The following is a 43,217-nucleotide window of genomic DNA, read 5'->3' on the forward strand; positions in this document are numbered from 1 at the left end:
AAAAAGCCTAAGTTCAAGTCAATCAAGCGGTACTCCGGCTGGACATATCCCAGCAGTTCGGGGTGGAAAGTAGCCAGCAACGGTAAGCACGGTAGCGTTACCCTCAATGACCTGGGCCTCACCCTGAGGATGCGGGGCAAAGCCAAGGACTGGGGGAGGCCTACCACGCTAACTATTGTCTATAAACCAACTTTACGGCAGTGGTATGCTTCCTTCACTGTAGAGGTAGAAGTACCTCGGCCTAAGTTTGGTTCCCGGTCAGATTTGAAGTATGAATCTATCGTTGCCTACGATTTGGGCGCCGAGACGGCCATAACCCTATATGACGGGAGTGAGTTCTATGAGGTTGCTAATCCTCGGTTTACGCAGAGGAGTGAGGAGAAAATTCGCAAGGTTGCCAAGCTCAAACGTCGGAAGCGTGCACCCAGGAAGGGGGTGAAGGCTTCTAGGAGATGGAAGAAAATCAACCGACTGGAGGCTAAGCTCAAAGCCAAAGTTGCCCGTCAGCGTAGAGATTGGCAACACAAGGTTACCTCAGAGATTGCCCGTCGTTATGACATCGGGGTAACCGGTCGCGTTAGCGGGACGGAGTCCTTAAAGCTCAACGTCAAGAACATGACCCGTAAAGCTAAGGGTAAAGGGAAGAAGCGCAAGGCTGGACTAAACAAGTCTATTTTGTCGGTAGGTTTTGCAACCCTCAACCGGCTGCTGACCTACAAAATTGAGCAGAAGGGCGGTTTAGTCTTGTTTCTTCCCACGCAAACCCTTAAGCCGTCTCAGCGCTGCCCGCAGTGCGGTGCCGTTCACAAGGAGTGGGCAGACCTGAGTAATCGCTACCATGTCTGCCCTGCTTGTGGTTTTGCGATAGAGAGGGACAGGGGGACGGTGATGGTACTGTACAACGTTGCTACCAATCAGCAACCGGGGCTGGGAACCCGCCTCGTGAGTCTTGGATGCTTCAGCTCTACTATGGCTAGCGCCACGCTTTGCGAACAGAGACCCGGTACACGGGATGGACTCCGTCCCGCTGCCGCGAACGATGAAGCAACTGGGGCAGAGGAAGAGACAAAAGCTCTGCTGTCAAGCGGGTGAGGAAACCCCACCCGCCTGCGCGGTGGGGTAGTTCATACCGAGCCACCAGAGCTGGTAAAACTGTCAACATCTTTACGCAAGCCTTGTGTGGGAGCAGTTGTTCTCATGGCCGGAGCAAGGGAGAGGAGACCAACGCCCAAGAAGCCTCGGGATCCCCGCCGCCCCTCACGATCCGCTAAGGATGCCCTATTGGGGGGTTCTGGGCGCCTGCTTCCTGCCCCGGCTGCCTCCCACCCTCAGCCGCTGCGTCTGGCCCGCCAAAAAGCCATCGCCCGTCTGCGCCAACGGGCTGTCCAGCCTCGCCGCCCAGGACGTTCTCCGGCCCTCGGAGAAGTGTTGCTCAGGGGCCTGAGCTTCAGTCTCATCCTGGGCCTGACAATGGCCGGCCTCTCGCAACTGCTGCAATCAACCCCCACTGGACAGACAGAACCTGCCACGACGCAGCTTGGGGATCCAGGGCCGAGCGATACCCTGCAGGGAGAGGCGATCCCGGCTTTGCAGGAGCGCCTAGCCGCTTTGGCCGACCAACCGGGGTTGACGGCAGGGGCCCTGTTTTGGGAGGTGGAAAGCGGCGCCTTTGCCGGCGTCAGGCCGGATCAGGCTTTTCCTGCCGCCAGCGTAATCAAGATCCCCATTCTCTTGGCCTTTTTCCAGGCCGTGGAAACCGGGCAGGTGCGGCTGGATGAACCGCTCGCCCTGCGGGAAGATCTCAAGGCAGGAGGAGCGGGCGTGCTCCAAACCCGTCCCCTGGGATCCCAGGTCTCTGCCCTGGAGGCGGCCACCCTGATGAGCACCCTCAGCGACAACTTCGCCACCAATCTGATCATCGATCGCCTGGGTGGACAGGAGGCTCTCAACCAAAAATTTCGTCAGTGGGGGCTACAGCACACGCAAATTTCCTGGTGGCTACCGGATCTGGAGGGCACCAACACCAGCAGCCCACGCGACATGGTTTGGTTGCTCAGCCAAGTGGAACAGGGGCGCATGCTTAGCCGCCGCAGCCGCGACCGCTTTTTGGACATTCTCTGGCGTACCCAACGGCCTTCCTACTTTCGACCCCACCTGGGCCAGGAGGTGCGCATTGCCCACAAGACGGGAACCCTGCGCTCGGTGGTGGGAGATGCCGGGATCCTGGATTTGCCCAACGGGCGACGCTATGTGGCGGCGGTGTGGGTGAAGCGAGAAACCCCCAACGACCCCAGAGCCGAAGAGCTGATCGCCAGCCTGTCGCAAGCCGCTTATGAGTTCTGGGTCGGGGATCCAACGGCAACCACGAGCAGCTTGCAACCCTGATCCCAAACATCACCAATTTTTCTCTCCCGAGCCCCATTCCGGGCAGAATGCAAATGCCAGAGTGGAGAAACAGGCAATGGGACAACTGGTCGATGTCAAAACCCTTTGGGTGCAGTGATGGCGACAGATCCCGTGATTAAGCTGGATCAGTTTCTCAAGTGGGCGGGGGTTGTGTCCACCGGTGGGCAGGCCAAGCAGTTGATCCAAGCCGGACAGGTGCAGGTCAATGGCGAGGTGGAAACCCGCCGCGGGCGCAAATTGCGCCTTGGGGATGAGGTGAGGGCGCTGGGCCAAGTCTGGCAGGTGCACCTGGATAAGGTCTCAGAGGGAGATCAGTGAGATCTATACGAGATCCATGCAGCGGGATCAGAAGCAGCATGGCCAAAACCCCGATCCCCCCTGCCACCGCATACTGCCACTCCAGCCCCCACAGCAGGCAGGCAACTCCGGCCAAGATCTGGATCCCACCGGTGATCCAGTAGGGAAGGCGCGGCGGATCCACCAGGCCGTTGAGCCAGTGGCCCAACCCCATTTGCCACAGCCAAAACACCCCCAGATATTGGCTCAAAGCCGCTGGAGGGGTACGACCGACAAAAGGCAGCACCGAGAGAATCATGCCCAGGGCGATCACCAGTGTCCAGACCAAGCCCACGAAGTAAAGATGGGCCAATCCGGCAGCTCGAAACTCCGGCAGCGCCGTCTGCCGCACCATATAGCCCAAGCCAATAAGAGAAATCAGCAACGGTGGTGGTGTCGTTAGCAAGCCATTCAATTCTGGGTGTGAACCTACACCTGGCTCTGCCAGAAGCCAGTCTACAGAGCTATGCCACCTGGATCGAGGCGCGTATTCAGGAGAGGCAGGGCGCCCAGGTGGTTACTTGTAACCCAGAGATGATCATGCAGGCGCAGCGGGATCCGGCCTTTGCCCAGGTGCTACAACGAGCAGAGCTGGTGATCCCAGATGGGGCGGGGGTGGTGTGGGCTTTGCGGCGGCAGGGGATCCGCGTCCAGCGGGTGCCGGGGATCGAGCTGGCCGAAGCCCTGATCGCGCTGGCGGCAGAACGGGGGTGGCGCTTGGCCTTGGTGGGGGGAAGGCCGGAAGTCAACCGGGCAGCGATTCAACATTGGCACGCTTGCTTTCCCTCTCTGTCCATTTGGGGCTACCACGGCTACTTCTCCCCTGCCGAGGAAGAAAACCTGCTGCACACTCTCCAGGACTTCCAGCCGCAACTGGTGTGGGTGGGGCTGGGCTCCCCGCGCCAGGAGCTGTGGATCCAGAGATGGCGCAGCCTCTTGCCCCAGGCCATCTGGATGGGGGTGGGGGGCAGCTTCGACATTTGGGCCGGCCAAAAACGGCGAGCCCCCCGCTGGTGGCGTGACCATCACCTGGAATGGTTGTATCGTCTCTATCAGGAACCTTGGCGCTGGCGACGCATGTTGGCTTTGCCCAGGTTTGCCTGGCGGGTGCTGTGGGATCCCGCTTCTCGCTGGCGCCCCTAGCCTGCCGGCGCTTCCTCGTCTTCCTCTTTTGTAGGCGCTTCCTTATGATGCTTGGTCAGCACATCGGCTATTCCCCTCGCGTTCACCGTTGGGCCGGTACAGCTCCCACTCCTCATCTGGCCCCCTTGAGCTTGTACAGCAGCACCCAGCCGGGATCTTTGCAGGCCCCAGCCAGCATGGTGTCCCTGCGGGGCGTGAGCAAGGTCTTCCCCAACGGCAACTTGATTTTTCAGGATGTGAACTTGGAGGTGCGCCGCGGCGAGTTCGTGTTTGTTACCGGCGTGTCGGGAGCGGGCAAGTCCACCCTCTTGCGACTGCTCTACGGGGACGAACAGGCCACCGAGGGCACGGTTGTGGTGGATCAGGTGTGCCTATGTTCTTCGGAAGGGCGGCGGCCCTACCGCATTCCACCCCGTCCGCTGGCGATGCTGCGGCGGCGCTTGGGGGTGGTCTTTCAAGACTATCGCCTGTTGGCCAACCGCACCCTGGCGGAAAATGTGGCCTTTGTGCTGCGCGCCCAAGGGCTGTCCCCCGCCGAAATCCGCCGCCGCATCGGGCCGACTTTGAAGATGGTGGGGCTGACCGAAAAGCGGGATCGCTTTCCCCATGAGCTTTCGGGAGGAGAACAGCAGCGCCTCAGCCTGGCCCGTGCCATTGTTAACATGCCGGTGCTGCTGCTGGCAGACGAGCCGACGGGGAACCTGGATCCGGAAAACTCGCTCTTGGTTCTCCAGATTTTGGAGCGGCTCAATTCTTTTGGGGTGACTGTCATCATGACCAGCCACGACCCCCATCTGGTGGAGCGGGCCGGCCACCGGGTGGTGCGCATGGAAGGAGGACGCCTGTATGATCTGCGCTGAGGCGCTGCATAGGGCGGGAATCCCGAAGATTGGGTTTACTGGCAGTGTTGGGCGGTAAACAGCATGCAATCTCTCTCCCGATTTCTCAACAAGATTTGCTATCTCCTGCAAGAGACTTTTTTGGGGTTGCGGCGGGGAGGCTGGCTGAACTGGGCGGCGGTGAGCACCCTGCTGGTGTTGCTGTTTTTGGTGGGGATCGGCGTGGAGCTGTCTTGGGGGGTGGATGCGACGGTGCGATCCCTGGGGGAGCAACTGGAGATCTCCGTCTATCTGGAGCCGGAACGCCAAGGGGTGGAGTTGCAGCCCCAGGTCGCCCAATTGCCCCACGTGGTGGCGGTGAAGGTCATCACCAAAGACCAAGCTTGGCGCACCCTCCTCATCGAGATGGGGATCCAGGATGAGGCGGCGATGGAAACCCAGTTGGGGGAGAACCCTTTGGTGGATGCCCTGCGGGTCAAGGCGGATTCCGCCGAAGCCCTGGGGGAGGTGGCGGCACAGATTCGCCAATTGGAAGGGGTAGACGAGGTGTACTACGGCAGCCGCATCGTGGAACAACTGGCCCAAATTCAGGAGATGCTGCGGCTGGGATCCCTGGGCATCACCGGGGTGTTGGCCCTGACGGCGGTGGCTGTGATCACCACCACCATTCGGCTGATCGTCATGGCGCGGCGGCGGGAGATCGAGGTGATGCAACTGGTGGGGGCAACGGCAGCTTGGATTTACTTGCCCTTTATTTTGCAGGGCTGCCTGTTCGGGGTGATCAGCGCGCTAGGGGCTTGGGGCTTGGTTCTGGGATCCCGACAGTTGCTGCAGGAGGTGCTGGAGCGGTTGATCGCCTTGCCCTTTCTCAAGGTGATGCAGGCGGATCCCGGCCAACTGGAGTTTTGGTTCTTGCCGCTGCTGCTGTTGGGGATGGGGGTTTTTCTGGGCACCGGCAGCAGCTTGATCGCAGTGCGTAAGTCGGTCGGGCGCTGAGCAAGGGAAGGATTGGCCGGTTCTCTGCTAAGATCAGGATCCCCTGTAACAATAGATGCCAAGGTTAAAACTGCGATGATGGCCCCACGCAAGCATCAACTGGCTATCGACAACGACGAGCTGATGCGTCGGGTAGAGGCTCTGATCAACGCCTCCAAAAATCGCTACCGCATCACAGTACAGGTGGCCAACCGGGCCAAGCGCCGTCGCTACGACGATCCCGACGATCTGGAAGATGGCTGGATGAAGCCCATCCGCCGCGCCGTCATCGAGATGTCGGATGAACTGACTGAGCCGGAAATCATCGGCGACGAGTAGCTTGCAGGCCAGCCGGGCGGCTAAGGGCGATGAAGACCCTCGGCAGGAACCTGGTCTGTGAGGTCTTCTGGATCAAGATCCCTTTCCCGCGGACGGGCCTCCAGCCGCGACTCCATCAGGCGCAGCAGGCGGTGGGTCTCCTCTGGGCTGAGGCCCTGGATGCGCATCTCCAAGGGGCTGTGGAACCAGAGGGTTTGCTGCGGAAACGGAATCCGGATCCCGGCTTGGTCGAAGGCATGCTTGAGGCGACGGCGATATTCCCGCGCCACCCGCCACTGCTGTAGGGGCTGCACTTTGATCCAGATGCGCAGGGTGATCCCCCGCTCCCCCAGGTCATCGACGCCGTGCATCTCGGGGGGCTCGAGGATCTTGTCCCGCCAAGCCGGCTCCCGGTACATCTGGAGCGCCACCTGCTCGGTGATGCGGATGGCCTGTTCCAGGTCGTTTTCGTAGGCGATCACGATCCCCAAATCCACCCGCGACCAGCCGTTGGAGAGGTTCTCCACCACCCGAATGGCGCTGTTGGGAATGGAGATCAGGCTGCCTTCGGTGTTGCGCAACTGGGTTAGCCGCAGATCCATATGTTCCACCAGGCCGCCCCGCCCATCCACCACGATCACATCTCCTTCGGCGAATTGGTCTTCCAGCAAAATCAACAGCCCGTTGATCACGTCTTTGATCAAATCCTGGGCAGCCAGGGAAATCCCCAGCCCGATGAAGCCCAGGCTGGCCACCAAAGGGCCGATATTCACCCCCACCGAGGCCAAGCCGACCAGGGATCCCAGCAAAACCAGCGTGGTGGCTGTCACTCCTTTGGAGACACCGGCAAAGGTGCTGAGGCGTTTGCTGAGGCGATAGGTGGGGGCATTTTGCCACTGCTCCTGGCGCAAGGCGGCGAAGAGGCCGTCCAGCAGCAGGCTGCTCAGCCAAACACTGCCATAGGTCGCCAGGCCCACCCCTGCCAAGCGCAGCAGAGGGCCGCGCAGCGAGACTAGGAGAAACGTTTGCAGGGGTCGTGTTTGGGGGAAAAGGCCCAAACTCACCCCAACGCCGCCCGTCCACAGGCCAACCTGCACCAGGCGCAGCAGACGAATGTGCAGCTCCAAATAGGATGCCTGCCGTTTGCGCCCTGCCTGTTGTTCGACCAAGACGGGATCCTCGCCCGGCTCCCCCTGGAGGCGCTCCTGCACCTCTGCTTGGATGGCCTGGTACTCCGCCTGCAGGGCATCGCGTTTTTGCTGCAGCCGTCGTCGTTCTCGTTGACAAAGCCGGCTCAGGCTTGCCGCTGCTGCCAGAATGGCGAGGGCTATCAGGGCTTGGCGGCGCAAAAACTGGGGCTGTCGCTCCCGCTGCCAGGTGCGCAGGGCCTCCTCGACAATGCCCGCCACCTGTTCGGCCCAATCCATCGGCTGGCTGCCCTGAAGCTGAGCATCCAGAGAGGTGATGGTCATCAAATGGCGTCCATTCACCCGGATCACCGGCTGATTGGTTTGGCTGTCGAGGACGACCTCCACCCGCAGTGTTTCCGGGTCAAGGCCCGACTGGGCCAACTGGCGCAGGGTTTGTTCGATGGAGCGGGCCCGCTGCGACACCGGCGGCACGCTGCCGGGATCCCCCTGCAGCGCGGCGACCAAAAACAGCCGCCGCCCATCCAGCGTCACGGCCTCCGTTTGGATGGAGGTGGTGGGCAGGCTGAGCGCCTGCCGCAGCTCTTCCAGGGCATCCAAGCGGTTGAGCAAAGGCAGGTTGGAGGCGGTGCCGTTGTTTTGAGAAGCTTCCTGACCCCATGCCGGCTCGATGGCCGGGGATAGGGCGAGGGAAGTGCCGAAAAAAAGGAGCGGCCAAAGCAGGGATCCCGCTGTTCCCCGCCTCGATCTACTTGAAGCTTGCAGATTGTGCGGCATGAGCCGATGCTAAAGTTCTTCCATCAATCTAAGAAGAAGAAAGCAATGCCGAGAATGGCATAGGTGGCCAAGAGCAACAGCCCCTCCAGCCAGTTGGAGCGCCCGTCGCTGCTGACAGAGTTGACCAGCAACACCGAGACGGCGATCGCTACCAGCTCCACCATGCCGAAGTTAAAGTTCATCGGCTGGCCCAGCAGGTCACCGGCCAGGACCAGCAGGGGCGCCACGAACAGGGCAATTTGCATCGTCGAGCCCAGAGATACTGAGAAGGAGAGATCCATCTTGTCTTTCATGGCCACCGTAATTGCCGTCGCATGTTCGGCCGCATTGCCGATGATCGGCAGCAAGATCACCCCCATAAACAGCGAGGTAATGTGCCAATGCTCCAGAGTGTGCTCCAAGGTGCTCACCAACAGTTCCGACTCCAGTGCCACCAACACCGTCAACCCCAAAAGGGCCAACACCCAAGGCCATAGCCCAGGCTGCTCGGGCGGGGCCGTCAACACTTGGGGAATGGAGCCCTCCGCCTGCAAAACCGGATTGGGGGCCAGGCGATTGGCCGCCTCATTCTCTGCGGCTGCGGCCTCGTGAAGAGCGTAGAGGTAACTGTGGGTTTTGAGGGAAAACAGCAAGGTGAGGCCGTAAACCCCGATCAGCACCAGAGCCACCGCCGTGGACAGCTCTTGGATGGAGAGCGCTCCCAAGTTGGCATCGGCATAGGTGACCACACTGGGCAAGATCAAGGCCACCACCGCCAGGTTCATCACCGAGGCATTCATGCGGGCCACTTCGGGCCGAAAGCTCTGCTCGCGAAACTTAATGCCGCCCAAAAACATGGCCAGCCCGGCCACCAGCAGCAGGTTGCTGATGATCGAGCCGGTGATCGAGGCTTTCACCACCTCCACCAGCCCCGCCCGCAGCGCCACCAAGCCGATGATCAATTCTGCCGCATTGCCAAAAGTAGCGTTGATCAACCCCCCTATGGTCGGCCCGGTCAAGGCGGCAATCTCCTCGGTGGCTTGACCCATAAACTTGGCCAAGGCCACCACCGCCAAGGCGGCACAGAGGAAGACCAGGTTGGGATCCCAGCCTCGGAAGTGCCCCACCCAAGATAGAGGAACTCCCGCCAGCAGCAGAAACATCAGGCCGTTCAAACCTCTCTGCCAACCTGCTGCAGAGCGATCCGGAGAACCCAGAGAATTTGCATTAGCCAGAGTCATGGTTGCACAAAAAGGGAGCGCCAATAGATGCCGTTTGGGTTTTGGAGAGCAGTACCCCCAGCCATCTCCAAGAGTCTAACGGCTGCGAGGGGCAGTTGGATAGGTGCGTCTGGCTAGAGGGAGATAACCCGGTTGCGCTGCAACTGCCGGGCGATCTCGGCTCCCAATTGATCCGACAGGCGCTGCGGATCGGCAATTTTCAAAAAACTGCTGCCCTCCACCTCGAAAGGAAAGGATCCCTCGATGTCGTCGCGGGGCAGTTGTACCAGCAGCAATTGCTCGGGGCGCTTCGCTTGCAGGGCATAGCCCAACTCCAAACAGACCTGGGGACTGGGCAGAGGCCGTCCTCGGCCATTCACCTGCACCGGGGTGACATCGGCCACCACCAGCAGCGCGTGCTTGAGCTTGCGAATCAGGGCCGCGTCGATTAGAGGTGTCTCGCTTTCGCTGGGCAGGGATCCCTGCAGTTGCAGCGGAAGAACCGGTTGGTGATGGCGGTTAATGGTCTCCACCACCGCCTGCAACGCCTGGTGCAGCGTGGCGCTGGAGTCGGGGTAATCCGCTTGGCCACAAAAGTAGATGACCGGCTCCGTCATGTTCAGGGTGGCCCGCTTATTAAAGTAGATCTCGCGGCTGATCAAATCGAGGTTGGAGATGCTGTAGGCGCCGCTGCCCTCGATGTAAAACTCCACCAGCTCCCCTTCCAAGTAGCGCTGCCACCAGACAGAAGCCTTCACCTGCTCCACATCGTCGAGGAAATCGGCTCGCATCGCCGTTTTCAAGAGGCCGGTACGGCTTAGGCGCAGATCGGGAGCCCTCTGTTGAACTTGGGAGGCAGACAACACCGAATCCAAATACCAGGCTTTCAAAACGATGATCGCCATCGGATCCCTCTGCGCTTAGCCTCAAAGGTACCTGATTTTGGCCTGATTTTGGTCCGATCGCCGGGAGAACCGTTACCCTCGCAGCCGAGATACGAAGCCAAAGCAGTGAGGCCTCGGGGTCAGCTCGGCTCCAGCTGCAGGGCCAGATCCAGCAGCCGGTGGGCCAGGGTGGCCTTGGTTGTCCAAGGCAGCCGTTCTGGGCTGCCCTGCCGCGGGATCCAGTAGCCTTGGTTGTGGCTGCTGCCAAAGCCGCTCTCCGGCTGGTCGATGGGATTGGCCACAATGGCGTCCAGCCCTTTCTGCTGCAGCTTCTCCTTGGCTGAGGGGAGGGGATCCCCGCTCTGGGCGGCAAAGCCGATAAGAAGCTGACCGGGACGTCGGTGGCGGGCCAGGGCTGCCACCAGGTCAGGGACAGGCTCCAAGGGCAGCATGGGGGGCAGATCGCCTTTTGGCAGTTTCCCCGCGTAAACCTGGACGGGGCGCACATCCCCCACAGCGGCAGCCATCCACAAAAGATCCACCTGGGGAAACTCCGCCTGCAAAACTCTCTCCAGTTGGGCTGCCGTCTCCACCGGCATGGCCCGAATGGCGAAGGGTGCTGGATCAAGGGGGATCCCCAGCGGCCCATGCACCAGCGTGACGTTGGCCCCCCGGCAGGCGGCTGCCACTGCCAGCGCCACCCCCATCCGCCCACTGGCCGGGTTGCCGATAAAACGCACCGCGTCGATGGGCTCGCGGGTGCCTCCTGCCGTCACCAACACCCGCTTCCCTTGCCAGTCTTTTTTCCCCCCTGTCCAGAGCAGAGCCCGCACATACTCCTGCAGCGCCTCTGGCTCCAACATACGCCCTTCCCCCACCGCATCACAGGCCAGGCGGCCCCTGGCAGTGGGCAAGGCCCAGAAGCGGGGATCCCGTTGCAGCCGCTGCCAATTCTCGGCCACCGCTTCAGCCTTCCACATGTGGGTATTCATGGCCGGCGCCAGGGCCACCGGACAGTGGCAAGCCAAAACCACATTGGTGAGCAAATTGTCCGCCAGCCCCTGGGCCACCTTGCCCAAGGTGTTGGCCGAAAGCGGCGCAATCAGAAGAGCCTCGGCCCATTCCCCCAGCTCGATGTGCAGCGGCCGTCCCCGCGTAGCTTGCCAGAACTCGGCATCCGTGAAAGCTGGCTGGCGAGACACGGTGGCCAACGTCAGGGGGGAGATAAACTGTTCTGCAGCTTTCGTCAAAACCACCCTCACCTCTGCCCCCTGCTGGGCCAGAGCAGATACCAAAACCGCCGTTTTGTAGGCAGCAATCCCCCCGCTCACCCCAACCAGAAGACGCCGTCCCGACCAAAAGAGATCCATATCGAGTGACACTCAAACAGCCTTGTTTCCAGTTTCCCTGCTTTTGCTCAACTCCGGTGCCGCAGCGGGGATCCAGCGTCTAGAGACACTCAAAGACACTTTTATATGCCCTTGGCCCTGAGGGCCTGTCCCTTCCGCGAAAGTCTCCCCCACAGGTTCTGGCCTCTAGAGAAAATTCTCCACTACTGTTTTGCGCAATCACCCTTCAATCCCATTGCAGCCGCCGAACCTATTCTCTCTAATAGGAAGGTAAAGAGGAATTGGAGGAACCTCTATTGCAATCGCTGTTTGTTTCTGGCTACACTAACTGTTGTCCTTAAAACCACCTTGATATGGCTACAACCAGTAAACCAAAACCACTCACTGGCCAAGAGCTCCTCGACAAAGTAACTTCAATGGGAAATGCGGATCGCAAGGAAAAAGCTCGCGCCTGTGGCTATGTCACCTACACCAAGAATGGTCAGGAGCGAGTGAATCTGATGCAGTTTAACAATGCCCTGCTGAAGGCTGTTGGCGTGGATCTCGGTGCCAGTGACGAAAATGGATCTCGTGGCCGCGCTCCTACCTTCCGGGTTTCGGTTCATAAGAATGGCAATCTCCTAATTGGAGCTGCCTACACCAAGAAGATGGGCCTCAAGCCCGGAGATGAGTTCGAGATCAAGTTGGGCCACCACAACATCAAGCTGGAGCGCGTCAACTGATTGGCTGTCTCCCTGTACTGCTTCTCCCTGCTGGTGATCTCCTATCAGCTTGGGTGAAGCCCTCAATATGATTTTCAGCCTTTGGGAGCAGCAGCCTCTTCTTTTTGCTCCGGCGTTCATTGTTCGTCTACTCTACCAGACAAGGGATCCTCATGATCCGCTGGGGATCCCTGACGATCTGTATCTCATCAACGGCTGAAGCATGGATTAAGTTCGCTATTCTGACAACAGTAGAATTGGGTCTGCGGCAATGAACACTCCGACCGTACAGAATATCTTTCGCCACTGGGGACGGTGGCGAACTTGGGCGGGGCTGTTGTTGTTGGCAGCAATGTTCTTTATCAGCGGGTCTCATCCGTGGGTTTGGTCCCAGTCGAATGCGTCTTTACAGTGGGTCTCTTCTCAACCTGCCCCTGAACAGCAGGATGTTTTGATAGATGGAGTCATTCGGCTGCAATTCGATCGGCCGCTGGATCCCAATCTACAACGGCTGGCGGTTCAGTTGGAGCCGCCGGCAGCGGTCATTTTCGACGTGCAGGGAGACGAGTTGTTGCTTAAGCCTCGAGATCCCTTGCGCTTCAGCACCGACTACACCCTTACGATTGCCCCCCAAGAGGGGCTGCCGCTGGAGCAGGCCATCCAACTGCGCTTTCGCACCGAGCCGCAGTTTACCTACGAGCGGGACATCAAACCGCTGCTGGAGGCCAGTTGTGTCGGCTGTCACCAGCCGGCGGGGCGACAGCGCACCCAGTTGCTGGATAGCTACGAGGCGGTTCTGGCCTACGTCAAGCCAGGGGATCCCAAGAGCGAGTTGATCGATCCCCGCTGGACGCGCCGCCACGCCACCCTTCTCAACGCCAACAATCCCAACCGCTCTCAGGCCCGCGGCGGATCCCCGGAGATCGCCTACATCCAGGCCCGCGGGCTGCCCCTCTCCCGTCTGGGCTTTTGGACGCCGGAGGAGGTGGAGATCGTCCGCACCTGGATCGTGCAGGATGGCGCCCCCCGCACCAGCGCCCGTGCCCAGAACTAGTCTCACCGCCATGACCGCTCCCCAACCTTTGGCCACCGTCATTCAGGGATCCCTGAGTCGGGGCTTGGAAGCTCGCCTCAACCCCGGTGTTTCGGTAGAAGACCTGCGGGTGGGCAAGTTTGTGGTGATTCAAGGGGAGCGCCACCGCTTCTTCGGTCTGCTCACCGACGTTACGTTAGCAACCAGCAACCCCCAGATCCTGGTCAACCCCCCCCGCCCGGAAGAGACCCTGCTGCAGGAGGTGCTGGCAGGTACCGGCACCTACGGGGTTATCGCCCTCACGCCGATGCTGATGCTGGTGCCGCGGCAGACGGAAGGGGAAAGGCTGTACCCCCTCATTGATCCCAAGCGGCCAGAAGATGGCGGCCCAGCCCTTCCTGGTGCTGAGGCGATGGAGCTGTTGCCGGTGAAAACGGTGCCGGCCCACTTTTCCCAGGTGTACGAGGCGCGGGAGCTGGACTTTCGCACCGTCTTCGGCTGGGAAGAGGATCCAACTCGGCGCAACTTCGCCATCGGTCAGCCCTTGGACATGGCGGTGCCCATTTGCCTAGATTTGGATCGCTGGGTGGAGCGCAGCAACGGCATCTTCGGCAAGTCCGGTACCGGCAAATCCTTTCTGGCCCGCCTGCTCCTGGCGGGCATCATCCGCAAACGGGCGGCGGTGAACCTAATTTTTGATATGCACTCCGAGTACGGCTGGGAGGCGGCCAGCGAGGATAGGCAGGCCACCACTGTCAAGGGGCTGCGGCAGCTCTTCCCCGGCCAGGTACAAATCTATACCTTGGATCCCGATTCCACCCGGCGGCGAGGGGTGCGGGATGCCCGCGAACTGTTTATTGCCTACAACCAGATCGAGGTGGAAGATCTGGCCCTGTTGGCGGAGGAGCTCAACCTCTCGGAGGCCAGCCTGGAAAACGCCATTATCCTGCGCAACGAGTTTGGCCGCGACTGGATCAGCCGGCTCTTGAGCCTCTCCAACGCCGAGATTCAAGAGTTTTGCGAACAGAAGATGGGCAACAAGGCCTCGATCCTGGCCCTGCAGCGCAAGCTCACCCGCCTCGACGACCTCAAGTACATCCGCAACAGCTTGCCCCACAACTACATCGGCGAGATCTTGGAGGCCCTCAGCCGCGGCATCCACGTGGTCATCGAGTTCGGATCCCAGTCCAACCTGCTGTCCTACATGTTGGCAGCCAACGTCATCACCCGCCGCATCCACCAGGCCTATGTGCAGCAGACAGAGCGGTACCTGCAGTCCAAAAATCCCCTCGACCGGCCCCGGCAACTGTGCATCACCATCGAGGAAGCGCACCGCTTTCTGGATCCGCGGGCGGCCAAGCAGACCATTTTCGGCACTATTGCCCGCGAGATGCGCAAGTACTTTGTCACGCTGCTGGTGGTGGATCAGCGCCCTTCCAGTATCGACAGCGAGGTGATGTCGCAGTTGGGCACTCGCATCACGGCCCTCCTCAACGACGAGCAGGATATCGAGGCCGTGTTCACGGGCGTAGCCGGCAGCCAGAACTTGAAAACAGTGCTGGCCAAGCTGGATTCCAAACAGCAGGCCCTGATCCTCGGCCATGCCGTGCCCATGCCGGTGGTGGTGCAAACCCGCTCCTACGACCCCAGGTTCTACGCCGAGATCGCCGATCCCGACTGGTCCCAGGCCGCCGATGCGGAGGTGCTTTGGGCAGCTCAGAAGGCCAAGGAGGAACTGGGGCTGTAGGGAGGGCTTCCCCACAAGCCAGTCATCAGGCGCAGCAAAAAGCAGCGCAGGGGCGGAAAGGCCATCATCCCGCTCAGGATCCAGCGCCGCATGACCACCAGGGGCCAGTAGGAGTTGGAGAAGGTGCGGGTGAGTAGATCCGTGAAGAGCAGCACCAGCCAGTTTTCCCAACGGCGACGGCGACCGTAGCGGCGCAGGACTTTGACATCTCCCAGATCCTCGTGCCGTTGCCAAGCAGCCAACAGCACCTGGGCCAAGGCGGCGGCATCGCGGATGCCGAGGTTCAGCCCTTGGCCGGCCACCGGATGGCAGTGGTGGGCGGCATCTCCCACCAACGCCAAGCGGTGCTGATAGTAGCGGCGGCTCTGGCGCAGACGGGCCGGGAAGACTTGGGGCGGGTTCAGCAAGGTGAGGCAGCCGCCCTGGACGCCGTAGTAGCGCTGCATCTCGGCCAAGAAGTCGGCCTGAGAAAGGGCCAGCGTGGCTTTGGCCTGCTCGTGGGGCAGGATCCAGACCACCTGGCAGCGATTGCCGGGCAGGGGCAGGATGGCGAAGGGGCCAGCAGGCCAGAAGCGTTCGTAGGCGATGTTTTGGTGGTCTTGGGCAGGGGCCACCAGGGCGGTGATACACGACTGCCAGTAGTCCCAGCCGTCGCTAGGGATCCCTGCCCGCTGCCGCACGGGAGAGCGCAGGCCGTCGGCAGCCACCACCAGAGCGGCGGCCAGTCGGCGCCGGCCCTGTGTCATTTCCAGCTCTACCTCGGCGGCAACCTTCCCGTAGGTTACCTTCTCCACCCTGGCTTCGTAGTAGCAGGTGATCTTGGGATCGGCGGCTACTTGCTCCTGGAGCACCTGCTGCAGCCGAGCATGTTCGCCGCAGTAGAAAACCGCCGTTTCCCCCACATCCTCCGGCCTAAATGTCACCCGCTGGGGAGCGTTGGCGTCGGTCAGAATCACCTGGGCAAAGGGCGTGATGTGGGGAGCCAGCGCCTCCCACACCCCGATGGCCCGAAAGATGCGGATCGACAGCGGCGAAAGGGCATAGGCCAAGGGGCGCTGCCTGACTGCCTCAGCCGACTGGGCCTCGATGAGGGCCAAGCGCAGGCCGGAGCCCTGCAGGGCACAAGCTAGAGTCAGGCCCGCAATGCCGCCGCCGACGATGATCACGTCGTAGAGGGCGTCCAGGGTATCCGGAGTGGGAGCAAGGATCGTCATTGTCTCTTATTGGGTGCTGTGGCCAACTACTTCTGGGGAGGCGGAGTTTGCCGGCGTGGCGGCCCGCACCGCCCGGAACATGCCAAAGCGGCAGAGGCCGGTGCCGAAGGCCAGGCGCATGAGCAAGAAGGTGGGCACCTCCCGCAGCGACTTAATCAAGCCTACCAAGCCAAACTTCAGCAAGCCCTCGGGACGGACAATGCCCTGCCAGATGGAATCCAGCCAAGAAGGAAGGGTTTCTTGCGTCCAGTCGGCGGTTTCCACCTGCCCTTCCACCAGCCCGGTGGCTTGCAACTGTTCGGCAAACCCCTCGATGCTGGAAAAAGCGGGGTGCGACCACTGATCCAACAACTGCCGCATCACCAGCCGCTCCCAAAAGTTGAGGGGCTTTTGACGGTCGTCCCGCTGGTTCCAGTCCGCCACCACCAAGATGCCTCCCGGCTTGAGCACCCGCAGCATCTCGCTGGCGTAGCGGGCCTTGTCCGGCATGTGGGGCCCCGCTTCGATGGACCAGACCACATCAAAGCTGGCGTCGGGAAAGGGCAGGTTGAGGGCATCGGCCACCTGAAACCGGACGGGCAGATCGGGGGGGGTGAGCTCTTGGGCCCGCTGCACCTGCTGTGGGCTAATGGTGATGCCGGTTACGACAAAGCCGTAGTCGCGGGCCAAGATGCGACAACTACCGCCGATGCCGCAACCTACATCCAGCACCGTCGTCCCCGGCGGCAGCCGATCCAGCCCGCCCCAGCGCGCCATCTCGTGGACAAAGTCGTGCTTGGCCTGGATGAAGTTCTTCCGCCGCGGCGGGGATCCGTAGTGGCCGAGGTGAATATGCTCGCCCCAGTAGAACTCCAGGATCCCGTCGCGGGTCCACTCGTCGTAAGACTTAGCCACGGATGCGGGAGACTCGTATTTGCGAGCAGTCAACAGGTAGGCTGCCAGACCCACGGCCAGCAGCAGAGCTATGCTCAAAGCCCAGAGGATTGGATTCATCGGATTATAGTCGTTTCAAACAAGATTAAGACACTTTGCCGCCGACCCAAGCGCTCCGGGCCTCTACCCTCACCCCCAACCCCTCTCCCAGAGGTGCCCTCACCCCCAACCCCTCTCCCTCTGGGAGAGGGGAGTTAGGGATAGCGCTCCGCGCCGCCGGCGCGTTCGCGACAGCGTTGCGTAGGAATAACGACGTAGAGAAACGTTTCATTGCTACTTGGTAGTGACTATAACTGTGCTGAGGGACGGCGATCATCGGTTGGATGGCGGCTGCCCGCTATTGGGAAGTCTAACAATGCGGCAAAGATCCAATCCCATTTTGCCCCATCCGCCAAGGGATGAAGTTTAGGATCCCGACGAGGGACGGCTGGACAAGATTGTCCAGCATGATTCCAGCATCAATGGGGATCGTTGCCATCATCCGCTGGGCTGGGTGGTCTTGCCAGACAAAAGGGTGGCGGCATAGCGAGCAGCTCCCTTCAACCCCACCTGCGCATTCACCACCACCTGCACCGACAGTTGCTCCAGGAGAGGACGCATCCGCCCTTTGTCCAAAAACGAGGACAAAAACTCTCCTTGGTGCAAGAGGCGCAAGAGCTTGGGCGCGATCCCACCGGCGATGAACAGGCCCCCGCGAGGCAGCAGTTGCAGGGCGAAGTTCCCGACCGCAGCTCCGTACAAGCTGATAAAAAGCCGCAGACACTCCACTGCCAGCGGATCCCGTGCTTCCATGGCGGCATTGGCAATTTGGGCTGCCGGGTCAACAGGCTCGGCCCCCTTTTCCCAAGCCTCAATTTGGGCCAGCAACTGTTCTTCCCCTTGCCCCCACCGACTATCCCGCAAAAATTGATAGATGGCAACAATTCCCTGCCCTGAGACCACCCGCTCGGTGGAGACACGCCCGTGCCGTTTTTGCAAATACCTCAAAAGCTCCCACTCTAAAGGGGTGCGCGGGGAAAAATCCACATGCCCTCCCTCGCTGGCATGAACCTGGTAGCCGCCTTCTCCCCAGGTGAGGTAAGCCTGCCCCAAACCCGTACCTGCTCCCATCACGCCAATCGGAGCCCGGGGTTGACGCTCACCCACTTGCAAGGTGTCCAGATCTTGATCGCCCAGGGCAAGCAGGCCATACCCCACAGCGCTGAAGTCGTTGATCAAGGCTACGCGCGGGATCCCCAGCTCTGCGGCCAATTGGCTTGACTGCAGATCCCAAGGCAAGTTGGTGATCTTGGCGGTCTGTACCCTTGCTCGCTCCATCACCGGGCCGGCCACCGCAAAACAGGCAGCAGCAGGCCGTGGATCTCGACCCAGCTCCTGCCGAGCCTGGGCCAGAAACTCTCCCACCATCGGGGCGAGGCTGACGAAATCTTGGCTGGCGTAGCGGCAATGATAAAGGCTGTGCTCGGGATCCTCGGCATTGACAAGGCTGAGGCTGGTTTTGGTGCCCCCGATATCTGCGGCCAACAGCAAGTCCATACGGTTTCCTCCGGCCAGCACATCGTTTCCACCCTGGCATCTCTGGAGAGGGAATGCCCATTTCGACCTCCCGGAGCTTTCCCGCTCCTGTCACGGCGAAGAAGGTGCTATGTTAACTGATGTAAAGGTTTTTAATGTTGCATTTTGTCTTCCACACCTTTTTTGCCCCCTCTCCCAAATGAGCCTCTGCTGTCATCTGAGCATCGCCCTCTCCCGATTCAAAAGCGTTTCGGATCCCACCATGCCATTGGGGGAATGGCGGCTCTGCTCGTCTGCCTGCCCGTTTTTGTGCAAGCGCCCCTGGTGCGATATGCCCCCTGGGTGAGCTTGGTGATGTCTTTGGGCTGGTTGGGCCTCAGTTTGCATCTCTACTCGCAGCTCCGTACCCGCCTGTGGGGAGATTTGCTCTACGGCTTTACCCTGACTTGGCTGGCGGGATCCCTCTATTGGGGCTGGCTGCGCTTTGAGCCTCTTTGGCACATGCCCGTGGAAGCTTTGGGGATCCCGATTGTCTGGTGGGGGACACGGCAGCGGTTTGCCCGCATCGGCACCTGGTTTTATCTCGGTTCCCTGTGGGGCACGGCGATTACCGATCTTTACATTCACTCGGTGGGCTTGCTGCCGGAGTGGCGACAGGCGATGCAGTTCGACCGCTTGGATCAGGCGGTTGTCCCTTTCATGGCCGCTCTTGACAAAATGGCTACCCCCTGGGGCCTGAGTTGGGGCATCGGCCTGGGCCTTCTCTTGCTGGGCGCTGGGTTGTGGATGATTCGGGGATCCCGCCGCCTGCACCATTGGGCCTTTGCCGGAGCAGTGCTAAATACCCTGTTGGTGGATGGTCTTTTTGCCTGGGGGGCGGCTTTGCTGCGGTGAGTCAGGCTGCCGGGATGGCCGGTTCTGGCTCGGCAGGAGGCAACTCCGGTGCCGGTGCGGGCTGAGGCAGAAAGTCGATGACCCTCCAGGTCTTAGCATCAGGCGAGCCGTAGGCCAGTAGCCACCGTTCGGGCACGGTTTGGGGCTCTGCGTCAGGCGAGCGCTGCGTAGCAACAGTTTGTGCCTTTTGGTGGGCCAAGGTGAGCTGAAAGGGATCCCCTTTGCGGCGATAAGGACGGCGGGATCCCGGCGGCTTCACGATCAGGGTGTAGGTACCGCTGAGGTGATGGCCTTCCAGCGTTTCTCCTGTTCTTGCGGAGCAACAGGCCAACAGCAAAGGTTCACGGCGATCCCGACGGATTTTCACATCTTGCACTTCCAGCCGGGCCGACAACTGCTCACTGCCCACCAAGGAGGCCACCGGCTCGGACAAATGAGCGATCTGGTAGGCAAGGGCCTGCTGCACAATCGGCTTGGGCGGCCTGGGGCCGCAGCCGGCCAGCAGCCCCACCAGCACAATGGCCACAAGGCCGAGGATCCTGCGAATTCCGCCGCGCCAAGCCGATCCCCGCCACCTCTCCCCCGGTTGTGGCATCGCTTCTCGTAAGGCCATCAGATGGTCACTAAGGTGGGGTGTTGCTTCAAGTATTCCGTATTCACGCCGGACTCGCGGGTGAGGGCCACCAGACCGGTACGGGCGATCTCGCGGATGCCAAAGCTGGTCAACATCTTGATGATCGCCACCATTTTGCCCGGATCCCCGGTCACCTCGAGGGTCAAAGACTCCTCCGCCACATCCACAATCCGGGCACGAAACATTTGGGCGACATCCATGATGGCGGAGCGGGTCTCGGGGCTGGCATTCACCTTGACCAGCATCAGCTCCCGTTCCACACAGGGGACGTGGGTGATATCGGTAACTTTTAGCACATCGATGAGCTTGTAGAGCTGCTTCGTCATCTGCTCCACGTCGTGCTCATCTCCCTGCACCACCATGGTGATGCGAGAGATCCCCGGTCGTTCGGTGGGGCCGACGGTGAGGCTGTCGATGTTAAAGCCGCGACGGGCAAACATCCCCGCGATGCGGGTTAAAACGCCAGGCTGATCCTGCACAAGGGCGCTGAGGGTGTGTTTCACGGTAACCAAAGAGAGAGCTACGCAGAGGATAGGGAAGCAAAAGAGAGGTTGGGAAACGACCGTACCCTGAGGAAATTTTACGCCAATTTTGCGGGAGTGTTTTTTCTATTGCTCTGCCCACCCGGCCTCGGCAACCGCAGAGAATACAGAGGGTATGTAAGGCCGCGCAGCCTCTAACTCTGCAAAGACCCGCGCGTAACCCCCAATTGGCTATGTAGCTTCAGCTCGCGCCACAGCTGGGATCCGCTCATCCGGCCTTGGAGAAGCTGTTGATAGCAGCGCAAGGTTTGCCGGATCTGCTCGGGGGATTCCTGCAAGAACTCAATGCGCAGATATCGCAACCCCAGATCCAGCAGTTTTGGCACATGCTCGGCCCCGGTTTGGGCTTTGCCGTTGTAGAGAGTGTTGCGGCAGCCGGCATCGGCTTTCAAAATGTGCTCGACATTGGCCCTATCCCTCAGCCTCACCTCGTGTTTTTCGCAGGGACGGCCACAATTGGTGTAGTCGGTGCCGCGGGACAAAAAAGCGCAGAAGACGCAGTGCTCCATGTGGAACATGGGCATGTGCTGGTGGATGGTGACCTCGTACCAGTGGGCGGGGCTGGCCTGGAGCAGGGATCCCAGTTGCTCGTGGTTGAGGTCATAGGAGGCCGTCAGGCGCTCCAAGGGGTAGCGGCTTTTGAAATAGTGGGCGGTGATGGGGTTGGCCACGTTCAAGGAAAAATCGCCGATGCAGCGCTGGCCAGCAAAAAAGCGCAGGTGGTCGTAGTTGCGCACCAGATAGCCATCGGCTCCTGCTGCCAACACCTGTTTGAGGATCCAGCTTTCTCCCGGCTTGGTGATGCGGGGCGGGGCCGCCCACAGCTCCACCTCAGGGTGAGCGGCCTTGGTGGCGCGGATAACTTCCCGGTAGCGGCGGGGATCCTCCAACTCCAGGTAGATCTGCCGGATGCCACAGGCAATTGCCGCCGGCAACTGCTCTGGATCCCGCACCAGCACCACCAGTTGGGGCGATCCCCTTTGCGGTTGCTCCGGGGCGGGCAGCAGATCTGGCCAGCGAGCTTCAGGGTTGAGCTGCCAGCGGCGGGGCCGAGCCCGCAGCGCCTGCAACTGCTCCACGGCTTGGCGCCGCATTTGGTTGAGGACGCTCAGCGGCAGCATCACCTCTCCTTCCAGGGCATTGTGCAGGGATCCCAACTTGAACGGGGTGGAACCCAAACGACCCAGTTGCTGCCGCAGCTTCTCGTCGGTGAGGGGTTGGTGATGGGCAGGCTGCAAAGGCACCGGCGAATCCACCCGCACCACGTGGCCCTCTTCATCCCGCAGGATCAGCGTCAGGGGCAAGCCGGCCTGGCCGTGAACTTCCAGGTGGACGGGGCGTTGAAAGCGAGGCTGATCCCCGGCATAGCTCTGGCGCAGGCGTTTCTCCAGCTCCGGGTCGCTGGTCTTCCAGAGGCGATCCCCTGGCCGCAGGCGTTTGAGGTCAATGGCCCCCTGGGCAAAGCCAAGCCAGGCCAGCCCCTGCTTCTTGTGCACGCGGTAAACCCGCCCCCCCTGCTCCGGCTCTCCCTGGTCGAACACCACGCCATCGCCCGGCTTGAGGGGAGCCTGCAGGCGCACCCCCACCTGATCCCCTTCGATCCGCAGCACCTGCCCCAGGTAAACCCCCCGCTTCTTGCCAAAACGGGCATGCACCAGCTCTTGGTTGTTGATGCCCCGCAGCCAGCCGGTATACAGCCCGCGGGAAAAGCTCATCTCCAGCTCATACCACTCCTGAGCTGAGGGCTGCCACGCCTGCCCTGCCCCCAGGGCGTCCAAGGCCTGGCGATAGATGCGCGTTACATTGGCTACATACTCCGGCGATTTCAAACGACCCTCAATTTTTAAGCAGTGGATCCCCAGCTTGACCAGCTCCGGCAGCACCTCCAGACCGGCCAGATCTTGGGGGCTGAGCAGATACCGCTTCTCCCCCAGATCGCGCCGCATCCCGTCTACCACCAGCTCGTAGGGCAGGCGGCAGGCCTGGGCACATTCTCCGCGGTTGGCCGAACGCCCCCCCAGCGCCTCGCTGGTCAGACATTGCCCGGAATAGGCCACGCACAACGCCCCGTGCACGAAGATTTCCAAGCAGACGGGGGATCCCTTCTCTTCCAGATGGGCGCGGATCTTGGCCATCTCCTTGAGGGAACACTCCCGCGCCAGCACCACCACCTCACAGCCCAACTCGGCGGCAAACTCTGCCCCGATACCGCTGGTGACGGTCATCTGCGTCGAGGCGTGGATGGGGAAATCGGGAGAAAGATGACGGATCAAGCGTGCGATGCCAATATCCTGGACAATGACCGCATCCACCCCCGCCGCGATCATCGAGCGGATGTACCGCTCCGCTTCCTCCAGCTCCCCCGGAAAGACCAGAGTATTCAAAGTTACATAGCCTCGCACCCCCCGCTGATGCAGCCAAGCCATCAGCTCCGGCAAATCTGCCTCTGTGAAGTTGCGGGCGCGTAGGCGGGCGTTGAACCGCTCCAGCCCGAAGTAAATGGCATCGGCCCCGTTTTCTACCGCTGCCTTGGCACACTCCCAATCTCCTGCCGGCGCCAGCAGCAGCGGCAGCGCGACGGGCAAAGCCGCCGCCGCAGAACTTGTCCCAGACGTTTTCATCGCCCCACCCGGAGCAAAAGGGATCCTTTCCCATTCAAAAGCAAAAAACCTGAGGAAGGGATCCCCTTTCCCAGGTCGAACCGCCGCTGCCGGCGGCCTCTTACCAAGGCCGAACTAGGAGGCCAGCAGCACATTCAGGATGCCGGTGAGGATGGCGCTGAACAAGGCCAGCGTGATGTAGCGCCCAACAGCCGGGTTTGAGCCCAAAAGCCGATCGGAAGCGCTGATGGTGAAAAACAAAGACCAGGCCTGCGTGGCGTTGATGGTCTCAAATTGGTTGAATTCAGGGGTAAAGATCTTAGCCATGGTTTAATGCTCCTCGGAAGTATGCGTTTGTCCCCCCTAACTTAACAAAAGTTAACAGTAGCTGCCACGTTCGCGCGGCTACATCAGAGCCCTGATGCACAAGGCTGGGGTAGGCTGCCTGTTGTGGAAAAGCTGAGCATACAATTGTCAGCTCGATCTGAACCGATCTGCTGTTGGGTAGATCTGCATCTAGCGTGGGTCGATTTTATGCGACTCCGTATATAGTATTGAGTGATGCGGGATCCCCACCCCAAATAGGGGCTTTGCCCCTCGACAGGAGTCGAGCAGATGTTCTAACCTTGGCTTCTAGGGTGGCCCAAGAGCGCTCTTTGAGGTCGGTGAGCCGGGGTGTTGTCAGCGACGGCCAGCCGCGAGTCGATGCCGAAGGTGTGCCGCATCGCTAGCCTAGCCCTGTCGAGCAGGTTCAATCCGGGTAGCTTCTGCCTTGCCCGATCTGTTGGTTAGTACTTGAGGGATCTAGCCCTATAGCAACCAGAACAAGGCGCGATGCCGGGAGTGGATGATGAGAATGATGCGCTGTAACGTAGTGTCGCCTGCCCGATCCCTCTGCTGCTGTGTAGCTCGGGTGAGCAGTATAGCCGGGATCCTGATCGGGACAGCGTGGGCGAGCTTGGCCATGACTCCCGCTTGGGCTCAGGGGAGTGCTCCACCGGCTCAGGCAACCGCAGGCCCCATGAGCCGGCAAGAGGTGGCAGAGCGGCTAAGCCTGGTGCCTGTTTTTGCGGTTGTGTCTCAGAACGGCACACCTGTTGTTGCCAATGTGGAGCGAGATGGCCGCACCATTCAAGTGGTCTCCTTCTGGCTGGATCAAGCCCAGGCCCAAAAAATGTTGGAGCAGGTGAAAGCCAGCAACCCCGAGATAGCCAGCCAAGCCCAGGTGGTGCCTCTCTCGCTGGGGTATGCCTACGAAAAATCGGAAGAGGAGCGCGCCAAAAATAGCGATCTGTACTTCGAGGTGGTGCCGCGGCCTGCTGATGTGGAGGCAGCCAAGCAGGTACTGAAAGAAACCAGCAAAGATGTGCCTCCAGAAGCGATCGGCGTGCCTCTGTTCTATGGCCGCTCCGGAGAGGGGCTGCTGACCATCGAGCAGGATGGTCAGGAGGTGGTGCCCTTCTTCTTCGACCGCAACGATCTGCAGCGAGCTTTGGATCGGGCGGCAGCCCAGAACCCGGATGTGGTTGGAAAAACCCAGATTGAGGTCACCTCCCTGGCCATTGTGGTGGAGCGCATGCTGGCTCCCGATGCCCAGGCCGATGTGCAGAAGATCGCCTTTATCCCTTCCCGCTCGGCGCTGGAATACATCCAATCGTTGGCTCGGCCTGCCAACCCTTCTGCCAGTCCCCAGCCTCAGCGTTAACCCAACCCCCAGTCATGCTGGCAGAACGGAATCCTTTGAGATCCCCCTCGACTCTGCTGAGGCGATTGCTGGAGTGGCGTGCCCAGGCGCTGAGGGCGGCAAAAGCGGCTGGGATCCCTGCCGAGGAGGTGGAGATTCTGCTCAAGGAACGGCTGGGGTGGGGGCCGTTGGAGCGGCTGCTGGGTCGGGCTCCGGCTGGGGCGGGGGAACTCCTGGAGGAGGTAGAGGTCCTTTGGCAGCAAAGGGTGGAAAAGCGCGTCCCTCTGCAGTATCTGTTGGGCAAAGTGGAATGGGCCGGCTTGAGCCTACGGGTGACCCCGGCGGTGCTGATCCCACGTCCGGAGACCGAGCTGTTGGTGGAGCAGGCTTCTCTCTGGTTACAGGCTAATCCTCTGCCGCCCGCATCCTGCTTAGCCGACCTGGGCACCGGCAGCGGGGCGATTGCCATCGCTTTGGCCCAGCGACATCCCCAGTTGCAGCTTCTGGCGGTGGATTCGAGCCCGCAAGCCCTAGCCGTTGCGGCGGACAACGTGGCGGCCCACCATTTGCAGGAGCGGGTGCAGTTGCTGCTGGGATCCTGGTTTGTGCCCTTGGATCCCTGGCGGGGGCGGCTGCGCGGCCTGGTTTCCAACCCGCCCTACATCCCCACCGGGGAGCTGGCCCATCTCATGCCCGAGGTGCGGCTGCACGAGCCGCGACAGGCCCTCGATGGCGGGGAAGATGGGCTGGCCCACTTGCGGCTGTTGATTCAAAGGGCACCGGACTACCTGGCCCCCAACTCCTTTTGGGCGGTAGAAGTGATGCGAGGACAAGCCCCTTGGGTGGCGGAGCAATTGCGAGAGAGGGACTGTTATCGGCAGATCCAAGTTCACCGCGATCTGGCGGGGATTGAGCGGGTGGTCAGCGCCCACTTCGTCGGGTAGAAAAGGGTAGGATCCCCATGGAGTGGGGTATCTCCAGAGCCTGCTCGCGTCAGGGGGACGTAGTCCTTACTGTGCAAAGCTTAAAGATCCGAACCCAAGGATCTGAACCTCGACGGGATCCCCTGTCCTTCGTCCGGAGCACCTTTTGAGGAAACCCGCAGCCAAACCCGATCCAGCTTCCCAGCCGGCGGCCCCTGCCGACAGGCAAGAGGCGGTAGATTGGCAATTTGCTTTTGAACGCTCTGAGGTGATGCGAGCCTTTCAGCAGGAGTTGCTCGTCAGCATTGGCCACGAGCTGCGCAACCCCCTCAGCAGCCAGATGGGATCCCTGCAGTTGGTGTTGTCGGATCTGTGCGATTCCCCGGAGGAGGAGCGGGAATATATTCAAAGTGCCAAAGAGTCCGTAGAGCGCTTGATTAAGCTGCTCGAGGAATACACCCGCCTGGCTCGCCACGATCTGCCCATTCAACCCCTGCAACCGGAGCCGACCCAACTCCGCCCCCTGCTGCAAGATGTGTACAGCCTAACTCGCCTACAGGCCCAGGATCAGGGCATTCGCTACGAGTGGCCGATCCTACAACCACCTTCTGTTTCTGAGCCGTCCGCCCTCTCGGACAGCCTTATGGTTTGGGCGGATCCCCACGGTTTGGTGCAGGCTCTGCTGGGGGTGTGTCGCTGGGGCATCCGTGCCCTGCGCTATGGTTCGATGGCTCTGCACCTCTATCCCATCGCAGCAGCGGAGGGGCACCTGTGTCTAGAGTGGAACCTGGAGGGACGGTGCCATGTGCCCGTTGAAACAAAGAGCAGTGCTACTTGGCGGGTGAGCGAGCGGCTCCTGAGAGAAATGGGGGGCGATCTGGAGCTTGGCGAAAGCGGCCTCCACCGGGTTGTCATCAAGGTAACCCTGCGCCTCATCCAGTGATCCCAGACAGGTAGGCTCAGCGGCTGCGCAGCCCCGGCCAATTGGCATCTGCCTTCTCGATCAACCCGGGAATGTCCCGCTCCCAGTTGCGCTGTACCCGCCGGTTGGCATTCAAGTACAGCTTGTCATCGACAATTTTCCAGGCAAAGGGATCCACCGGGTAAAGGTAGTTGTGGGCCACGGCCCAAGCACAAAACCCGCCGTACTGGGGGGCAAAGCGCTCCGGGTTGCTGCGAAACCGCTCCCGATTGTCAGCAGTGGCAAACCGCCAGGTCACCCCTCCCCACTCCCATTCATAGGCTGGGGATCCCTCGACCGGCTTGCCATCGATAAAGTAGGCCACCGGGTCATAGCCGCGCAGGGCCAGGCCATCCACCGCAAAAAAAGGGCCCGGGGATCCCTCCTCGGCAGCTCCAGCCACCTGTCCTTGGGCTGGAAGGGACAAGAGCGAAGCTGAATAAAAAGCAATAACCCCACCCCCAACCATCAGCGGCAACGAGAGCAGGATCCAACGACCTGTGCCCATAACAACCTCCCAAATCCTGAGAAAATGCCCTTTGCCTCGAGAGAGCGGCGCCTTCCTCCTCAGGTTTGGAAGAACGCCGGCGATGACCTCGACTTTTGCGAGCTGGCAACAGCTTGGCTGCACCGGGGGAAATTTGCCTGTGATTTGGATCTGGGAGATCCCAAAAGTTCAACCTTCCCGGCGCAAGGCCAACTCCGCCCGATCCAGTTGCATCAGCACCCGCTCCACCTTCTCCGGGTTGAGAGGTCGGTTGGAGGTGCGGTACTGGGAGGCCAGCGTATTAAACACGGTGCGCAGGGTGGTGAAAGACTGGAGCTTGTCGTAGCGTTGGCCGTGGTAGCGTCCTGCGAATTCTTGCATAGCCTCCATCGCTTCCGCCCGCGCCTCTGCCGGGTTCATCACGGGATCCGCTTCCGAAAGGACGGTGCGCAGGGTTTGGATCAGGGTCATGCTGTCTTCGTAGTACTTGCCGGTAAGACGGGCCGCCTGAGCGCTTGCGGTCGTCCAGCCCAGCACCAGGATGACCGAGAGGAGCAGGCCGACAAGGCGTAGAAAAAAAGTTTTCAGCATGGGAAGCTTGCCTTATGTAACTTATCTTTAAGCATAAGTCACGGCGACGCCCCAGAGGAGCTCTTGAAAAGATGCTGTTCCCACTCTTTAGCCACTTACCGCCCGAGCTGGCCCCCTACCGATCCCATGCGATCATGTTGGCCATGATTCTAGGATTTGCCTGTGCTCACAGTGGGCTGGCCTACTTGCGGCCTTGGGGGGAAGCTTGGCTGGGATCCCGTTTGTACCGCCTTCTTTTTGCGCTGGTCAGCCTCAGCTTGGCGCCGCTGCTGCTGATCTACTTCTTTAACCATCGCTACGACGGCGTGATCCTTTGGGATCTCCATGCTGTCCCCGGCATTCACACCACCGTTGTTCTTTTGTCGGCGCTCTCGTTTTTCTTTTTGTATCCGGCCACCTTCAATTTGCTGGAGATCGCCGCCATTCAGAAGCCGGAGATCCACCTGTTTGAGACCGGGATCATCCGCATCACCCGCCACCCCCAAATGGTGGGCCAGGTGATCTGGTGTGTGGCCCATTCCCTTTGGATTGGCTCCAGTTTTATGCTGGTCACCTCCCTGGGGCTGGTGGCCTATCACCTGTTCGCCGTCTGGCACGGGGATCACCGTCTGGAGCGGAAATACGGCCAGGCCTTCCGCGATCTCAAGGCCCGTACTTCTGTGATCCCCGGCTTGGCCATTCTGCAGAAGCGCCAGCAACTGCAACCGCGAGAGTTTCTGCGCTGGGCCTACCTAGGGGTGTTCAGCTTTGTAGTGATTCTTTATGCTTTCCATCCGCAAATGGTTTCTGCAGCCAGCCAAATTGCCTGGTAGCATGATCCCAAACAACTTCTTTAGTCTGGGAGTGATGAACTTGCAAGTTGCTTTAGATGCTTTTAATCAAGAACTTTTGACAAGTGACGGGTTGGTGTTGGTGGATTTTGGCGCCCCTTGGTGTGGCCTGTGTCGGTTCATTCAGCCGATTACCGACCGTCTCGCAGCAGAGTGGGGCGGCGCAGTTAAGGTGCTGCGGGTGAATGTGGACGACAATTTTTGGCTGCCGCGCCGCTATCGGGTGCGCTCGCTGCCGACCCTAATTTTGTTTGAGAAAGGTCAAGAAGTGCATAGGTTAGAGCACTTTGCCAGCCGTGATGAGGTGATCCGGCGCTGCGAGCAGTTGTTTCTCGCCCACCTGCGCTATGTGGGTTCGGGTGCCTGCTCCTCCTCGCTTGACCCCCAAGCCCCGCCGCCAGGGGTGTAGAGGGTGAGCACATCGCCGGCTTTCAGGGATCGGCTGGTTTTGCTGGGCAAGGGATCCCCGTTGACGAGGTTGATCCCCACCTGGCCAGGCTCGCCGCCTTCTTCCCCTTGGGGGGCATGGTGGCGCCGGTCGGTGAGCAGGGAGAGGGTGCAATCTTGCAAGGTCTGGAGGGAGCGGATCAGCCCCCAGCCGCCCCGCTGGCGGCCATGGCCGCCGGAATCTGGGCGTAGCTCGTAGCGCAGCACCCGCAGGGGATACTCCAGCTCCAGAGCTTCGATGGGGGTGTTGAGGGTATTGCTCATGCCCACGTGGACGCCGTCCAGGCCCGGTCGCTGCCGGCTGGCTCCTTGGCCGCCCCCCAGGGTTTCGTAGTAGGTGAAGTGGCGGTTGCCGAGCACACAGTTGTTCATGGTGCCCTGTCCCTGGGCAATGGCACGGGATCCGGCCACCGGGGCTAGGGCTTTGAACACCACATCGGCAATGCGCTGCGAGGTTTCCACGTTGCCCGCCACCACCGCCGCCGGAAATTGGGCGTTCACCAGGCAGCCGGGCGGGGCTACGATCTCGATGGGATCCTCCAGGCCGACATTGCTGGGCGCCGTGGGATCCAACAGGCAGCGCAGGGCAAAGAGCACCGCCGAGCGGGTCACAGCCAAAGGCGCGTTCAGGTTCCCCGCGGTGGCCGGGGCTGTGCCGGCAAAGTCCACCCGTAGCCTCTCTCCCCTTACCTCAATCTGCACCTGGATGCGGAGCGGCTCGGGCGGATCCCCGTAGCCCTCCAGGTAGTCGCAGGCGGTGTAGATCCCAGCAGGCAGAGCGCGGATCTGGGCCTGCATCCGCCGCCGGCTGTAGGCGATCACCCCGGCGATCAACTGCCAGGCCTCTTCTTCTCCAAAGCGGGCCAGCAGCTCGCGAAACCGGCTCACCCCCACGGCGCTGGCCCCCACCTGGGCCTGCAAATCCCCCCGCCGCTGCTCAGGGTTGCGCACATTGGCCAGGATCAGGCGCAGCAGATCGCCCTGCCAGCACAGCTCCCCCGTCAGGGTCATTTGGGCCAGCCGCAGCGGCGGGATCACCAGCCCTTCCTGCCAGATTTCCGTAGAGTCGGCCGGCATGGAGCCGGGGCGCATCCCCCCGATGTCGGCGTGGTGGGCGCGGTTCACCGCGTAGGCGCAGACTTGTTCTGGATCCCGCAGGCCGGGGATGGCTGTAACCACCGTGATATCCGGCAGATGGGATCCCCCCTGGTAGGGATCGTTGAGGACGAACACATCGCCGGGCCGCGGGCCGGCTGCCACCACCGCCCGCACCGCTTCCGCGAGGGCGCCCAGGTGCACCGGAATGTGGGCCGCCTGGGCAATACAGTCTCCCCGAGCGTCGAACAGGGCCGTCGAGCAATCCCGCCGTTCCTTGATGTTGGCCGAGTAAGAACCGCGGATGAGGCGCGCCCCCATCTCCTCGGCGATCCCCGCCAGCGCATTGGCCATCACCTGCAACCGGATGGGATGAGAGACGCTATCCATGCTCCTCACAGCCTGCGCCCCAGCCAAACAGCCACCCTGCGGATCCCTTGCCAAAACTGGAGACGCCGCTGCCAGCGGTCGAGGGTATGGCGATTCTCCCGCAGCCGATCCCGTAGGCGCAGCAACTCAGCCGGCGTGGGAGCCAAAGCCCGCTCAGCCGCCTCCCGCCAGTCGGCCATGGCCCGCTCCGTAACCCAGAGCGCCGACCGCAGGCTCAAAAGGACAGGAACGAGGGCGAGCAAAGCCAGAAACAGCAGCCCGTTGAGGCCGCAAACCGCCCAAACTGCCCACTCTGTCCCTGATGCAGCAGTCACAGGGAGCTCAGCAAGGGATCCCGACAAAGCTTACTGCTGCTGCAGCATCAAGGGGCGCAACACACGGCCATCGCCGACCACCACCACCGTGGACAACACCTGTCCGCCGCGCCGGAAGGTAATGGGTACCCGCTGGCCCACCGGGGTGTTTTGGATAATTTGCTGGACGTGCTGCACCGAGGTGACCCGCTGCCCGTCCACCCCAATCAAAATATCTCCCTGGGCCAGACCCGCTTGTTGAGCCGGGCCATCCTGGAGCAGACCAACCACCTGCACCCCTTGGATTTGAGGCGCGGGGCCAAACAGGCGACGACTGACGGCACCTTGAGCTGGCTGTCCATCCACCGTTTCAATGGCAACCCCGATAAAACCGTTGCCTAGGACAGCAGGCGACACCTGAGCCCCGAAACTGTCAACCTGAACCGTGGGGCTGTAGAAGTTGTAAGCTTCACCCCCAACCGAGTCACAGGGGTAGGCCACAACGGCATCTGCCAGCAAGAGGGAAGCAGGCAGGGCGAGGGCAAGCTTAGACAGATGAGTTATTTTCTGCATGGTTCGACCCTGGAAACGGCGAAGTAAAGACAAGTTTGCTTTGACAAGACGCTGGAGTGGAGGAACCAGCCCAAGATCAATTAACAACAATCAAAAGGAGCCAGTGGCGGAAGCCATCGACCAGGCAGCCTGCACCGCTCTTCCCTCAGTGATAAACCCAAAATCGCCGACTGTCGATAGGCTTGGCCGTGCTCCGGGGCTGGATCCCAAGGTTTTGCCGGCATTCCTGTAGCAATTCTTCAAGGTCTTGGGATCCCCAACCCAGGCTATCTCAGCGGCTCACAGACTGGCGCAGCGATCCGTGGCCTGCAGCAGGGCGGTGCGGATCCCGGGCTCGGTGATGGAATGGCCGGCATCGGGAATGAGGTAAAACTCCGCCTCTGGCCAGGCCTGGTGCAGCTCCCAGGCAGAAATGGGCGGGCAGACCACGTCGTAGCGTCCCTGGACGATCACAGCCGGCAGATGGCGCAGGCGCTCCACCCCCCTAAGGAGCTGGTCTTCAGGATCCAAAAAACCCCCATGGACGAAGTAGTGGCACTCGATGCGGGCAAAGGCCTCGGCAAAGGTCTCCTGGCCAAAGCGCTCGATGAGCTCAGGGCTGGGGATCAACTTGCTGGTGCTGGCCTCCCAGATGGCCCAGGCGCGGGCCGCTCTCAGCCGCACCTGGGGATCCGGGTCGTTGAGGCGGCGGTGGTAGGCTGCCAGCAGGTCATCCCGCTCTTCGGGGGGGATGGGCTCCAGGTAATGTTCCCAAGCATCGGGGAACAGGTGGCTGGCCCCCGACTGGTAAAACCAGCGGATCTCAAAAGGGCGTAGCAGGAAAATGCCCCGCAAGATAAACCCCAGGCAGGAGTGGGGGTGGGTTTGCCCATAGGCCAAGGCAAGGGCGCTGCCCCAACTGCCCCCAAACACCCACCAGCGCTCAATGCCCAGGTGTTGGCGCAGCTTCTCGATATCGGCCACCAGATCCCAGGTGGTGTTCTCCCGCAGCTCGGCGTAGGGGCGGCTCTTGCCGCAACCACGTTGATCGAACAGCACCACCCGCCAGCGGCTGGGATCAAAGTACTGCCGGTAGAGGGGATCGATCCCACCCCCTGGCCCCCCATGCAAAAACACCACCGCCTTGCCCGCCGGGTTGCCGCACTGCTCGTAGTAGAGGGTGTGCAGGGAAGAGACGGGGAGAAAGCCGTAATCGTAGGGCTCGATGGGCGGGTAGAGATCGCGCTGCATAACCAGTCAGAGATTCTAAGGGCCAACGGCCAGCCGCTCAAGGCCTGCGCAGGGCGATGGTGGCCTTGGGGGGGATCCCTTCCTGGAAGGTCTCGCCATCGGCGGCCACAATGATAAATTGCAGCTCCTGCCCCGGCTGGGCGCCCAAATTGCTCCAGGGAATGGCTACCTCCAAACAGGCATCCACCACCGCCTTCACCTGATGGTTGATGGGCTGCCAGCTATGGTACTCCCCTGCCTGCAAGAGCTGAGCCTCGACGGGTGCGGGATGCTGGCCGGTGCCAGGCGGCGGCAGCGACAGCTTCAACAGGTGGCGGTAGAGATAGTTGAGGGGGGCTTCTGCCGGCAACCCCTGCAGGGGAATGGGGCTGTTGACGGTAACGCGGTTGGGATAAAACCACAGCACCTGCAATTGCTTGGGCCGCTGCACCACCGAGTTAAAATCCAGCCGCAGATAGAGGTTGAAGTGATCGAACCCGTACCAGAGGCGGCGGACGACGCTGTTGCGGTGCATGGTTCCTCGGGCTGCGCCGATCTCCACCCGCCCGGCCTGGCTCCACTCCCGTTCGGCGGGGCGACCGTTGATGGTGGGATGGATAAACCCCTGCGGCAGGCGATCCCCCAGCCCGTCGTGATCCTCGAGGGGAAACTGCAGCGCCGCCGGCACCGCCTCTCCCAAAGCGGTGTAGAGGGCCTGTAGATGTTCCCGAAACAACTGGTCAAAAACGGCATCGTGGGCGGAAGAGTGGCCTGCCCCAAACCACCAGAACCAATCGGATCCCTCAGCGGCCCAGAGGGCTTCCCAGGCCTGGAGGGTGGCGTGAGGGTGATCCTGGATCACCTGGCGGGCTTGGGCAAGGAGCTCCCAGGCGCGGTTTTTGACGGGATCCCCAATCCAAGTGGTAAAGTCGGCCTCAATCCAGGAGCCGCTGTGCAATTGTTCGGCTGGCAGAAACTCCGTGGGGGGAAACTGATCCAAAAACTCCGACACCTTCACCAAGCGCAACGCCGGGTGCTGGCTGAGGCGGGCATAGAGGTTTTCCAGGAAGGGGCGGCCATCTTGGGGGTAGTACTCCCAGCAATTTTCCCCATCCAGGGCAATGGTGACCAGCCAGGGCTGGTCTTGGGGTAGGCGGTTGCGGATGCTCTCCAGGTGGCCGATGAGATCTTTGGCGGCAGCGTCGGCAGGCATGGCGCTGTAGCTAAAGCCAATGAGATCGGAAAGGCGGTGATCCCGAAAGATGATGGCCAAATCCCCTGCCTCGCTCTCCAGACGGTAGGGGCGGTAGAGCTTTTCCGGCTCGAGGATATGGCCCTGCCCGTCGCGATGAAAGGGTTGGCCCAAGCTCCAGCCCAGCACTCCCTCGTCGGAGATGATCCAATCAAAGCCTTGTTTCTGGATCAGGGGCACGATGGCGGGGCTGACCGCCTGCTCTGAAGGCCACAGACCCCGCGGATCGCGGCCAAAGCGCTCCCGGTAGATCTGCTTGGCCCGCTCCAGTTGGCTGTGGACATCCTGCTCCCAGTGGAAGGGGTAGCGGGGCAGGGGCAAGCCGGGCCGGGCCACCCGCGCCGAGCGCTCGCTCACCAGCAGGGGCAAGATGGGGTGGGTGTAGGGGCTGGTGGTCAACTCCAGTTGGCCGCTACTTTGCAATTTGGCGTGCTGGGGCAGGATGGCGGCCAGGATCTGCTGTTGCTTGGCGTAGATCCGCTGCCGATCCGCCAGGGTAAAGCCGGATCCCATCTTGATCCAGCTCTCGATCTCAGGATCCTCCTGGAAGAGGGGATCGAACCAGGAGAGGTTGTGCCAGGCCAGCAGGTCACTGAAGTCTTGGGGCGTCCAGTACTGTAGGCACCAGTTGATCCCTTGCGATTCCCGCTGTTCGTAGAGCTGGCGGTAGCGGGGGTAGGGCTCAATCATGGTGGGGTAATGGCTGTCGAAGAAACGCTCGACAATGAAGCGCCGCTGCTCCGGGGTCAGCTTTTCGACAGGAGATAAAGTCAGCTCCAAATAGGGATCGAAAGCGGAGCCGGCCACGTAGTCTTCGATTTGCACAATGAGAGAGGGCACTAGGTTAACCGTTTGGTGCAGGCGGGGATAGCGCTCCAGCAGCAAAATTAAGTCCAGGTAGTCTTTGATCCCGTGTAGGCGCACCCAAGGCATGCGATATTTACCCGCCAGCGGGCTTTTGTAGAGGGGCTGGTGTTGGTGCCAAACCAGGGCAACATGCAGCGGGTAGGTCATGGGAGGCACGGGATCCGACCATCACCCGGATACTAGCCCATCTGTCCGGCTCCCGATCGTAAGAAACTCTGGAATGTTGAATGGTGGGGCTCCACCTGGATGGTGCCCACTGGGGGAAAACCTTGTCATTCGCCAGATTTCTCAGGACAATGGCGGCAAATGGAAGAGCTAAGTCATGACTGCTGCTACCCACGTCCTGGAACAGTCGATTGTTGTCTTTTCCCAAAACTACTTGCCCATTAGCCGGGTCAACATTAGGCGGGCGATTGTGCTGCTGCTGACGGGTAAGGCAGAGCCGCTGGCGATGATGGATGTGCCGGTGTGGAAGGTGCGCTCCCCCAGCCAGGTGATCGAGGTGCCCGAACACATCCGCCTGACCATCAAGGGCAAAGAGGGATCCTGGCGGGTGCCCCCTGTTACCCGGCGAGAGGTCTTGCGGCGGGATCGCCACACCTGTCAGTACTGCGGCAGCACCCATAACCTGACCCTGGATCATGTCGTACCTCTTTCCCGCGGCGGATCCCACACCTGGGACAATGTGGTGACCGCCTGCGAACGCTGCAACCAGCGCAAGGGCAACCGCACTCCTGAAGAGGCCAATATGCCCCTCCTCAGCAAACCCCGTGCCCCCATCCACCCAACAGTGGCTTTTGCGGAGCAATTTTGGCGTGAGCACCAAAGTCGGCAAGAGTGACCTCCGCCCATCGCCAAGGCGGTACGCTCGCTGTTGGGCTTTTCCGGTCATTGCCAACGATGGGATCTTGCCACCGGTTCCCCGACAGCCCTTCCAATGAGAGGGTACTTTCCCACAGATGGTATTCGAGGGTTCTGAACGCGGCTTTGGAGACTGGCTACTCCATTTGTGGCAGCAGCCCCTGATCGCGGTGATCCGCCTCTGTAGCAGCCCAGACCAGGCTCTCCAGGGATCCACTCTGGCCATCCGGGCCGGGATCCGCCACATCGAGATCACCCCGCACGTTCCCCGCTATCTGGAGTTGATTGCCCAACTGCGGCAAGACCACCCGCAGTGTTGGATAGGGGTGGGCACCGTCTCCCATCGACAGATGGCGGAGCAGGCTTGGCAGGCGGGGGCCCAATTTTGCGTTTGCCCTTTTACGGACGAGAGCATTATCCGTTGGGGCCGGGAAGTGGGACTGCCCGTCGTGCCCGGTGCCCTTACCCCCAGCGAGATCTGGAAGGCATGGCAGGCGGGGGCAACGGCGGTCAAAGTGTTTCCGGCGGAGAGCATGGGGGGATCCCGCTACCTGCGTCATCTGCGACCGGTGCTGGGATCCCTGCCGTTGATCCCCACTGGGGGGGTGACCTTGGCCAAGGCAGCGGAATATCTGCAAGCAGGGGCCTGGGCGGTCGCCATTGCCGGAGATCTGTTTCCGACAGAGGATTGGGATCCAGACTGCCAAAAGCTGGAAAATCGGCTGCGCCAGGCGCTGCAACAGCTTGCCGAGCAGAGAAACAAAAACTGGCCCAACCTGAGCAAATCGGTAGAATAGGGTGCGTGGTGTGAGGGAGGCCGGCATGGGAGAGTTTCTAGATCTCTACCTGGAATTCCACATTCCAAGCCCGGTTGAAGAAGTCACTTGGCGCCATTGGTTCGAGATCTGGTTGCGGGAGCTGGGGGTACAGGAGCCGTGCGAGCTCAGCCTTTGCCTCACCTCCGATGATCACATTCGCCAGCTCAACCGCGAGTTTCGCCACCTTGACGCGCCCACCGATGTGCTGGCCTTTGCCGCCCAGGAGATGCCCGCCCCCGTCAAGCTGCACGAGATCACGGGGGTGCGCCTGCTGGGGGATATTGTGATTTCGGTGCCCACCGCCCGCTCACAAGCCAAAGCGCAAGGGCATCGGCTCTCGCAGGAGCTGGCCTGGCTGGCCAGCCATGGGTTGCTTCACCTGCTGGGGTGGGATCACCCGGATGAACGTTCTCTCCAGCACATGGTGCAGCAACAGCGACAGTTGCTCGCTGCCATCCAACTGGATGGAGGGGTAAGCCATGGCCAACAGTCCTAGTCGGCTGGCGGCGTTCCGGCGGCGCGTCCATTCCAAGCCCACCGGTATCGCTCCAGCGCCTTCCTCTGAGGTCGATCCCGCAGCCAATGCCGCGCCTTTGGAGGTGGATCCCTGGCGACGCCCCCCCTCTTGGCAGGTGGCCGACAACCTGGGCAAAAGTTTCTACTACGCGGGCAAGGGTTTGGCTTATGCAATCCGCACCCAGCGCAACTTCCGCATTCACATGGCGGTGGCGGCGGTAGCCTTCGGCCTTGGGCTGGGCCTGCGGCTGAGCGCTGCGGCAATGGCCCTGATCAGCCTGACCAGCGGTTTGGTGATGGCGCTGGAGCTGGTGAATACCGCTCTGGAAGCAGTGGTGGATCTCACCCTCGGCAGCAAATATCATCCCTTGGCCGAGATCGCCAAAGATTGCGCCGCGGCAGCGGTGTTGATGGCAGCAGTGGCATCCCTGCTGGTGGCGGCTTGGCTCCTCCTCCCGCCTCTATTGCTGCTGCTGCAGGATGGCTTCCCAGCACCAGCCTGAGGAGCTTGGAGAGAGAGTTTTTTATCCAGCCGGCTGGGAGTGGATCACCACCCGTCCTCCCTGCCGATCCAAGCTGAGCGGTTTGGCTTCTGCTTCAATATCGAGCTGGGCCCAAGCGCTGACCATCGCGGCTCCCACCCGTTCCCGATTTTCGGGGGCGCAGAGGGCCAACAGGGTGGGGCCGGCTCCACTGATCACCACCCCATAGGCCCCGGCAGCTATGGCTGCAGCTTGAACCGTTTTGAACCCGGTGATCAGCTCCATGCGGGCCGGCTGGTGCAGGCGATCCTGCAGGGCCACCCTCAGCCAGTCCACCCGGCCCGACTGCAAGCTGCGAATGAGCAGACCCAGATGGCTGCTGGAGAAAACCGCATCCGCCAAGCTGACGGATTTGGGCAGGATCTCGCGGGCTGCTTGGGTGGAAAGCTTAAAGTTGGGCACCGCAACCACGATGCCAATGCTTTCGTGCCAATCCACCGGACAAAACACCCATTGCCCCTGCTGCCCCTGCACACAGAGCTGACAACTGCCCTGCAGGGCGGGCACCACATTGTCTGGATGGCCTTCCAGGGCGATGGCCAGTTGTAGGAGGGTTTCGGGAGCTAGGTTGAGCGACCCGATGGCATTGGCTCCCAACAAGCCGCCGACAATAGCGGTGGCAGAACTGCCCAACCCCCGCGCCAGGGGCACGTTGAGGGTGATTTCGATTTCTACCCCCGGCACGGGCTTACTCAGCAACTCAAAAGCGCGGCAGAAGGCCCGGTACACCAGGTTGTCCTTGCTCTGGCTGATGTGGTCGCTGCCACGGTAGTGGATGCTGAGGCCAGAGGGGATCTCCCGAAATTGAAAGTGGTTGTAGAGCTCTAAGGCTGCACCAATGCAGTCGAACCCCGGCCCCAAATTGGCGGTGGTGGCCGGGACGATCACCTCGACTCGCTCTTTGACCAAGGGGACAGCTCCTCAGTGAACGATGGGCAACTCAAGGTCTACGGGCTCCCATTATCCTATGAACGACGGCCAGATCCCCACGACTACTCAGCCTGACGAGCTTCCGGGCTGTCCTGAAAAGCTTTTTATTCTTGTAACCTATGAGTTGAGTGCTGGGCATAGCGGGCCTGTTTCCACTCCGGCCATTGGCTCAACCCAGCAGGGATCCAAAAAGGAGGGGGCAGAGGCCTGCAGAAACTGTCTTGGTTGGTGTTGGGCTTGAGCTATCTCGGGCTGGGGCTGGGATCCCTGCCCCGGTTGCGCATGAACCGGGCCACGATTGCCCTGGTGGGATCCGCCTTGCTCATTGGCTTGGGGACCTTGTCGCTGCGGCAGGCTTGGGAGGCCATTGACCCCACCACGATCGTGTTTCTCCTGAGCATGATGGTGGTGAATGCCAGCTTGTCCTATGGTGGGGCCTTCCAGTTGGCTTTGCTGGGCCTGATTCGGGTGAGCCGTAGCCCCTTTGGCCTGTTGATCATGCTGGTGTTTGGCAGCGGCTTGCTCTCGGCTTTTTTGCTCAACGATACCCTGGCCCTGGTGTTTACTCCCCTCACTTTGCAGGTCACAACGGTGTTGGGGTTAAACCCGATTCCCTACCTGTTGGGCTTGGCGGCAGCCACCAACCTGGGATCCGTCGCCACCTTGAGCGGCAACCCACAGAACATTTTGATCGGCTCTTTCTCTGGGATCGGCTATCTGGAGTTTGCCGGCAAGATGACGCCCATTGCCGTGGTGGGGCTGCTGCTGGAGGTGGGGCTGCTGTGGCTCTATTACCCCCAGGTGCGCTCCTTGCAACCCTTTGCCCAGGTGCCTTGGCTGCCGCTGCGCCTCTACCCGCCCCTATTGCGCAAGAGCCTGGTGATCGCGGGGGGGCTGTTTGTGGCCTTCATAGCCGGACTTCCCTTGGCCGAATCGGCCTTGGTGGCAGCGGCCCTGTTGCTGATTACCCGCAGGCTGAAGCCGGAGCGATTTCTGGGGCAGGTGGACTGGAATTTGCTGGTGATGTTCTCCGGGCTGTTTATCTTGACGCGGGCAACGCGAGAACTGGTAGCCCTCTGGGGGATGAGCTTGGGGCCTTTGGCAGAGAGGCTGGTGGGATCCCCCCTCGCCCTGTTGATCGGTGTAGCCATTTTATCCAACATCATCTCCAATGTGCCGGCAGTGTTGTTGCTGCAATCCTTGGTTCCCCAACAGGAGACCACCACTTGGCTGTTGCTGGCTGCCGGCTCCACGTTGGCGGGCAATTTAACCCTGTTTGGGGCAGTAGCCAATCTAATCACGGTTGAGGCAGCCGCCAAAAAAGGGTACGTGCTCTCCTTTGGGGAGCATCTGCGCTTGGGTCTGCCCCTGACTCTGCTGACGCTGGGCTTCAGTGGGCTGTGGCTGGGCCAGCCCTTCCTGCCTTCTCCATCGCTCAGGTAACTTCTGCCCAGGGATCCAGCTTGTCGGGATCCCTGGGTGTGATGACTGGTGTTGCCGTCCTTGCGCTGGCACCAGCAGCCTCTCCTTCAGAGCTGTTGGTGGGTGTGGGGGTGCTGCTTGATGTTGTCAGCATCCTTCACTTCCATTGCCGTATTGAGGATCCGTCGCGGCTCGAGGCTGTGGTTGAGCTTAAACGCCCCCCGCTCGGGAGTACAAACTTGGTGCAGGGGGATGTGGCGAAACTGGGGCTTGCTGCGATAGGTGCGGGCCGCCGCTTGCAGCCGCTCCACAAAATCTTCTCCCAGCACCACCCCCGCCGGGAAGACATCGGCGGGCAAAGTCGGGGTCCCGTTGTTCACGATCTCGGCATAGGTTGTGGCGTAGAGGAGACAATAGGAAGTGCTGCGGCCCTCTTGGGCCAGGCAGTCCAAGGCGGCAGCGGGCAACGGCTCGGCCACCAGGACTTCCCGCAGGTGACCGTCCTCATCTCGCTGGAAGCAGGTGGCCACTCCCAGCACCACGTATTCCAGCCCTTGGACGGGGTGAGTTTGCGCCGTATTCGACATCGAGGCCATCTCCAAGCAGGGTTTGCGGTCGAGCGCCCTCGACCAGGGGGTCGTCCTCACAATAGCAACAACTCTTGCCTCGGGCAGCGGGGGCTGTTGCAAGATAGGAAGCGGATCCCAGTCCGATCCAAGCTCTGGGCGAGGTCAGCGGTTGGCTGCAGGGATCCAAAATTTGCTTTACTGTAGCGAAGCGGGGTCAGTGTTGCCTGAGAGAAACAAGGGCTCCAGGCAGCTTTGGCAACCCTCGATTCATCATTTGGGAACTTCCAAGGGTCCGACTATGGCGGATGGCGAATACAAGCCTGGGCTAGAAGGCGTTCCGGCCACGCGTTCTAACATTAGTTTTGTCGATGGCCAGGTAGGGATCCTGGAGTATCGGGGCATTCCCGTTGAGGAACTGACGGCCCACAGCACCTTTTTGGAGACGGCCTATCTGCTGATCTTCGGCAAGCTGCCGACGCAATCCGAGCTGAACGACTTTGACCAGGCCGTCCGCAGCCATCGGCGGGTCAAATACCGCATCCGCGACATGATCAAGTCGTTTCCTGAGTCGGGCCACCCGATGGATGCCCTGCAAACCTGCGTGGCAGGCTTGGGGATGTTCTATCCGGTGCGGGAGGCGGATCCCGACTATGTGTTTGGCACGGTCACCCGTCTGCTCGCCAAGCTGCCGACCATGGTGGCCATGTTTCACCAGATGCGCCAGGGTAACGATCCCATCCCCCCCGACGACAGCCTGGATCATGCCGCCAATTTTCTCTACATGCTCTCCGGCAAGAAGCCGGATCCCTGGCTGGCCCGCATCTTCGATACCTGTCTGATCTTGCACGCCGAACACACGGTCAACGCCTCTACCTTTGCCCTGCTGGTAAGCGCCTCTACCCTGGCCAGCCCCTACAGCAGCCTGGCCACGGCGGTGGGCACCCTTTCGGGGCTGTTGCATGGGGGGGCCAACCAACAGGTGATGAGGCTGTTGCGGCAAATCGGCTCGGTGGAAAATGTGCGCTCGTTTATCGAAGAGAAGCTGGCCAAAAAAGAGCGCATCATGGGCATGGGCCATCGCGTTTACAAGGTGAAGGATCCGCGCGCCACCATTCTGCAGCGGCTGGCCGAGGAGCTGTTCGAGCGCTACGGCCACGACAAGTACTACGACATCGCCCTGGAAGTGGAGCGGGTGTGTGCGGAGCTGCTGGGGCCCAAAGGAATTTACCCCAACGTGGACTTCTACTCGGGGTTGGTCTACGCCAAGCTAGGGATCCCGGAAGATTTGTTTACGCCGGTATTTGCCATTGCCCGGGTGGCGGGTTGGCTGGCCCATTGGCGGGAGCAGTTGTCGGATAATCGGCTCTTCCGACCCACCCAGGTGTACACAGGTGAACGCCAGCAACGCTACATCCCCATCGAGGAGCGGGGTTGAGAGCGGTTTGACAGAGCACTGGGCCGGGATCCAAACTCAATAGAGCCCAAATGCGTGGGTGAGGTGGTGCGTTGAGCCCTTTGGATTCTCCCCTTTGGCGAGACGGGTTCACCCTCTTCTTGAGCATTGTGGTGCAGGCCATGCCGTTTTTGCTCTTGGGGGTGTTTCTCTCCGGGCTGATGGCCGTGTTCGTAGAGGGATCCCAGTTGGCTCGTTTCCTACCCAAAGGCAAAATCGGCAGCGCGGTGGCCGGCGGTGCCCTGGGGTTCTTTTTTCCGGTGTGCGAATGCGGCAATCTGCCCGTGGCCCGGCAACTGGTGATCAAAGGGATCCCACCCTATGTGGCGGTGGCTTTTTTGTTGGCAGCGCCGGTGTTTAACCCGGTCGTGATCTTCTCCACGTGGATTGCCTTTCGCAGCATGCCGGAGCTGGTGGTCTACCGGGTTCTTTTTTCTTTTGGCATTGCGGTGGCCATCGGCTTGCTCTTCAGCGTGCAAAAAGATCTGGAGCCTTTGTTGCAACCGGCGGTCTGGCGAGAGCTGCAGCGCAACCGCTGCCAAGAGGCAGCTCTGAAAAGCACCTCCTGCTCGCCGTTGTTGCAGGGGGGCACCTTTTGGATTGGATCCCAGGGCCATGCTCAAGGGGCTGCTGGCGGATCCCTGGCCACTCCGCAGACTGCCGAAGAGGTGTATCGGGCAGCGCTGGCCGCTGCCCCTGCTCTCTCTTGGCGGCAAAAGGGATTGTTGCTGCTGCAAACCTGGGCTAGAGAGATTCGCGAGCTGGGATCCGTGCTCATCCTGGGTTCGGCGATGGCGGCCTTTGTGCAGACGGTGATCCCGCGTTCGTTTGTTCTAAATTATGGCCAAGATGAACTGGTCTCGATCCTGATCATGATGGCCCTGGCCGGGATCATTTCTATCTGCTCGACGGTGGATGCCTTTTTTGCCCTCTCCTTTGCCGCCACCTTCACGCCGGGATCCCTGTTGGCCTTTATGGTGTTTGGGCCGATGGTGGACTTGAAGGCCATTGGCTTGATGCTGACTTTGTTCAGGCCCCGCGCCATTTTCTACTTGGTGCTCCTGACTTTTCAGTTCACTTTAGTAGGGGCTTTGGCCATCAATTACTGCGCCAGTTAACTCGCCTGCTCCTGCATTTGCTCAACGTAAGGCGCGGGATTCCCCACCCGGGTGGGGAGGGATAGCGCCTACTGACTGATTCTGGATATATCGCTTCACAATTTCTAGAGGTGCACCTCAGCATGAGACAATGCACTTAGAATTATGCCAAAGCTTAGCCTTTCCCCAGTACACTTTATTGAGCTGTTCCGCAAACTGT

43 protein-coding genes are annotated in these 43,217 nt (G+C 60.9%); 23 read left to right on the plus strand and 20 right to left on the minus strand.

What is annotated here, in order from left to right; translation table 11 throughout:
• The 7 genes from NW826_RS06040 to NW826_RS06070 form a co-directional block, all read left to right on the plus strand.
• Positions 1 to 1,092, plus strand: a 1,092-nt coding sequence (locus NW826_RS06040; RefSeq protein WP_414509683.1) for an RNA-guided endonuclease InsQ/TnpB family protein, incomplete at its 5' end; no start/stop codon positions are given.
• A 105-nt stretch (positions 1,093 to 1,197) separates the two neighbouring features.
• Positions 1,198 to 2,385, plus strand: a complete 1,188-nt coding sequence (locus tag NW826_RS06045) for a serine hydrolase (protein WP_414509684.1) — start codon at positions 1,198 to 1,200, stop codon at positions 2,383 to 2,385.
• Positions 2,386 to 2,502: 117 nt separating this feature from the next.
• Complete coding sequence (locus NW826_RS06050) at positions 2,503 to 2,724, plus strand: RNA-binding S4 domain-containing protein (protein WP_414509685.1); 222 nt, start codon at positions 2,503 to 2,505, stop codon at positions 2,722 to 2,724.
• 411 nt (positions 2,725 to 3,135) lie between these two features.
• Positions 3,136 to 3,885: a WecB/TagA/CpsF family glycosyltransferase gene (locus tag NW826_RS06055; RefSeq protein ID WP_414337171.1), complete on the plus strand. Its 750-nt coding sequence runs from the start codon at positions 3,136 to 3,138 to the stop codon at positions 3,883 to 3,885.
• A gap of 44 nt (positions 3,886 to 3,929) precedes the next feature.
• Positions 3,930 to 4,745, plus strand: a complete 816-nt coding sequence (locus tag NW826_RS06060; RefSeq protein WP_414333366.1) for a cell division ATP-binding protein FtsE — start codon at positions 3,930 to 3,932, stop codon at positions 4,743 to 4,745.
• Between the two features lie 63 nt (positions 4,746 to 4,808).
• The gene (locus NW826_RS06065) at positions 4,809 to 5,720 is read left to right on the plus strand and encodes a cell division protein FtsX (RefSeq protein WP_414509686.1); all 912 of its coding nucleotides are present in this window, start codon (positions 4,809 to 4,811) and stop codon (positions 5,718 to 5,720) included.
• A gap of 78 nt (positions 5,721 to 5,798) precedes the next feature.
• Entirely contained in the window at positions 5,799 to 6,038 is a 240-nt protein-coding gene (locus tag NW826_RS06070; RefSeq protein ID WP_414333373.1) for a DNA-directed RNA polymerase subunit omega, read from the plus strand.
• 20 nt (positions 6,039 to 6,058) lie between these two features.
• Here the strand turns inward: NW826_RS06070 and NW826_RS06075 are convergent, their stop codons facing one another.
• The 4 genes from NW826_RS06075 to coaBC form a co-directional block, all read right to left on the minus strand.
• Complete coding sequence (locus tag NW826_RS06075) at positions 6,059 to 7,942, minus strand: mechanosensitive ion channel family protein (RefSeq protein ID WP_414509687.1); 1,884 nt, start codon at positions 7,940 to 7,942, stop codon at positions 6,059 to 6,061.
• A 23-nt stretch (positions 7,943 to 7,965) separates the two neighbouring features.
• Positions 7,966 to 9,084 (minus strand): calcium/proton exchanger, encoded by a 1,119-nt coding sequence (cax, locus tag NW826_RS06080; RefSeq protein WP_414333372.1) that lies wholly within the window; start codon positions 9,082 to 9,084, stop codon positions 7,966 to 7,968.
• 191 nt (positions 9,085 to 9,275) lie between these two features.
• Positions 9,276 to 10,046, minus strand: a complete 771-nt coding sequence (locus NW826_RS06085; protein ID WP_414333360.1) for a hypothetical protein — start codon at positions 10,044 to 10,046, stop codon at positions 9,276 to 9,278.
• 119 nt (positions 10,047 to 10,165) lie between these two features.
• On the minus strand, positions 10,166 to 11,395 hold the full coding sequence (coaBC, locus tag NW826_RS06090; protein WP_414509701.1) for a bifunctional phosphopantothenoylcysteine decarboxylase/phosphopantothenate--cysteine ligase CoaBC: 1,230 nt from the start codon (positions 11,393 to 11,395) through the stop codon (positions 10,166 to 10,168).
• A 332-nt stretch (positions 11,396 to 11,727) separates the two neighbouring features.
• Here coaBC and NW826_RS06095 point away from each other — a divergent pair, with 332 nt between their 5' ends.
• The 3 genes from NW826_RS06095 (at position 11,728) to NW826_RS06105 (ending at position 14,855) form a co-directional block, all read left to right on the plus strand.
• Entirely contained in the window at positions 11,728 to 12,096 is a 369-nt protein-coding gene (locus tag NW826_RS06095; protein ID WP_011432615.1) for an AbrB family transcriptional regulator, read from the plus strand.
• Positions 12,097 to 12,346: 250 nt separating this feature from the next.
• Positions 12,347 to 13,129, plus strand: coding sequence for an Ig-like domain-containing protein (locus tag NW826_RS06100; RefSeq protein ID WP_414509688.1), 783 nt, complete (start codon positions 12,347 to 12,349; stop codon positions 13,127 to 13,129).
• 10 nt (positions 13,130 to 13,139) lie between these two features.
• The gene (locus tag NW826_RS06105; protein WP_414509702.1) at positions 13,140 to 14,855 is read left to right on the plus strand and encodes a helicase HerA domain-containing protein; all 1,716 of its coding nucleotides are present in this window, start codon (positions 13,140 to 13,142) and stop codon (positions 14,853 to 14,855) included.
• Here the strand turns inward: NW826_RS06105 and NW826_RS06110 are convergent.
• The 3 genes from NW826_RS06110 to NW826_RS06120 form a co-directional block, all read right to left on the minus strand.
• On the minus strand, positions 14,825 to 16,069 hold the full coding sequence (locus NW826_RS06110) for an FAD-dependent hydroxylase (RefSeq protein ID WP_414509689.1): 1,245 nt from the start codon (positions 16,067 to 16,069) through the stop codon (positions 14,825 to 14,827). The two genes, NW826_RS06105 and NW826_RS06110, sit on opposite strands and share 31 nt — an antisense overlap.
• 6 nt (positions 16,070 to 16,075) lie before the next feature.
• Complete coding sequence (locus NW826_RS06115; protein ID WP_414509690.1) at positions 16,076 to 17,062, minus strand: methyltransferase domain-containing protein; 987 nt, start codon at positions 17,060 to 17,062, stop codon at positions 16,076 to 16,078.
• 417 nt (positions 17,063 to 17,479) lie between these two features.
• The gene (locus NW826_RS06120) at positions 17,480 to 18,538 is read right to left on the minus strand and encodes a glucokinase (protein WP_414509691.1); all 1,059 of its coding nucleotides are present in this window, start codon (positions 18,536 to 18,538) and stop codon (positions 17,480 to 17,482) included.
• 255 nt (positions 18,539 to 18,793) lie between these two features.
• On the opposite strand from NW826_RS06120, the gene NW826_RS06125 reads away from it, so the two are divergent.
• Positions 18,794 to 19,411: a DUF3120 domain-containing protein gene (locus tag NW826_RS06125; protein WP_414333349.1), complete on the plus strand. Its 618-nt coding sequence runs from the start codon at positions 18,794 to 18,796 to the stop codon at positions 19,409 to 19,411.
• A gap of 1 nt (position 19,412) precedes the next feature.
• On the opposite strand, the gene NW826_RS06130 is transcribed toward NW826_RS06125, so the two are convergent.
• The 4 genes from NW826_RS06130 to NW826_RS06145 all read right to left on the minus strand — a co-directional run bounded on the left by NW826_RS06130 (position 19,413) and on the right by NW826_RS06145 (position 23,514).
• Positions 19,413 to 20,024: a hypothetical protein gene (locus NW826_RS06130; protein ID WP_414333347.1), complete on the minus strand. Its 612-nt coding sequence runs from the start codon at positions 20,022 to 20,024 to the stop codon at positions 19,413 to 19,415.
• Positions 20,024 to 20,548: an acetolactate synthase small subunit gene (ilvN, locus tag NW826_RS06135; RefSeq protein ID WP_414333369.1), complete on the minus strand. Its 525-nt coding sequence runs from the start codon at positions 20,546 to 20,548 to the stop codon at positions 20,024 to 20,026. The genes NW826_RS06130 and ilvN overlap by 1 nt, the downstream gene beginning before the upstream one ends.
• 173 nt (positions 20,549 to 20,721) lie before the next feature.
• A complete protein-coding gene (locus NW826_RS06140) occupies positions 20,722 to 23,208 on the minus strand; it encodes a DUF3656 domain-containing U32 family peptidase (RefSeq protein ID WP_414509692.1) in 2,487 nt (828 codons plus the stop codon).
• 114 nt (positions 23,209 to 23,322) lie between these two features.
• Positions 23,323 to 23,514 (minus strand): hypothetical protein, encoded by a 192-nt coding sequence (locus tag NW826_RS06145; RefSeq protein ID WP_414333343.1) that lies wholly within the window; start codon positions 23,512 to 23,514, stop codon positions 23,323 to 23,325.
• Between the two features lie 637 nt (positions 23,515 to 24,151).
• On the opposite strand from NW826_RS06145, the gene NW826_RS06150 reads away from it, so the two are divergent.
• The 3 genes from NW826_RS06150 to NW826_RS06160 all read left to right on the plus strand — a co-directional run bounded on the left by NW826_RS06150 (position 24,152) and on the right by NW826_RS06160 (position 26,737).
• On the plus strand, positions 24,152 to 24,892 hold the full coding sequence (locus NW826_RS06150; protein WP_414341532.1) for a Tic22 family protein: 741 nt from the start codon (positions 24,152 to 24,154) through the stop codon (positions 24,890 to 24,892).
• A gap of 65 nt (positions 24,893 to 24,957) precedes the next feature.
• On the plus strand, positions 24,958 to 25,815 hold the full coding sequence (prmC, locus tag NW826_RS06155) for a peptide chain release factor N(5)-glutamine methyltransferase (protein WP_414509693.1): 858 nt from the start codon (positions 24,958 to 24,960) through the stop codon (positions 25,813 to 25,815).
• A gap of 145 nt (positions 25,816 to 25,960) precedes the next feature.
• A complete protein-coding gene (locus tag NW826_RS06160) occupies positions 25,961 to 26,737 on the plus strand; it encodes a sensor histidine kinase (protein ID WP_414509694.1) in 777 nt (258 codons plus the stop codon).
• Positions 26,738 to 26,753: 16 nt separating this feature from the next.
• On the opposite strand, the gene NW826_RS06165 is transcribed toward NW826_RS06160, so the two are convergent.
• Together NW826_RS06165 and psb27 are read right to left on the minus strand one after the other, a co-directional pair.
• Positions 26,754 to 27,263 (minus strand): YHS domain-containing (seleno)protein, encoded by a 510-nt coding sequence (locus NW826_RS06165; RefSeq protein WP_414333335.1) that lies wholly within the window; start codon positions 27,261 to 27,263, stop codon positions 26,754 to 26,756.
• Between the two features lie 168 nt (positions 27,264 to 27,431).
• Positions 27,432 to 27,833 (minus strand): photosystem II protein Psb27, encoded by a 402-nt coding sequence (psb27, locus tag NW826_RS06170; RefSeq protein WP_414333333.1) that lies wholly within the window; start codon positions 27,831 to 27,833, stop codon positions 27,432 to 27,434.
• 71 nt (positions 27,834 to 27,904) lie between these two features.
• Here psb27 and NW826_RS06175 point away from each other — a divergent pair, with 71 nt between their 5' ends.
• Together NW826_RS06175 and NW826_RS06180 are read left to right on the plus strand one after the other, a co-directional pair.
• Entirely contained in the window at positions 27,905 to 28,645 is a 741-nt protein-coding gene (locus tag NW826_RS06175) for an NnrU family protein (protein WP_414509695.1), read from the plus strand.
• A 34-nt stretch (positions 28,646 to 28,679) separates the two neighbouring features.
• The gene (locus NW826_RS06180; RefSeq protein ID WP_414333329.1) at positions 28,680 to 29,072 is read left to right on the plus strand and encodes a thioredoxin family protein; all 393 of its coding nucleotides are present in this window, start codon (positions 28,680 to 28,682) and stop codon (positions 29,070 to 29,072) included.
• Here the strand turns inward: NW826_RS06180 and NW826_RS06185 are convergent.
• The 5 genes from NW826_RS06185 to NW826_RS06205 all read right to left on the minus strand — a co-directional run bounded on the left by NW826_RS06185 (position 29,009) and on the right by NW826_RS06205 (position 34,936).
• Complete coding sequence (locus tag NW826_RS06185; RefSeq protein ID WP_414509696.1) at positions 29,009 to 30,595, minus strand: hydantoinase B/oxoprolinase family protein; 1,587 nt, start codon at positions 30,593 to 30,595, stop codon at positions 29,009 to 29,011. The genes NW826_RS06180 and NW826_RS06185 overlap by 64 nt on opposite strands.
• A 5-nt stretch (positions 30,596 to 30,600) precedes the next feature.
• Entirely contained in the window at positions 30,601 to 30,909 is a 309-nt protein-coding gene (locus tag NW826_RS06190) for a hypothetical protein (protein ID WP_414509697.1), read from the minus strand.
• Positions 30,910 to 30,939: 30 nt separating this feature from the next.
• Positions 30,940 to 31,461, minus strand: a complete 522-nt coding sequence (locus NW826_RS06195; RefSeq protein WP_414333325.1) for a PDZ domain-containing protein — start codon at positions 31,459 to 31,461, stop codon at positions 30,940 to 30,942.
• A 279-nt stretch (positions 31,462 to 31,740) separates the two neighbouring features.
• Entirely contained in the window at positions 31,741 to 32,691 is a 951-nt protein-coding gene (gene pip / locus NW826_RS06200) for a prolyl aminopeptidase (RefSeq protein ID WP_414509698.1), read from the minus strand.
• A gap of 37 nt (positions 32,692 to 32,728) precedes the next feature.
• Positions 32,729 to 34,936 (minus strand): glycoside hydrolase, encoded by a 2,208-nt coding sequence (locus tag NW826_RS06205; protein ID WP_414509699.1) that lies wholly within the window; start codon positions 34,934 to 34,936, stop codon positions 32,729 to 32,731.
• 175 nt (positions 34,937 to 35,111) lie between these two features.
• Between NW826_RS06205 and NW826_RS06210 the strand changes: the two genes are divergently transcribed.
• The 4 genes from NW826_RS06210 (at position 35,112) to NW826_RS06225 (ending at position 37,487) form a co-directional block, all read left to right on the plus strand.
• Positions 35,112 to 35,630, plus strand: a complete 519-nt coding sequence (locus NW826_RS06210; protein ID WP_414509700.1) for an HNH endonuclease — start codon at positions 35,112 to 35,114, stop codon at positions 35,628 to 35,630.
• Positions 35,631 to 35,748: 118 nt separating this feature from the next.
• Positions 35,749 to 36,447, plus strand: a complete 699-nt coding sequence (gene eda, locus NW826_RS06215) for a bifunctional 4-hydroxy-2-oxoglutarate aldolase/2-dehydro-3-deoxy-phosphogluconate aldolase (RefSeq protein WP_414337166.1) — start codon at positions 35,749 to 35,751, stop codon at positions 36,445 to 36,447.
• A gap of 25 nt (positions 36,448 to 36,472) precedes the next feature.
• Positions 36,473 to 36,964 carry an rRNA maturation RNase YbeY gene (gene ybeY / locus NW826_RS06220; protein WP_414333316.1) on the plus strand — a complete coding sequence of 164 codons (492 nt, stop codon included), beginning with the start codon at positions 36,473 to 36,475 and terminating at the stop codon, positions 36,962 to 36,964.
• Positions 36,948 to 37,487, plus strand: a complete 540-nt coding sequence (locus NW826_RS06225) for a diacylglycerol kinase family protein (RefSeq protein ID WP_414333314.1) — start codon at positions 36,948 to 36,950, stop codon at positions 37,485 to 37,487. The genes ybeY and NW826_RS06225 overlap by 17 nt, the downstream gene beginning before the upstream one ends.
• Positions 37,488 to 37,508: 21 nt before the next feature.
• On the opposite strand, the gene thrB is transcribed toward NW826_RS06225, so the two are convergent.
• On the minus strand, positions 37,509 to 38,435 hold the full coding sequence (gene thrB, locus NW826_RS06230) for a homoserine kinase (protein ID WP_414333312.1): 927 nt from the start codon (positions 38,433 to 38,435) through the stop codon (positions 37,509 to 37,511).
• 249 nt (positions 38,436 to 38,684) lie between these two features.
• On the opposite strand from thrB, the gene NW826_RS06235 reads away from it, so the two are divergent.
• On the plus strand, positions 38,685 to 39,899 hold the full coding sequence (locus tag NW826_RS06235) for an anion transporter (protein ID WP_414333368.1): 1,215 nt from the start codon (positions 38,685 to 38,687) through the stop codon (positions 39,897 to 39,899).
• A gap of 86 nt (positions 39,900 to 39,985) precedes the next feature.
• Here the strand turns inward: NW826_RS06235 and NW826_RS06240 are convergent, their stop codons facing one another.
• Positions 39,986 to 40,465, minus strand: coding sequence for a hypothetical protein (locus NW826_RS06240; RefSeq protein WP_414333310.1), 480 nt, complete (start codon positions 40,463 to 40,465; stop codon positions 39,986 to 39,988).
• 280 nt (positions 40,466 to 40,745) lie between these two features.
• Between NW826_RS06240 and NW826_RS06245 the strand changes: the two genes are divergently transcribed.
• Positions 40,746 to 41,882 (plus strand): citrate synthase, encoded by a 1,137-nt coding sequence (locus NW826_RS06245; RefSeq protein ID WP_414337167.1) that lies wholly within the window; start codon positions 40,746 to 40,748, stop codon positions 41,880 to 41,882.
• An 80-nt stretch (positions 41,883 to 41,962) separates the two neighbouring features.
• Positions 41,963 to 43,018, plus strand: coding sequence for a permease (locus NW826_RS06250; RefSeq protein WP_414337172.1), 1,056 nt, complete (start codon positions 41,963 to 41,965; stop codon positions 43,016 to 43,018).
• Positions 43,019 to 43,217 lie beyond the last annotated feature (199 nt).

The organism is Synechococcus sp. OH20, assembly GCF_047502685.1.
Classification (GTDB): Bacteria; Cyanobacteriota; Cyanobacteriia; order Thermostichales; family Thermostichaceae; genus Thermostichus.

Excerpts from the sequence above, each read along its gene's own strand:
- NW826_RS06070 (WP_414333373.1), top strand. The coding sequence starts at position 5,799 with ATGGCCCCACGCAAGCATCAACTGGCTATCGACAACGACGAGCTGATG.
- NW826_RS06125 (WP_414333349.1), top strand. The coding sequence starts at position 18,794 with ATGGCGGCTCTGCTCGTCTGCCTGCCCGTTTTTGTGCAAGCGCCCCTG.
- NW826_RS06105 (WP_414509702.1), top strand. The coding sequence starts at position 13,140 with ATGACCGCTCCCCAACCTTTGGCCACCGTCATTCAGGGATCCCTGAGT.
- NW826_RS06075 (WP_414509687.1), bottom strand. The coding sequence starts at position 7,942 with ATGCCGCACAATCTGCAAGCTTCAAGTAGATCGAGGCGGGGAACAGCG.
- pip (WP_414509698.1), bottom strand. The coding sequence starts at position 32,691 with ATGCAGCGCGATCTCTACCCGCCCATCGAGCCCTACGATTACGGCTTT.
- cax (WP_414333372.1), bottom strand. The coding sequence starts at position 9,084 with ATGTTTCTGCTGCTGGCGGGAGTTCCTCTATCTTGGGTGGGGCACTTC.
- NW826_RS06100 (WP_414509688.1), top strand. The coding sequence starts at position 12,347 with ATGAACACTCCGACCGTACAGAATATCTTTCGCCACTGGGGACGGTGG.
- NW826_RS06140 (WP_414509692.1), bottom strand. The coding sequence starts at position 23,208 with ATGAAAACGTCTGGGACAAGTTCTGCGGCGGCGGCTTTGCCCGTCGCG.
- ybeY (WP_414333316.1), top strand. The coding sequence starts at position 36,473 with ATGGGAGAGTTTCTAGATCTCTACCTGGAATTCCACATTCCAAGCCCG.
- NW826_RS06150 (WP_414341532.1), top strand. The coding sequence starts at position 24,152 with ATGACTCCCGCTTGGGCTCAGGGGAGTGCTCCACCGGCTCAGGCAACC.
- NW826_RS06180 (WP_414333329.1), top strand. The coding sequence starts at position 28,680 with ATGAACTTGCAAGTTGCTTTAGATGCTTTTAATCAAGAACTTTTGACA.
- psb27 (WP_414333333.1), bottom strand. The coding sequence starts at position 27,833 with ATGCTGAAAACTTTTTTTCTACGCCTTGTCGGCCTGCTCCTCTCGGTC.
- NW826_RS06115 (WP_414509690.1), bottom strand. The coding sequence starts at position 17,062 with ATGAATCCAATCCTCTGGGCTTTGAGCATAGCTCTGCTGCTGGCCGTG.
- NW826_RS06050 (WP_414509685.1), top strand. The coding sequence starts at position 2,503 with ATGGCGACAGATCCCGTGATTAAGCTGGATCAGTTTCTCAAGTGGGCG.
- NW826_RS06245 (WP_414337167.1), top strand. The coding sequence starts at position 40,746 with ATGGCGGATGGCGAATACAAGCCTGGGCTAGAAGGCGTTCCGGCCACG.
- coaBC (WP_414509701.1), bottom strand. The coding sequence starts at position 11,395 with ATGGATCTCTTTTGGTCGGGACGGCGTCTTCTGGTTGGGGTGAGCGGG.
- NW826_RS06120 (WP_414509691.1), bottom strand. The coding sequence starts at position 18,538 with ATGGACTTGCTGTTGGCCGCAGATATCGGGGGCACCAAAACCAGCCTC.
- NW826_RS06130 (WP_414333347.1), bottom strand. The coding sequence starts at position 20,024 with ATGGCCTTACGAGAAGCGATGCCACAACCGGGGGAGAGGTGGCGGGGA.
- eda (WP_414337166.1), top strand. The coding sequence starts at position 35,749 with ATGGTATTCGAGGGTTCTGAACGCGGCTTTGGAGACTGGCTACTCCAT.
- NW826_RS06095 (WP_011432615.1), top strand. The coding sequence starts at position 11,728 with ATGGCTACAACCAGTAAACCAAAACCACTCACTGGCCAAGAGCTCCTC.
- NW826_RS06085 (WP_414333360.1), bottom strand. The coding sequence starts at position 10,046 with ATGGCGATCATCGTTTTGAAAGCCTGGTATTTGGATTCGGTGTTGTCT.
- NW826_RS06210 (WP_414509700.1), top strand. The coding sequence starts at position 35,112 with ATGACTGCTGCTACCCACGTCCTGGAACAGTCGATTGTTGTCTTTTCC.
- NW826_RS06185 (WP_414509696.1), bottom strand. The coding sequence starts at position 30,595 with ATGGATAGCGTCTCTCATCCCATCCGGTTGCAGGTGATGGCCAATGCG.
- NW826_RS06240 (WP_414333310.1), bottom strand. The coding sequence starts at position 40,465 with ATGTCGAATACGGCGCAAACTCACCCCGTCCAAGGGCTGGAATACGTG.
- NW826_RS06165 (WP_414333335.1), bottom strand. The coding sequence starts at position 27,263 with ATGGGCACAGGTCGTTGGATCCTGCTCTCGTTGCCGCTGATGGTTGGG.
- NW826_RS06065 (WP_414509686.1), top strand. The coding sequence starts at position 4,809 with ATGCAATCTCTCTCCCGATTTCTCAACAAGATTTGCTATCTCCTGCAA.
- NW826_RS06060 (WP_414333366.1), top strand. The coding sequence starts at position 3,930 with ATGATGCTTGGTCAGCACATCGGCTATTCCCCTCGCGTTCACCGTTGG.
- NW826_RS06175 (WP_414509695.1), top strand. The coding sequence starts at position 27,905 with ATGCTGTTCCCACTCTTTAGCCACTTACCGCCCGAGCTGGCCCCCTAC.
- NW826_RS06110 (WP_414509689.1), bottom strand. The coding sequence starts at position 16,069 with ATGACGATCCTTGCTCCCACTCCGGATACCCTGGACGCCCTCTACGAC.
- NW826_RS06195 (WP_414333325.1), bottom strand. The coding sequence starts at position 31,461 with ATGCAGAAAATAACTCATCTGTCTAAGCTTGCCCTCGCCCTGCCTGCT.
- NW826_RS06145 (WP_414333343.1), bottom strand. The coding sequence starts at position 23,514 with ATGGCTAAGATCTTTACCCCTGAATTCAACCAATTTGAGACCATCAAC.
- NW826_RS06205 (WP_414509699.1), bottom strand. The coding sequence starts at position 34,936 with ATGACCTACCCGCTGCATGTTGCCCTGGTTTGGCACCAACACCAGCCC.
- NW826_RS06225 (WP_414333314.1), top strand. The coding sequence starts at position 36,948 with ATGGCCAACAGTCCTAGTCGGCTGGCGGCGTTCCGGCGGCGCGTCCAT.
- NW826_RS06045 (WP_414509684.1), top strand. The coding sequence starts at position 1,198 with ATGGCCGGAGCAAGGGAGAGGAGACCAACGCCCAAGAAGCCTCGGGAT.